At 52.7% G+C, this 57,671-nt stretch carries 55 protein-coding genes (1 of these 55 running past the window's edge); 36 read left to right on the top strand and 19 right to left on the bottom strand.

Translation table 11 applies throughout. From position 1 onward, the window contains the following. The 3 genes from KNP95_RS00275 to KNP95_RS00265 form a co-directional block, all read left to right on the top strand. A protein-coding gene (locus KNP95_RS00275; RefSeq protein ID WP_029595347.1) for a MerR family transcriptional regulator crosses the window boundary here: on the top strand, positions 1–150 show its end. 249 nt of this gene lie to the left of the window's left edge; only the last 150 of its 399 coding nucleotides appear in the window; its start codon lies beyond the left edge, outside the window; it ends in the stop codon at positions 148–150. Positions 151–196: 46 nt separating this feature from the next. Then, a complete protein-coding gene (gene glnA, locus KNP95_RS00270) occupies positions 197–1,537 on the top strand; it encodes a type I glutamate--ammonia ligase (protein ID WP_021067592.1) in 1,341 nt (446 codons plus the stop codon). Positions 1,538–1,693: 156 nt separating this feature from the next. Then, the gene (locus KNP95_RS00265; RefSeq protein ID WP_214835117.1) at positions 1,694–2,797 is read left to right on the top strand and encodes a DNA alkylation repair protein; all 1,104 of its coding nucleotides are present in this window, start codon (positions 1,694–1,696) and stop codon (positions 2,795–2,797) included. A 91-nt stretch (positions 2,798–2,888) separates the two neighbouring features. On the opposite strand, the gene KNP95_RS00260 is transcribed toward KNP95_RS00265, so the two are convergent. Continuing rightward, positions 2,889–3,329, bottom strand: coding sequence for a metal-binding protein (locus KNP95_RS00260; protein ID WP_214753023.1), 441 nt, complete (start codon positions 3,327–3,329; stop codon positions 2,889–2,891). After that, entirely contained in the window at positions 3,329–3,949 is a 621-nt protein-coding gene (lexA, locus tag KNP95_RS00255) for a transcriptional repressor LexA (protein ID WP_021067589.1), read from the bottom strand. The genes KNP95_RS00260 and lexA overlap by 1 nt, the downstream gene beginning before the upstream one ends. Before the next feature lie 205 nt (positions 3,950–4,154). On the opposite strand from lexA, the gene KNP95_RS00250 reads away from it, so the two are divergent. The 7 genes from KNP95_RS00250 to KNP95_RS00220 all read left to right on the top strand — a co-directional run bounded on the left by KNP95_RS00250 (position 4,155) and on the right by KNP95_RS00220 (position 11,582). Beyond that, positions 4,155–4,391: a hypothetical protein gene (locus KNP95_RS00250; protein ID WP_214835116.1), complete on the top strand. Its 237-nt coding sequence runs from the start codon at positions 4,155–4,157 to the stop codon at positions 4,389–4,391. Positions 4,392–4,463: 72 nt separating this feature from the next. Next, positions 4,464–5,108: a YneB family resolvase-like protein gene (locus KNP95_RS00245; RefSeq protein WP_214835115.1), complete on the top strand. Its 645-nt coding sequence runs from the start codon at positions 4,464–4,466 to the stop codon at positions 5,106–5,108. Positions 5,109–5,168: 60 nt separating this feature from the next. After that, positions 5,169–5,402 carry a DUF896 domain-containing protein gene (locus tag KNP95_RS00240; protein ID WP_214753017.1) on the top strand — a complete coding sequence of 78 codons (234 nt, stop codon included), beginning with the start codon at positions 5,169–5,171 and terminating at the stop codon, positions 5,400–5,402. A 207-nt stretch (positions 5,403–5,609) separates the two neighbouring features. Further along, entirely contained in the window at positions 5,610–7,592 is a 1,983-nt protein-coding gene (tkt, locus tag KNP95_RS00235) for a transketolase (protein WP_353048965.1), read from the top strand. Positions 7,593–7,715: 123 nt separating this feature from the next. After that, positions 7,716–7,946 carry a YneF family protein gene (locus KNP95_RS00230; protein ID WP_021067584.1) on the top strand — a complete coding sequence of 77 codons (231 nt, stop codon included), beginning with the start codon at positions 7,716–7,718 and terminating at the stop codon, positions 7,944–7,946. A 128-nt stretch (positions 7,947–8,074) separates the two neighbouring features. Continuing rightward, complete coding sequence (locus KNP95_RS00225; RefSeq protein ID WP_214835902.1) at positions 8,075–9,829, top strand: ABC transporter transmembrane domain-containing protein; 1,755 nt, start codon at positions 8,075–8,077, stop codon at positions 9,827–9,829. After that, on the top strand, positions 9,819–11,582 hold the full coding sequence (locus KNP95_RS00220) for an ABC transporter ATP-binding protein (protein WP_021067582.1): 1,764 nt from the start codon (positions 9,819–9,821) through the stop codon (positions 11,580–11,582). The genes KNP95_RS00225 and KNP95_RS00220 overlap by 11 nt, the downstream gene beginning before the upstream one ends. Positions 11,583–11,663: 81 nt before the next feature. On the opposite strand, the gene KNP95_RS00215 is transcribed toward KNP95_RS00220, so the two are convergent. After that, positions 11,664–11,846 carry an aspartyl-phosphate phosphatase Spo0E family protein gene (locus tag KNP95_RS00215; protein ID WP_214835113.1) on the bottom strand — a complete coding sequence of 61 codons (183 nt, stop codon included), beginning with the start codon at positions 11,844–11,846 and terminating at the stop codon, positions 11,664–11,666. Positions 11,847–12,038: 192 nt separating this feature from the next. On the opposite strand from KNP95_RS00215, the gene KNP95_RS00210 reads away from it, so the two are divergent. Together KNP95_RS00210 and KNP95_RS00205 are read left to right on the top strand one after the other, a co-directional pair. After that, positions 12,039–12,737 (top strand): cytochrome c biogenesis CcdA family protein, encoded by a 699-nt coding sequence (locus tag KNP95_RS00210; RefSeq protein WP_021067580.1) that lies wholly within the window; start codon positions 12,039–12,041, stop codon positions 12,735–12,737. 19 nt (positions 12,738–12,756) lie between these two features. Further along, positions 12,757–13,209: a CcdC family protein gene (locus KNP95_RS00205; RefSeq protein WP_214835901.1), complete on the top strand. Its 453-nt coding sequence runs from the start codon at positions 12,757–12,759 to the stop codon at positions 13,207–13,209. Between the two features lie 34 nt (positions 13,210–13,243). Here KNP95_RS00205 and KNP95_RS00200 read toward each other — a convergent pair whose 3' ends face one another. From KNP95_RS00200 to KNP95_RS00190, 3 genes are all read right to left on the bottom strand, one after another. Continuing rightward, positions 13,244–14,806, bottom strand: a complete 1,563-nt coding sequence (locus tag KNP95_RS00200; protein WP_214714766.1) for a solute symporter family protein — start codon at positions 14,804–14,806, stop codon at positions 13,244–13,246. Continuing rightward, complete coding sequence (locus KNP95_RS00195) at positions 14,803–15,135, bottom strand: DUF485 domain-containing protein (protein ID WP_214835112.1); 333 nt, start codon at positions 15,133–15,135, stop codon at positions 14,803–14,805. The genes KNP95_RS00200 and KNP95_RS00195 overlap by 4 nt, the downstream gene beginning before the upstream one ends. A gap of 310 nt (positions 15,136–15,445) precedes the next feature. Beyond that, positions 15,446–15,877, bottom strand: a complete 432-nt coding sequence (locus KNP95_RS00190; RefSeq protein WP_021067576.1) for a DUF2621 domain-containing protein — start codon at positions 15,875–15,877, stop codon at positions 15,446–15,448. A gap of 193 nt (positions 15,878–16,070) precedes the next feature. Here KNP95_RS00190 and KNP95_RS00185 point away from each other — a divergent pair, with 193 nt between their 5' ends. From KNP95_RS00185 to KNP95_RS00130, 12 genes are all read left to right on the top strand, one after another. Then, positions 16,071–17,666, top strand: a complete 1,596-nt coding sequence (locus KNP95_RS00185; protein ID WP_021067575.1) for a peptide chain release factor 3 — start codon at positions 16,071–16,073, stop codon at positions 17,664–17,666. Positions 17,667–17,863: 197 nt separating this feature from the next. Beyond that, positions 17,864–20,578: an aconitate hydratase AcnA gene (gene acnA, locus KNP95_RS00180; RefSeq protein WP_214835111.1), complete on the top strand. Its 2,715-nt coding sequence runs from the start codon at positions 17,864–17,866 to the stop codon at positions 20,576–20,578. Between the two features lie 107 nt (positions 20,579–20,685). Next, positions 20,686–21,174, top strand: coding sequence for a DUF3939 domain-containing protein (locus tag KNP95_RS00175; protein WP_214835110.1), 489 nt, complete (start codon positions 20,686–20,688; stop codon positions 21,172–21,174). A 126-nt stretch (positions 21,175–21,300) separates the two neighbouring features. Then, entirely contained in the window at positions 21,301–22,869 is a 1,569-nt protein-coding gene (locus KNP95_RS00170) for a BCCT family transporter (protein WP_214835109.1), read from the top strand. Between the two features lie 102 nt (positions 22,870–22,971). Then, positions 22,972–23,655, top strand: coding sequence for a hypothetical protein (locus tag KNP95_RS00165; protein WP_214835108.1), 684 nt, complete (start codon positions 22,972–22,974; stop codon positions 23,653–23,655). Between the two features lie 57 nt (positions 23,656–23,712). Further along, positions 23,713–25,974 (top strand): AAA family ATPase, encoded by a 2,262-nt coding sequence (locus KNP95_RS00160; protein WP_214835107.1) that lies wholly within the window; start codon positions 23,713–23,715, stop codon positions 25,972–25,974. 30 nt (positions 25,975–26,004) lie between these two features. Continuing rightward, complete coding sequence (locus tag KNP95_RS00155) at positions 26,005–26,424, top strand: acyl-CoA thioesterase (RefSeq protein ID WP_021067569.1); 420 nt, start codon at positions 26,005–26,007, stop codon at positions 26,422–26,424. 75 nt (positions 26,425–26,499) lie between these two features. Continuing rightward, positions 26,500–27,414, top strand: coding sequence for a M15 family metallopeptidase (locus tag KNP95_RS00150; RefSeq protein WP_214835106.1), 915 nt, complete (start codon positions 26,500–26,502; stop codon positions 27,412–27,414). A gap of 11 nt (positions 27,415–27,425) precedes the next feature. Continuing rightward, entirely contained in the window at positions 27,426–28,040 is a 615-nt protein-coding gene (plsY, locus tag KNP95_RS00145; protein ID WP_214835105.1) for a glycerol-3-phosphate 1-O-acyltransferase PlsY, read from the top strand. Positions 28,041–28,280: 240 nt separating this feature from the next. Next, positions 28,281–29,051 carry a DeoR/GlpR family DNA-binding transcription regulator gene (locus KNP95_RS00140; RefSeq protein WP_021067566.1) on the top strand — a complete coding sequence of 257 codons (771 nt, stop codon included), beginning with the start codon at positions 28,281–28,283 and terminating at the stop codon, positions 29,049–29,051. Positions 29,052–29,065: 14 nt separating this feature from the next. Further along, positions 29,066–29,728, top strand: a complete 663-nt coding sequence (locus tag KNP95_RS00135) for a copper homeostasis protein CutC (RefSeq protein ID WP_214835104.1) — start codon at positions 29,066–29,068, stop codon at positions 29,726–29,728. Positions 29,729–29,787: 59 nt separating this feature from the next. Beyond that, positions 29,788–30,438, top strand: coding sequence for a DUF975 family protein (locus KNP95_RS00130; protein ID WP_214835103.1), 651 nt, complete (start codon positions 29,788–29,790; stop codon positions 30,436–30,438). Between the two features lie 15 nt (positions 30,439–30,453). On the opposite strand, the gene KNP95_RS00125 is transcribed toward KNP95_RS00130, so the two are convergent. From KNP95_RS00125 to KNP95_RS00115, 3 genes are read right to left on the bottom strand one after another with little or no spacing between them, the layout of a single operon-like run. After that, positions 30,454–30,687 (bottom strand): DUF2188 domain-containing protein, encoded by a 234-nt coding sequence (locus tag KNP95_RS00125; protein WP_021067563.1) that lies wholly within the window; start codon positions 30,685–30,687, stop codon positions 30,454–30,456. A gap of 46 nt (positions 30,688–30,733) precedes the next feature. Beyond that, complete coding sequence (locus KNP95_RS00120; RefSeq protein WP_214835102.1) at positions 30,734–31,606, bottom strand: NAD(P)-dependent oxidoreductase; 873 nt, start codon at positions 31,604–31,606, stop codon at positions 30,734–30,736. Then, on the bottom strand, positions 31,603–33,336 hold the full coding sequence (locus tag KNP95_RS00115) for an ABC transporter ATP-binding protein (RefSeq protein ID WP_214714799.1): 1,734 nt from the start codon (positions 33,334–33,336) through the stop codon (positions 31,603–31,605). The genes KNP95_RS00120 and KNP95_RS00115 overlap by 4 nt, the downstream gene beginning before the upstream one ends. 105 nt (positions 33,337–33,441) lie before the next feature. Between KNP95_RS00115 and KNP95_RS00110 the strand changes: the two genes are divergently transcribed. From KNP95_RS00110 to KNP95_RS00090, 5 genes are all read left to right on the top strand, one after another. After that, positions 33,442–34,548 (top strand): exonuclease SbcCD subunit D, encoded by a 1,107-nt coding sequence (locus KNP95_RS00110; protein ID WP_214835101.1) that lies wholly within the window; start codon positions 33,442–33,444, stop codon positions 34,546–34,548. Then, positions 34,545–37,556 (top strand): AAA family ATPase, encoded by a 3,012-nt coding sequence (locus KNP95_RS00105; protein ID WP_214835100.1) that lies wholly within the window; start codon positions 34,545–34,547, stop codon positions 37,554–37,556. Before KNP95_RS00110 ends, KNP95_RS00105 begins: the two co-directional genes overlap by 4 nt. Positions 37,557–37,561: 5 nt before the next feature. Continuing rightward, complete coding sequence (locus tag KNP95_RS00100; protein WP_214835099.1) at positions 37,562–38,344, top strand: AAC(3) family N-acetyltransferase; 783 nt, start codon at positions 37,562–37,564, stop codon at positions 38,342–38,344. A gap of 40 nt (positions 38,345–38,384) precedes the next feature. After that, entirely contained in the window at positions 38,385–39,272 is an 888-nt protein-coding gene (locus KNP95_RS00095; RefSeq protein ID WP_214835098.1) for an alpha/beta hydrolase, read from the top strand. A 70-nt stretch (positions 39,273–39,342) separates the two neighbouring features. After that, on the top strand, positions 39,343–40,191 hold the full coding sequence (locus KNP95_RS00090; RefSeq protein WP_214756581.1) for a sulfite exporter TauE/SafE family protein: 849 nt from the start codon (positions 39,343–39,345) through the stop codon (positions 40,189–40,191). Positions 40,192–40,320: 129 nt separating this feature from the next. On the opposite strand, the gene KNP95_RS00085 is transcribed toward KNP95_RS00090, so the two are convergent. The 3 genes from KNP95_RS00085 to KNP95_RS00075 all read right to left on the bottom strand — a co-directional run bounded on the left by KNP95_RS00085 (position 40,321) and on the right by KNP95_RS00075 (position 42,520). Continuing rightward, positions 40,321–40,509, bottom strand: coding sequence for a hypothetical protein (locus KNP95_RS00085; protein WP_214720203.1), 189 nt, complete (start codon positions 40,507–40,509; stop codon positions 40,321–40,323). 63 nt (positions 40,510–40,572) lie between these two features. Further along, on the bottom strand, positions 40,573–41,103 hold the full coding sequence (locus KNP95_RS00080; protein ID WP_214835097.1) for a biotin transporter BioY: 531 nt from the start codon (positions 41,101–41,103) through the stop codon (positions 40,573–40,575). Positions 41,104–41,323: 220 nt separating this feature from the next. Continuing rightward, complete coding sequence (locus tag KNP95_RS00075) at positions 41,324–42,520, bottom strand: helix-turn-helix domain-containing protein (RefSeq protein WP_214835096.1); 1,197 nt, start codon at positions 42,518–42,520, stop codon at positions 41,324–41,326. Positions 42,521–42,715: 195 nt separating this feature from the next. Here KNP95_RS00075 and KNP95_RS00070 point away from each other — a divergent pair, with 195 nt between their 5' ends. After that, entirely contained in the window at positions 42,716–44,170 is a 1,455-nt protein-coding gene (locus KNP95_RS00070; protein ID WP_214835095.1) for a glycoside hydrolase family 1 protein, read from the top strand. Between the two features lie 68 nt (positions 44,171–44,238). Here KNP95_RS00070 and argH read toward each other — a convergent pair whose 3' ends face one another. The 5 genes from argH to KNP95_RS00045 form a co-directional block, all read right to left on the bottom strand. Continuing rightward, positions 44,239–45,621: an argininosuccinate lyase gene (gene argH, locus KNP95_RS00065; RefSeq protein WP_214835094.1), complete on the bottom strand. Its 1,383-nt coding sequence runs from the start codon at positions 45,619–45,621 to the stop codon at positions 44,239–44,241. Then, positions 45,614–46,825 (bottom strand): argininosuccinate synthase, encoded by a 1,212-nt coding sequence (locus KNP95_RS00060; RefSeq protein ID WP_029595378.1) that lies wholly within the window; start codon positions 46,823–46,825, stop codon positions 45,614–45,616. The genes argH and KNP95_RS00060 overlap by 8 nt, the downstream gene beginning before the upstream one ends. A 126-nt stretch (positions 46,826–46,951) precedes the next feature. Continuing rightward, positions 46,952–48,100 (bottom strand): CapA family protein, encoded by a 1,149-nt coding sequence (locus KNP95_RS00055; protein ID WP_251138437.1) that lies wholly within the window; start codon positions 48,098–48,100, stop codon positions 46,952–46,954. A gap of 126 nt (positions 48,101–48,226) precedes the next feature. Continuing rightward, positions 48,227–49,714 carry a sodium/proline symporter PutP gene (putP, locus tag KNP95_RS00050; protein ID WP_214835093.1) on the bottom strand — a complete coding sequence of 496 codons (1,488 nt, stop codon included), beginning with the start codon at positions 49,712–49,714 and terminating at the stop codon, positions 48,227–48,229. Positions 49,715–49,837: 123 nt separating this feature from the next. After that, entirely contained in the window at positions 49,838–50,395 is a 558-nt protein-coding gene (locus KNP95_RS00045; RefSeq protein WP_214835092.1) for a DNA-3-methyladenine glycosylase I, read from the bottom strand. Positions 50,396–50,496: 101 nt separating this feature from the next. Between KNP95_RS00045 and KNP95_RS00040 the strand changes: the two genes are divergently transcribed. Beyond that, entirely contained in the window at positions 50,497–51,126 is a 630-nt protein-coding gene (locus KNP95_RS00040; protein WP_214720197.1) for a DedA family protein, read from the top strand. Between the two features lie 48 nt (positions 51,127–51,174). Here KNP95_RS00040 and KNP95_RS00035 read toward each other — a convergent pair whose 3' ends face one another. Beyond that, positions 51,175–52,350: a cation:proton antiporter gene (locus KNP95_RS00035; protein ID WP_214835091.1), complete on the bottom strand. Its 1,176-nt coding sequence runs from the start codon at positions 52,348–52,350 to the stop codon at positions 51,175–51,177. A 40-nt stretch (positions 52,351–52,390) separates the two neighbouring features. Next, the gene (locus tag KNP95_RS00030) at positions 52,391–52,810 is read right to left on the bottom strand and encodes a GNAT family N-acetyltransferase (RefSeq protein WP_214720195.1); all 420 of its coding nucleotides are present in this window, start codon (positions 52,808–52,810) and stop codon (positions 52,391–52,393) included. A 126-nt stretch (positions 52,811–52,936) separates the two neighbouring features. On the opposite strand from KNP95_RS00030, the gene KNP95_RS00025 reads away from it, so the two are divergent. From KNP95_RS00025 to KNP95_RS00005, 5 genes are all read left to right on the top strand, one after another. After that, positions 52,937–53,485 carry a glycerol-3-phosphate responsive antiterminator gene (locus tag KNP95_RS00025; protein ID WP_214835090.1) on the top strand — a complete coding sequence of 183 codons (549 nt, stop codon included), beginning with the start codon at positions 52,937–52,939 and terminating at the stop codon, positions 53,483–53,485. Between the two features lie 49 nt (positions 53,486–53,534). Continuing rightward, entirely contained in the window at positions 53,535–54,239 is a 705-nt protein-coding gene (locus KNP95_RS00020) for an SDR family NAD(P)-dependent oxidoreductase (RefSeq protein WP_214835089.1), read from the top strand. Positions 54,240–54,351: 112 nt separating this feature from the next. Further along, positions 54,352–55,206 carry an HD domain-containing protein gene (locus KNP95_RS00015; protein ID WP_214835088.1) on the top strand — a complete coding sequence of 285 codons (855 nt, stop codon included), beginning with the start codon at positions 54,352–54,354 and terminating at the stop codon, positions 55,204–55,206. Between the two features lie 208 nt (positions 55,207–55,414). After that, a complete protein-coding gene (locus KNP95_RS00010) occupies positions 55,415–56,416 on the top strand; it encodes a sodium:calcium antiporter (RefSeq protein ID WP_214835087.1) in 1,002 nt (333 codons plus the stop codon). 103 nt (positions 56,417–56,519) lie between these two features. Beyond that, a complete protein-coding gene (locus KNP95_RS00005) occupies positions 56,520–57,581 on the top strand; it encodes a bifunctional glycosyltransferase family 2/GtrA family protein (RefSeq protein ID WP_214835086.1) in 1,062 nt (353 codons plus the stop codon). Positions 57,582–57,671: the final 90 nt, after the last annotated feature.

The raw sequence follows: 57,671 nt of genomic DNA, 5'->3' as shown, positions 1-57,671 counted from the left end.
GACGCGGAATCACTAAAGGCGCCGGTCGATGAAGCACCGAAGATCTCTGAACAAGAGTTACACAAATTATTGAAAACACAGCTTCAAGAAGCTGGCCGTTTCAATAAGACGTCGCTCATTCAAGGTGAGCTGTCACGTTTTTATCGATGACGCCAGTACACTAACCATTACACAATGTGAGAGGGGACATTTCACCATGGCCAGAAAAACGTTCACGAAAGAAGACATCAAACGCATCGCACAAGAAGAGGACGTACGCTTTATTCGTCTTCAATTCACGGATATCCTCGGTACGATTAAAAACGTCGAGGTTCCGATCAGCCAATTGGACAAAGCACTTGATAACAAGATGATGTTCGATGGTTCTTCAATCGAAGGGTTCGTACGCATCGAGGAATCAGACATGAACCTCTATCCAGACCTTGACACATGGGTTGTCTTCCCGTGGACAGACGGCAGCGGTAAAGTCGCTCGCTTGATTTGTGATATTTATACTCCGGACGGAAAACCGTTCAGCGGTGACCCGCGCGGCAATTTGAAGCGTAACCTCGAGCGCATGCAGAAGCTCGGTTTCACAGCATTCAACGTCGGACCAGAGCCTGAGTTCTTCCTCTTCAAGAAAGACTTGAACGGCCAACCGACACTCGAACTTAACGACCAAGGCGGTTACTTCGACTTGGCACCGGTCGACCTCGGCGAGAACTGCCGTAAAGAGATCGTCATCGAGCTCGAAAACATGGGCTTCGAAATCGAAGCATCACACCACGAAGTCGCACCAGGTCAGCACGAGATTGACTTCAAATACGCAGATGCGGTCACGACGGCTGATAACATCCAAACGTTCAAACTCGTCGTCAAGACGATTGCAGCGAAATATGGTCTTCACGCGACGTTCATGCCGAAGCCACTCTTCGGTGTCAACGGTTCAGGGATGCACGCCAACATGTCGCTCTTCAAAGGTGACACGAACGTCTTCTACGATCCAAACGGCGAAATGGAACTCTCTGACACGGCTCGCGCCTTCACGGCAGGGATTCTCGAGCATGCCCGTGCATTCACGGCTGTTTGTAACCCGACTGTCAACTCGTACAAGCGTCTCGTTCCTGGTTATGAAGCACCTTGCTACGTAGCATGGAGCGCGCGCAACCGTTCACCACTCGTTCGTGTACCAGCGGCCCGTGGTCTCTCGACTCGAATCGAAGTACGTTCGGTCGACCCGGCAGCAAACCCGTACCTCGCTTTGGCCACACTATTGGCTGCAGGTCTCGATGGAATTGAGAAAGACATGACAGCACCGAAGCCAATCGACAGCAACATCTACGTCATGGACAAGCCAGAACGTGTTGCTAACGGGATTGACGATCTTCCGGCTACGCTCTTCGACGCGCTCGAAGTACTCCGTACTGACAAAGTCGTCATGGAATCGCTTGGCGAGCATATCGGTGAGCACTTCCTCGAGTTGAAAGAAATCGAGTGGGATATGTTCCGCACGCAAGTGACAGAGTGGGAACGCGATCAGTACATGACGCTCTACTAAGTAGATGAACTGGGGACGTTAACCCTACCAATCAGAGTCCTGAAGGAGTCTTCGCAAGAAGAACTCCTTCAGGACTCTTTTTCTATCGTTCTATATAATGAGGAAGAATGTATGGCTGGATGAGCGGACTAGACGAAATTGAAGGAGATGGAAGACGTGGCCACACCGTTGAAAGAGGTATATCATGAGGATTTTTTGCTAGGATTTGGACGACGGATTCAATCCGTCTACCCATTGTTTGATGTACAAGCATTTGTCGCATCGATTGTAGATGAGTCATGGGAAGCGTTAGCGCTGAAAGGTCGTATGCGCCGTATCTCGACAAAGCTCGGGGAGTACTTACCTCAAAACTACGAGTCAGCTTTAGACGTCTTGATTGAAATTGTAGATGATTGTGTCGGCTTTCCATATTTATTTTTTCCAGACTTTGTCGCAGTCCATGGACAGGCGGAAGAACATTGGGAACGCTCGATGTCAGCACTCGAACTCTTCACGCAGAAATCGTCTTCTGAATTCGCAATCCGACCTTTTCTGCTTCGTGATTCGACGCGAGTGATGGATCGCATGATGGCATGGGCCAAGCATCCGAATGAGCATGTGCGAAGATTGGCAAGTGAAGGCTGTCGTCCTCGTCTTCCGTGGGCGGAGTCATTACCGATGTTCAGAGAAAATCCGGCTCCCGTGTTTGCGGTTTTAGAGTTATTGAAAGAAGACCCATCATTATATGTAAGGAAAAGTGTCGCCAACAATCTCAACGATATCTCGAAAGATCACCCGGAAGCCGTGCTCGAAGTCTCGCTTCGATGGCAAGGCGAACATCCTCATACCGATTGGGTCATCAGACATGCGTGCCGAACATTGATCAAATCCGCACATCCTGACGCCTTAACGCTGTTCGGTTATACGCAAGAAACGGATTTGACCGTCAACGCATCGATTTCGATACATCCGAACATGCTCAGTATTGGGGAGGCGTGCGAGATTCAATACGATGTGTCGATTCGTCCAGGCGATGCTGCATATATTCGGGTCGAATACGCCATCGACTTTATAAAAGCGAATGGGAAAGCGAGTCGTAAGGCGTTTCTTTTTACGAATAAAACCGTCGCTGGGGGAGCAAAACTTGCAGCGAGCAGAGTCCACAACTGGTCAGACTTGACGACGCGTCGACATTATCCGGGTGCGCATCGAATCGTCCTGTTGGTAAATGGACGAGAAGTTGCCGAAACTCGACTCGTGTTGCATAAACGAGACGACTGATAAATGTTTTAGAGACAATCGACGGTTCGAAAAAGGGCAACCCAGTCTAATAGACGGGTTGCCCTTTTGGGTGTATGGCATAAGCATTTGCTTAAAACGCACGTTTGAAGAACGTCGATGCATAGTCGAGCGTCGTATGTAGCGTCGTCGCGAAGACGAGTCCGAAGAAACAGGCTGCCCCGTTCAGGTCGAGCCACGATTTGGCAGCTTCCTCATACGGCGTGAACGTGAGCACGAGCGTGAGCGGGAAACCGAGATAGATGACCCGAATCAGATCGCTCAAGAGCGGCAAATGCGAGAATAACGACCGATGGGGCATAAGCTTCACGTAAGGGAGCCAAAAGCCCCGAAGCGGTCCCCATCGATAATAGGCGTCCGACTTCAAGTCGAGGTCCGGGGAGAGCCAGAACGTCCCGATCAGGGCGCCGAATAGGAACACGGTCGGAACATCGATGTCAATAAAAGGCGTGGCAATCGCAAGAGCACCGATTGCCACGAGATTCGTACGGGTATGTGTCTTGCCACTCGCCATTAGTGAATCGTCCGGTATACACCGATGACCTTCCCTAAAATCGACACGTTATCGAAATACATCGCTTCGAGTTCGTCGTTCTCCGGCTGGAGACGCACTTTCGAAGCTTCTTTATAAATCCGCTTCACCGTCGCTTCGCCTTCATCCGTCATGGCAACGACAATCTCTCCATTGTCGGCCGTGTTCTGTTGGCGGACGAGGACACGGTCCCCATCCAAGATGCCGGCGTTAATCATCGAGTCTCCCGAGACCGAGAGCATATAGACGTTGTCGGAACCGACGACGTGGGCCGGGAGCGGGAAGTGTTCTTCCACGTTCTCGATTGCCGTAATCGGCGTACCAGCCGTGACTTTCCCGATGACCGGCACGTACATGACAGCATCGTGGTCTTCGACGACTGACATCTCTTCATCTAAAATCTCGATGGCACGTGGCTTCGTCTTGTCACGTCGAATCAATCCACGTTTCTCTAGACGGTCCAAGTGTCCGTGGACGGTCGAGCTCGATGCGAGTCCGACAGCCTCTCCGATTTCACGAACAGAAGGGGGATACCCTTTCGCCCGAACCTCGGCTTTTATAAAATCAAGAATCTGTTGTTGTCTTGCTGACATTTTTTTCAATGGATTTCACCTCGATTATGTCGAATATCCTGCGAACGCATCCTATTCTTTATGGGTTTAGTTTAACACAAGAACACATGAGCGCACAAACATTCGTTCGTTTTTTTCTACTTGACCGAACAGAAGTTCTTGTTTTATGATGAGAACAGATAAACGAACAGACGTTCTCGAGAACGTGTATTCTTATTCCCAGGAGGTAATCGTTATGAGAGACACAATCAATGGAATCATTTTAGTCGGCATGTTGGCACTTGGAATGTTCGCGTTTTATATGGTCGGGGAGATGCGCCACGACGTCGATGTCGTCGCGACCGAACCGGTGATCGAGCATAGCGTCGAAGAAGAAGTCGCTTTGACGGAGGCCGAGTCGCTCGAGGCACAGCTTATCGCTGAACGCGCTGAGAAAGAAGACGACAAGACGACGTGGTTCGCCGCTGAATAATCTTTTCTGATTGCGAACAGCCCCCGAACCTGTGTATCGTAGAGGGCGAATGGAAAGAAAGGAAGTGACGGGATGCGAGTCGTCATTTATTGTCGCGTGTCGACGAACAAGTCCACGCAAGAGACGTCACTCGGTCGCCAAGCAGACGAACTGACGCGGATGGCGAAACGTCTTGACGCCGAAATCATCGACGTGATCAGTGAGCAAGAGAGCGGATATGAAGTCAATCGGACGGGGTTGCTCGATTTGTTGGAGCACGTCTCGACGTCTAATCTCGATGCTGTGCTCGTCAGCGATGACAGCCGCCTCGGACGAGGGAACGCGAAAATCGCCATCTTGCATACGCTCATGAAACATAACGTCCGCTTGTTGACGATGCAATCGTCCGATGAATACGTCGTCTCGGATGCCGAGAAGATGGTGCTTGAAATCGTCAGCGTCGTCGAGGAGTATCAGCGTAAAATCCATAACGCGAAAATCTCACGCGGCATGCGTCGGGCGGTCGCGAACGGGTTCAACCCGCATCGCAATATCCAACATCACGATCAGGGCGGCCGGAGTCGAATCGAAGTGCCGATTGAAGAAATCGTCCAACTGCGCGAGCGCGGGTTAACGTTCGCTGAAATTGCCGCCACGCTCCGTGGTTTTGGCTACGAGGTGTCGAAGGCGACGGTGAACCGCCGCTATTTGGAGCACGTGTCAGTACCAGAAACTTGATTCCTGCTCGCTGATTTTGTACAGTAGAAGAACAAATTCAGTAGAGAGGGGGCGAGCCTGATGCTAGCACCTGAACAGTTGGAGCGAATCAATTTTCTCGCCAACAAAGCCAAGACAGATGGACTGTCACCACAAGAGATGGACGAGCAGCAAGCGCTGCGTCAACAATATTTGCAAGCGTTCCGCCAATCATTCAAATCACAGATGATGGGAATGAAGGTCGTCGATCCGGACGGGAACGACGTAACGCCTGAAAAATTGAAAGACGAGCAGAAACGACATCGCTCAGAGTGACCACGAATGCACATCCTATTTCATATAGGGTGTGCATGTTTGTTATACGCGAACGGGGATCAGGGGGACTTATTGGACTGATTTTGAACGAAAGGAAGTAAACGATTCCATTCAATGTGTTATACTAATTAATTAGTTGTGACACACGAATGAGTGTGCTAAAATATGACGGGTAGAAACTTTGTAACAACAGAGAGGATGAAATTAGTGGAAACAACTACTAAAGAATTATTAGCGATTAACTCGATTCGGACGCTCTCGATTGATGCGGTCCAAAAAGCGAACTCTGGTCACCCGGGGATGCCGATGGGTGCGGCTCCGATGGCGTTCACACTTTGGACGGATAAGATGCGTCACAACCCGAAAAACCCGAACTGGTTCAACCGCGATCGGTTCGTTCTTTCAGCGGGACACGGTTCGATGCTCTTGTACTCGCTTCTTCACTTATCTGGTTACGACCTTTCACTCGACGATCTCAAATCGTTCCGTCAAATGGATTCGAAGACGCCTGGACACCCAGAGTACCGTCACACAGCTGGTGTCGATGCGACGACTGGACCGCTCGGCCAAGGGATTGCAATGGCAGTCGGTATGGCGATGGCTGAGAAGCATTTGGAAGCGACATATAACCGTGATGAGTTCAATGTGGTTGACCACTTCACATACGGGATTTGCGGAGACGGTGATTTGATGGAAGGCGTGTCGGCAGAAGCTGCCTCACTCGCTGGTCACTTGAAACTCGGAAAGCTCGTCGTCCTTTATGATTCAAACGACATCTCACTCGATGGCGACCTTCACAAGTCGTTCTCAGAAAGCGTCGAAGATCGTTTCAACGCTTACGGTTGGCAAGTGATTCGCGTTGAAGATGGCACGGACATCGATACAATCGCGAAAGCAATCGACGAAGCGAAGGCGGAAACGTCAAAACCGACCCTCATCGAAGTGAAGACGGTCATCGGTTTCGGTTCACCGAACAAGTCAGGGAAATCGGCCTCACACGGCGCGCCGCTCGGCGAAGCTGAAATCGAGCTCACGAAGCAGTTCTATAAGTGGGAAGGCGAAAACTTCTACGTACCGACCGAAGTGTACGACTTGTTCAACGAGAAAGTCGTTGAGCCAGGTGCCAAAGCGGAAGCGGACTGGAACGAACTCGTCGCGGCTTACAAGTCGTCACACCCTGAACTCGGTGCCCAGTTCGAGCGTGCAGTGAACAACGAGCTCCCAGAAGGTTGGGACAGCGAGTTGCCAACGTTCGAAATCGGTTCGAAGAAAGCGACACGTCAAACGAGCGGTGAAGTACTGAACGCAATCGCTAAAGCGGTGCCGACACTCTTCGGTGGCTCGGCTGACCTCGCAGGCTCGAACAACACGATGATTAAAGGTGCTGCGGACTTCGATGAAGATCCAGCAGGCCGTAACATCTGGTTCGGTGTCCGTGAGTTCGCAATGGCAGCTGCCGTCAACGGTATGGCGCTCCATGGTGGGGTCCTTCCTTACGGTGCGACATTCTTCGTCTTCTCTGACTACTTGCGTCCAGCGGTACGACTCGCGGCCCTCATGGGAATCCCATCGACGTTCGTCTTGACGCACGATTCGATCGCGGTCGGCGAAGACGGCCCGACACACGAACCGGTCGAGCACTTGATGAGCTTCCGTGCGATGCCAAACTTGTCTGTACTCCGTCCGGCTGACGGAAAAGAGACGATTGCGGCTTGGAAGCAAGCGATCACGACGAAATCGTCACCATCACTTCTCGTCTTGACGCGTCAAGCGTTGCCAGAACTCGAAGGCACGTCGATTGAAGAAGCGGCCAAAGGTGGCTACGTCGTCGCCGGTAACTCGAGCGAGGCGGACGTCCTCCTTCTCGGTACAGGTTCTGAAGTACACGTCCTCGTCGAAGCTCGCGAAGCACTCGCGGCTGACGGCGTGAACGTGGCTGTCGTCTCGATGCCTTCGTGGGAATTATTCGAAGCACAGTCAGCAGAATACAAAGAGTCGGTCCTTCCTTCGTCAATCACGAAGCGTGTCTCGCTTGAAGCGGGCGCGACACTCGGCTGGTACAAATACGTCGGATTCGGCGGTAAAGTACTCGGAATCGATAAGTTCGGTGCTTCTGCTCCTGGGGATCTCCTCATGAAAGAATATGGCATGTCGGTCGACAACGTCGTCGCTGCTGTCAAATCACTTTAATCGCTTACTATCAGTGGTGGCCCGGAGTTTTGGGTCACCACTTTTTTTACAGACGACTAGCGAATTAGCGTAATATAGTGTATAGTAAAAAACGATGTTTCATATGGTAGAGGAGGTTAAGCCTTGAGTACATTATTCTGGATTCTTCTGATCGTGGCAGCACTAATCGGGGGTATTGCGATCGGTTTCTTTATCGCTCGTAAATACATGATGAACTACCTCGAACAGAACCCACCGATCAACGAAGATATGATTCGTACATTGATGATGCAAATGGGTCAAAAGCCGTCACAGAAGAAAGTCAACCAAGTGATGCGCGCCATGAACGTTCAAATGAAGAACGAAAAGAAATAAACCTGATCGACCGAAGCACTTTGCGCCCGCAAAGTGCTTTTTGAATCCATTTTTGTTAGACAATCGAACAAACTTTCGCTAATCTAAAAGAATAGTCTGAATTCAAGACAACATAGGGGGTGTTTCAAATTCGTGTATTCAAACAATTGGCTTGGTTCTTCAAGCTCGAATGGCGGACGTATGCGCTCGGTATCGTCCTACTCATGTTCGTGGCGGCGCTCGAACTCGTGCCGCCACGTATCATCGGCCGAATCGTCGATGAGATCAACCGAGAATTGCTCGAAACAGATTTATTGTGGATGTTGCTCGGCGGGCTCGCGGCTGTCGGCATCGGAAACTATGTGGCCCGCTTCTTCTGGCGGTACTTCATCTTTGGCGCTTCGATTCGGCTCGGTCGGATGTTGCGTAGTCAGCTCTATCGCCATTTCACCGATTTAGATCAACGCTTTTATAAGAAGTCGCGGGTCGGGGATTTGATGGCCCATGCGACGAACGATGTCCAAGCCGTATCGACGACGGCGGGTGCGGGGATTTTGACACTCGTCGACAGCATTACCATGGGGACGTTCGTCATCATCACCATGGTGACGACGATTAGTTGGAAGTTGACGGTCGTAGCGCTGTTGCCGCTGCCGATCATGGTCGCGTTAACGACGCGATACGGCAAACTATTACATAATCGGTTCGGGGTCGCTCAGGCGGCGTTCTCCGAACTGAATGATAAAGTCCAAGAGAGCGTCAGCGGTGTCCGGGTATTGAAATCGGCCGGGGAAGTCGGCCGCGACGTCGACTCGTTCGAGAAGTTATCCGACGAAGTCATGGCGAAGAACGTCCGCGTCGCCAAAATCGATGCCCTATACGACCCGACCATCTTCGGAATCGTCGGCCTCTCATATATCTTATCGATTGGCTATGGTGCCTATTTGATTGAACAAGGCGAGCTGACAATCGGTCAAATCGTCAGTTTCACGGCGTATCTCAGTTTGCTCACTTGGCCGATGCTCGCGTTCGGCTGGCTGTTCAATATCGTCGAACGCGGTCGTGCGTCTTATGACCGAATCGAGCGAATGCTCGCCGTCAAACCTGAGATTCAAGATGACCCGATGGCGGCGACGAAACTTGCCCATTCGGAGATTGAGGCGGACATTCATGTCTTCCGCTATGATGAGACGCCTGTCCTGCAGGACGTCACGTTCCGAATCGAACGCGGCCGCACGCTCGGTATCGTCGGGCGGACCGGTTCCGGTAAAACGACAATCGTTCGATTGTTGACGCGGGAGTATGACGTCCATGACGGCACGATTAAAATCGGGGGCATCAATATCCGACAGGTGAAAAAGTCACTCCTGCTCGACAAAGTCGCCGTCGTCCCGCAAGACCATTTCTTGTTCAGCGACTCGATTGCAAACAATATTGCGTTCGGAAAACCGGAAGCGAAACTTGACGAGATTATGGAGGCGGCTAAAATCGCTGAGGTGCATGATGACATCATGCGGTTACCGGAGGGATACGCAACACTCGTCGGCGAACGGGGCGTGACGTTATCGGGTGGCCAGAAACAACGTATCTCGATTGCGCGTGCGCTCATGATTGAGGCGGACGTATTAATTCTAGACGATGCCCTCTCCGCCGTCGATGCAAAGACGGAAGAAGCGATTATCGAGCATTTCCGGGCCGGGAATCCCGATCAATCTCGGTTGATTGTCGCGCACCGACTGTCCGCAGTCGAGCACGCCGACGAGATTCTCGTTCTCGAAGACGGTCGTATCATCCAACGGGGCCGGCATCAGGACTTGATTCGCGAACCGGGATGGTATAAAGATACGTATGATCGTCAACAGCTCGAAGCAATCGTAGAAGGAGGTGGCCACCATGAAGCATGACGTTCAGGAATGGGCGGTCATCAAACGTCTATTGGCATATACGAATCGTTACTCACGCCCACTCAGCCTCGCTTTCGTGTTCTTGTTGCTCGCCACCGGTGCGAAGCTCGCGGGACCATTTTTAATCAAGGTCTTTATTGATGAGTTTGTGACGCCAGGCGTCTATCCGACGAACTGGGTCGTCACACTGCTCGTCGTTTATTTAGTCTTGCATGTGTCGGCGATCATCTTCGACTATTTACAGTCGATTTCATTCCAAAAGATTGCCTTAAAAATCGTTCAAAACATTCGGATGGATATTTTCCGTCACGTCATGGGCATGCGTCTCGCCTATTTCGACCGGACGCCAGCAGGCGTTCTCGTCTCGCGGATTACGAACGACACCGAGGCGGTCAAGGAGCTTTACGTCGGGGTGATGAGCACGTTCGTCCAATCGGCCGTGCAGCTGCTCGGGACATACGTGTTCCTTTATATCCTCGAACCGACGCTCGCAACGATGGGGCTTGTGCTCGTGCCATTGTTCTGGCTCATCATCTGGGTGTATCGTCGCTACTCGACGAAGTATTTCGCCCAAGTGCGTGATCTGCTGTCACAATTGAACGGACAGTTGAATGAGTCGATTAACGGGATGGGAATCGTTCAACAGTTCCGTCAAGAAGAGCGGCTTGTCCGCCAATTCGAAGAGACGAACGAGGCCCACCAAGAAGCACGTTATCGGAACTTGAAGCTCGACAGTATGTTATTGCGACCGATCATCGAATTGTTGCTCGCCTTCTCAATTATCGGGTTGCTCGGCTATTACGGCGTCTTGTCAACGACCGAGCAAGTACAAGTCGGGGTCGTCTACGCCTTTATCAGCTATATCGAACGAATCTTCCGTCCCGTGCTCGATATCATGCAACGCTTGAGCGAATTTCAACAGGCGGTCGTTTCGGCGGACCGAGTTTTCAAAGTCTTGGACACGGATGAACCGGCCCCAGGAAAGAGCTTGGAGGGAACGGCTGAAATTGGCTCCGGAGAAGTACGCTTCGAAAACGTCACGTTCAGCTATGACGGAGAAGTCGACGTATTGAAACACATCTCGTTCGTCGCCAAGCCGGGAGAGACAGTCGCGCTCGTCGGTCATACCGGGAGCGGAAAGAGTTCAATCATCAACTTGTTGACTCGGTTCTATCCGTATCAATCAGGACAAATCACGATCGATGGGCATCCGATTGAGCAGTTCGAGGAAGCCGAACTTCGAGCCAAAGTCGGCCTTGTGCTCCAAGACCCGTTCTTGTTCACAGGGACGATCGAGGACAACTTAAAACTATTTAACCCGACGATTGACTCGGACAAAGTCCGGGAAGCAGCTGAGTTCGTCCAAGCCCATACGTTCGTCGAGAAACTCGAGGCCGGCTACGGGCATACGGTCGGTGAACGGGGGGCGACGTTCTCGAGCGGGGAACGGCAATTGCTCGCGTTCGCCCGGACGGTCGCCCGGGATCCGAAAATCTTGATTTTGGATGAGGCGACGAGTTCGATTGATACCGAGACCGAGGAGCGCGTTCAGCTCGCCCTCGAGCGGATGAGACGTGGTCGGACGACGATTGCCATCGCACACCGGCTCTCGACAATTCAAGATGCCGACTTGATTCTCGTCCTCCATCGAGGTGAAATCGTCGAACGAGGTAATCATCAATCGTTATTGAAACAAGACGGGCTCTACAAAAAGATGTATGAACTTCAATCAGGCCAACGTCTGATGTCATAAATTACAAAAAAAGACGCCAATACCGGCGTCTTTTTTTCCATGAAAAGGCTCTCCACAAATGTGATGCGGAGAGCCGTTCATTTAAAAGTTTAGGTGTTCTGAAGCATATATAGCCAGGACGTGACGTGTGATCAGCTTGTCTAACTCTTGGCTGACGTGAATCACTTCAGGAGACGTCCAACTTTGCTGTGAAGCGATTTCGTACAGTTCATCGCGTTTCTGTTCAATGGCATAATGTAAGTTTTCAGCTGTGATGACCGCCACGGTATTTCCCCCATCGTTATAAAGTCAAAACTGTTTCTTAGGAATATCCAAATCTTAGCATCTAACACTACTGTTTACAAGTTTCATTTCCATTTCAAAGATTACAATTTCACTCAAAAAATCGTTGCAGAAAAAGATTCGAGCATTTTGAAAAGGTTTTCGCTATAATGGGGCTGAAAGGTGGAAGATCGCATGGAAGTTACCCTTTGGCTCGCATTTGGGGCGGGCGTCTTGTCATTTTTGTCTCCGTGCACGCTACCGTTGTATCCAGTCTTTTTATCGTATATTACAGGAGTCTCTGTCTCTGACTTAAAGAGTGAGGGACTGCGGCAGCGCACGGCATGGTTTCATACGTTCTCATTCCTCTTCGGTTTCTCCATCGTCTTTCTCGTGCTTGGTTTGTCGACCTCGTTGATCGCCGACGTATTCATTCAATACAAAGATAGCTTGCGCATGTTCGGTGCCATCCTTATCTTCGTATTCGGTGTCTTCTTGGCAGGTCTCTGGCAACCACGCTTCATGATGCGCGAGAAAAAACTCGCATTAGGAGAGCGCAAGAGCGGCTATTTTGGGACGGCACTCATCGGAATCGGATTCGCAGCAGGGTGGACACCTTGTACCGGACCGATTCTTGCTGGCGTCATCGCCCTCGCGGCGTCGAACCCGAGTCAGGGAATGGGCTATATGTTGGCGTACGTCATCGGCTTTGCCATCCCATTCCTCGTTATGGCCGGTTTTGTCGGCAAAATCAAGTACTTGGCACGCAATAGCGCCAAGGTAGCAAGATTCGGAGGCTATTTGATGATGGCTTTCGGTGTCGTATTATATTTTGATGGAATGAACCGCTTCGCTGCTTGGATGAGCGAATTAGTAGGATTCACCGGATTTTAAAGGGGTTGACCGAATGTCGATATTTTGGGGATCGACCCTCGTCGCACTGATGATGGGCTTGATTGCGAGCTTCGTTCGCGTCAAAGCGTCAGCACGTCCGACGAATGCGAAAAAGATTTTGATTCCGCCGCTGGCGATGTCGACGGGCATGTTACAATTTCTCGTCCCGGCGTTTCGGCTGACTTGGCTCGAGGTCGGAGAGGCGCTGATCGTCGGATTGATTTTCAGCGTGTTCCTCATCAAGACGTCGAATTTCGAGAAACGTGACGGGGAAGTTTATCTATCCCGTTCGAAAGCGTTCTTTATCGTCGTGTTTATCTTATTGGCCATCCGGACGGTCATGAAGGCGTTTCTCGGGGACGAGGTAAACATATTCGCGACGGGCGGCCTGTTCTATTTGATCGCCTGGGGCATGATTGTCCCGTGGCGCATCGCCATGTATCAAAAGTACAAACAAATCGTAGCATCATAAACGGCGTCCCTTGCGAGGGACGCCGTTTTGTCGATTAAGAAGATTTTTTGGTCATGGCTGCTTCGGTCTCGGCATCGATTCCGGTGTTGGCCTTGACGAGAATCCGTTCGAAGTTTCCGGCGACTTCATCTGACTTCGTCACGTACGTCCCGACGATAGCGGCGAGGAAACCGAGCGGGATCGACACGATGCCCGGATTCGTGAGCGGGAACAGAGCCTCACCGATAAAGATGGCGGAACCGTCCGGCGCCCATACGTTCGGGCTGATGGCGACGAGGAAGAGTGACGAGAACAAGCCGACAATCATGCCGAACACGGCTCCTCCGGTGTTGAACCGTCTCCAGTAAATCGTGAACAAGATGACCGGCAAGTTCGCACTGGCGGCCACGGCGAAAGCGAGCGAGACGAGGAAAGCGACGTTCATCGACTGTGCGAAAAACGCGAGTCCCATCGAGACGAGGGCGACAGCGATCGAAGCGATGCGGGCAGCCGTGACTTGTTCTTTCTCAGTCGCTTCTCCCTTACGGACGATATGTCCATAGAAGTCGTGGGCGAATGCCGAGGCGGCCGAAAGGACGAGGCCGGCGACGACGGCAAGGATCGTGGCAAATGCGATTGCCGCGACAAAGGCGAACAACAAGTCGCCGCCGAGCACTTGGGCCAGGAGCGGTGCGGCCATATTGCCGGCCGGGTTGGCGGCGATAATGGCATCCGAGCCGACGAATGCGGCAGCCCCGAATCCGAGGAAGATTGTCAATATGTAGAACGCACCGATGATCCATGTCGCATAGACGACCGATTGGCGTGCTGTCGGTGCATCTTTGACCGTGAAGAAACGGATAAGGATGTGGGGCAGCCCCGCCGTCCCGAGGACGAGTGCCAAGTTGAGCGAGATCGTGTCGAGCGGGAGCTTGAACTTGTTGCCTGGGTTCAAGAAACTGTCGCCGAGCGGCGTCGCCTTGCTCACTTCGGAGAACATGGTGAAGACAGAGAAGTCAAAGCGAGCGAACACGAGAAACGAGATGATGGCGGTCCCGATCATCAATAGCACAGCTTTCGTGATCTGTACCCATGACGTCGCGGTCATCCCTCCGAAGACGACGTACACCGTCATCAAAATCCCGACGACGACGACACTCGTCGTGTATGGGATGCCGAGCAATAACTCGATGAGCGCGCCGGCCCCGACGAGCTGGGCGATCATATAGAAAATCGAGATGACGATGGCGTTCATGGCGGCGACACCGCGCACGCGCGGTTTGTTGAATCGAGCCGCAATCATATCGGCCATCGTATACTTGCCAAGGTTACGGAGCGGCTCGGCCACGAGGTAGAGCACGACGAGATAAGCCACCAAGAAGCCGATTGAATAGAAGAAACCGTCAAATCCGGCGAGGGCAATCATCCCGGCAATCCCGAGGAAAGAAGCTGCCGACATATAGTCCCCGGCGATGGCGAGCCCATTTTGGAAACCGGTCAACCCTCCATCGGCCGTATAAAAGTCGCTCGCGGTCTTCGTTTTACGAGCGGCGAAGAACGTGATGACGAGCGTGAGCCCGACAATCGCGAGGAATAATAAAATAGCGGTCCAGTTCATCGGTCGTCCTCCTCTTGTTTGATGGCGGTGACGAGTTCGTCAAACCGACGGGCCCGGCGGCTGTACATCACACAGAACATCCAGGTCATAAAGAATTGGGCGAAGGCGAGCACCCAGGCCCATGTGATGTCTCCGGCGACCGGGATATTCAAAAAGGTGAAGTAACTTGTCGAGATTGGCAACGTGAAGTAGAAGATAAGGGAGAAGATGATGGATGGAACAATGAACCGATTCTTTTCTCGCATCAGTTTGTGAAACGTCTGGCTCTCGACAATCGCTTCGGCGGAGCGGGTACTGTCGGTTTGCGTGACATGTGTGACATCATGCATATAAAAACCTCCTTCGGCATCAAGATACGTACATTATAGAAATGTAAATAAAGGAAAAGCTATCCATTTTTTATTGCGGAAAACGAAATTGTTATACTAATATTGGTCATACCACTTTAATGTAAGCGTTTCCAATATTGTCTATATTATGAACATTATCTTTAGATAGTTACCACTCGTGAAAAGGGTACTTTTGACCTATTAGTCGTATGGCACAATTTCGTAAGCAGGAGACATAATCAGTCGGCTACGATGAGTCGACATCAAGAGTGAACAAAAAGACGCCAGGCACATGTCCTGACGTCTCGTCTTATTGTTGGAAGTAATGTTGATACACTTTCCAGTCGATTTGCTCTTCTTCAAGTGCCTTCTTTAAGAACTTATGATCCCGTTTTGGTGTTGCGGCGATATAGCCTTTGACGACGAGCTCGGTTGTCATTTCACGGGCCCGGGTCTCGAGGGCGAATTGTCCGATCTTACCGGCGATCTTGCGGATGGCGACGTCGCGGAACAGCTCTGGTACCGGCGTGACGAGGCGGTCGAGCAACGTTCGCGTCTCCGGCGTCCATAAGTGGCGCGTCTTGTCGATGTAGTCATCCTCGATGTCGAGTAGTGAGCGTCCATCTTCTTTTGGCATTCGTTTCAAAAATTTACGGAACATAAAGTAACCGCCGATCGACATTAACCCGATCATCACGAATCCCCAGAAGACAATGAAATACATCATCAAGTTTTCTGGCATCGTTTTTCCCCCGTTCTGTCATTTCACGATCATTCAAGCTAAGTATACAAAAAAGGGGCGCGATACAAAAGCTACAGCTATTCATTCCCTACTATAAAGATGGACGAAACGGGCCGGTTTCGTTAGAATAGATAGCGTTGCAGTGAGCAAGACATCGTATAAATCGTATTGTCCAGAAAGGAAAGAGCCATACATGAATCAATTAAAACAAGAAGTTGAGAAGCGTCGTATTTTCGGCATCATCTCGCACCCAGATGCCGGTAAGACGACGCTGACGGAGAAGTTGCTCCTTCACGGGGGTGCCATCCGTGAGGCGGGGACGGTCAAAGCCCGCAAAAATTCCAAGCATGCCAAGTCGGACTGGATGGAAATCGAGAAACAACGTGGGATCTCGGTCACCTCGTCGGTCATGCAGTTCGTCTATCAAGATAAGGTCGTCTCAATTATGGACACGCCCGGACACAACGATTTCGGGGAAGACACGTATCGTGTGTTGACGTCGGTCGATAGTGCCGTCATGGTCATCGATGCGGCCAAAGGGATTGAGACGCAGACGAAGAAATTATTCCAAGTCTGTCGGATGCGGGGAATTCCAATCTTCACGTTCATGAACAAATTGGACCGCCAAGCGAGAGACCCACTTGAACTCATGGAAGAGCTCGAAGAAGTGCTCGGCATGCCTTCGGTCGCCGTCACGTGGCCGATCGGGAGCGGGATGCAGTTCGAAGGCGTGTACGACCGTCTGAAGAACGAAGTTCACTTGTTCCGCGGTGAAAAATCGACGCTCACGTTAAACGAGGACGGCGTCAATGACCCGATTCTCGCCGACTATTTGACGGAAGAGAACTTGACGAACCTTCGAGACGAAATCGATCTTCTTGACGGTGCCGGCAATGAAATCGAAGTCGATGCGATTCAGCACGGGAAATTGACTCCGGTCTTTTTCGGGACGGCCCTCGTCGACTTCGGTGTGACATCGTTCTTGAACCACTATCTCGCCATGTCACCGGCCCCTGAGGCCCGTAAGTCGAATGTCGGTCCAATCGACCCGACGTCAGAAGAGTTCAGCGGCTTCGTCTTCAAGATTCAAGCGAACATGAACCCGGCCCACCGTGACCGCATCGCCTTCGTCCGCATCTGTTCGGGCGTGTTCGAGCGCGGCATGGACGTCACACTCACGCGGACAGGGAAGAAAATTAAATTGAGTCAATCGACGCAGCTCATGGCCAACGACCGCGAAACGGTCGATCAGGCGTTCGCTGGAGACGTGATCGGGATTTACGATTCGGGGACGTACCAAATCGGCGATACAATCACGACGTCGAAACAGAAAATCGCGTTCGAGGCGTTGCCGACGTTCCCGCCTGAACTGTTCATGCGCGTCTCGCCAATCAACTCGCTCAAGTCGAAACATTTCCACAAAGGTGTGGAGCAGCTCGCCCAAGAGGGAGCGATTCAAGTGTATCGCAACGAATATAACGAGATTTATCTCGGTGCGGTCGGTCAACTCCAATTCGAAGTGTTCGAGTATCGCTTGAACAACGAATACGGCGTCGACATCCGTATGGAGCCAGTCTCGTACAGCGTTGCGCGTTGGGTGAAGGACAAGGAGTTGAAGGCGCTCAAGCCGTTCCAGGACTCACGCAACATGCTCGTGACGGATCGTTGGGAGCGTCCCGTGTTCTTGTTCGCCAACGAGTTCACATTCGATCGCTTCAAAGAACGGTATGAAGATGAGCTCACGCTCGTCGACGCCCTCGACGTCAACGTCGAGATTGGCGCAGAATAATGATTAAAGACGGCTCTAGTCCAAGGGCCGTCTTTTCTTGTTTCAGTGAATCTGACACTATTGATAAGTTTTACTTATGACTAATTTGTGACGGAATGTATTTTACGTCACGCTATAGTTGTATTATGATAAACATGTGATAAGTAAGCGATTACGGCACGTGCCGGCATCGCCGCTTTCAAAAAGGGGGATATCGTATGGAACAGACGAACGTATTAGACGCTTTCAAGTCTCGGACACAGTTCGAGGTCAATGGACAAGCGTACGATTTTTACCGGCTCAAAAAGCTTGAAGAAGAAGGGGTGACGGAACTTAGTCGACTTCCGTACTCGATTCGCGTATTGCTCGAATCTGTGCTTCGCCAACAGGATGGCCGCGCCATCACGAAAGAACATGTCGAGAACTTGGCTAAATGGGGTACTGCCGAAGTTTCGAAAGATATCGATGTTCCGTTCAAACCGGCTCGTGTCGTTCTTCAAGACTTTACGGGTGTGCCGACGGTCGTTGACCTCGCTTCACTTCGTAAGGCGATGGCTGACCTTGGTGGAGACCCGAACAAAATCAATCCTGAAATCCCGGTTGACCTCGTCGTCGACCACTCAGTCCAAGTCGATGCGTATGGTTTTGCCGGCGCACTCATGAAAAACATGGACATCGAGTTCGAGCGTAACGAAGAGCGTTACAAATTCTTGCGTTGGGCCCAGACGGCGTTCGACAACTATCGTGCCGTCCCACCTGCGACAGGGATCGTTCACCAAGTCAACTTGGAGTACTTGGCATCGGTCGTCCTCGAGAAGAATGACGGAACGGGCAACGTCGCCTATCCAGACTCGCTCGTCGGAACAGACTCGCACACGACGATGATCAACGGTCTCGGCGTCCTCGGTTGGGGTGTCGGTGGAATCGAAGCCGAGGCGAGCATGCTCGGACAACCGTCTTACTTCCCGGTACCAGACGTCGTCGGCGTCAAAATCGTCGGTGAAGTCAACCCGGGTGTCACAGCGACTGACGTCGCGCTCGTCGTCACAGAGATGCTCCGTAACGAGAAAGTCGTCGGCAAGTTCGTCGAGTTCTTCGGACCGTCGCTTCACACGATGCCGCTCTCGGACCGGGCGACAATCGCCAACATGGCACCTGAATATGGTGCGACATGTGGCTTCTTCCCAGTCGATACAGAGACGCTCAACTACATGCGCACGACAGGTCGCCCAGAAGAATTGATCGACCTCGTCGAAGCCTACTCGAAAGCGAACGACTTGTTCTATACGCCAGACCAGGCCGACCCGTCGTTCACGAAAACGCTCACGCTCGACTTGTCGAAAGTAGAGCCGTCGCTCGCTGGACCTAAACGTCCACAAGACCGGATCAACTTGTCAGACCTTCAGACGGCGTTCGTCGATAGCGTGACAGCACCAGCCGGACACAGCGGTTTCGGTCTTGAAAAAGCCGAGCTTGAGAAGACGGCAGCTGTCAACTACACGGACGGCGCTGTCGACATGCGTACAGGTGACGTGGCAATCGCAGCGATCACAAGTTGTACGAACACGTCGAACCCATACGTTATGGTCGGAGCAGGACTTGTCGCGAAGAAAGCCGTCGAACGTGGTCTCACGGTTCCGAAATTCGTGAAGACGTCGCTCGCACCAGGCTCGAAAGTCGTTACCGATTACCTCGATAAAGCCGGTCTCACGCCGTATCTCGACCAACTCGGTTTCAACACCGTCGGTTACGGATGTACGACGTGTATCGGAAACTCGGGTCCACTCGACCGCGAAGTCGAAGAAGCGATCACATCGAACGATCTGCTCGTCTCGTCGGTCCTCTCGGGGAACCGTAACTTCGAAGGCCGTGTCCACCCGCTCGTGAAAGCGAACTTCTTGGCGTCACCGCCACTCGTCGTCGCGTACGCGCTCGCCGGATCGGTCAACTTCGACATCATGAACGAGTCGTTCGGAACGGACAAAGATGGCAACGAGGTCTTCTTCAAAGACATCTGGCCATCAAACGATGAAATCAAGATGGTCGTTCAAGACGTCGTCTCACCGGAAGCGTTCCGTAAAGAGTACGACACGGTGTTCACAGGAAACGAGCGTTGGAACGCCCTCGACGTGCCTGAAGGCAACTTGTATGACTTCTCGGACGATTCAACGTATATCCAAAACCCGCCATTCTTCGAAAACCTCGAGCCGGAAGCGGGAGAAGTTCATGCGTTGAACGGACTCCGCGTCATCGGGAAGTTTGCTGATTCGGTCACGACCGATCACATCTCACCAGCTGGAGCATTCTCGAAAACGACACCAGCCGGCCAATACCTTCAATCGAAAGGTGTCGCACCGCTCGACTTTAACTCGTATGGTTCACGCCGCGGAAATCACGAAGTCATGATGCGCGGTACGTTCGCGAATATCCGTATCCGTAACCAAGTCGCACCAGGCACTGAAGGCGGCTTCACGACGTACTGGCCGACGGGCGAAATCATGCCGATGTACGATGCGGCCATGAAGTACAAAGAGCAAGGCACAGGCCTTGTCGTCTTCGCTGGAAACGACTACGGTATGGGCTCGTCACGTGACTGGGCAGCCAAAGGAACGAACTTGCTCGGAATTCGTGCCGTCATCGCGCAAAGCTTCGAACGGATTCACCGCTCGAACCTCGTCATGATGGGCGTATTGCCACTCCAGTTCATGGACGGGGAGTCAGCTGACTCACTCGGACTCACAGGCGAAGAAGCGATCGACATCCAAGTCGACGAGTCAGTCCGCCCACGTGATATCCTGAACGTCAAAGCAACACATGAGAACGGCACAGTGACCGAGTTTAAAGTCGTCGCGCGCTTCGATTCAGAAGTCGAGATCGATTATTACCGTCACGGTGGCATCTTGCAGATGGTTCTCCGTAACAAATTGAAATAAGCAACATAGCCTTCCTTTGCAAAAAGGAAGGTTTTTTTTGTGAATGTGCGAATAAAAGGTGAGAGGATGACTCATATCGGGAAGAGAATGGGGAGAGGGGGGAGTGTATGGAACGACAGACGAAATCAGGTAAAAACTGGTGGCAACGGCTGACGCAAAAAGAGGAAGTGCCGGAGGAAGAAATCGACCTCACGCTTCCGCAGTTGCGCGAAGCCATCCATGAATATGAGCAGACGTTGCCGAAAGGCGTCAATCGCACGGTCTTGCTCGACGAGACGCAAGAAATCGATTTGGCTCGACTGAAAAAACACTTGCCCGGTAAACCGAGACAGCGGTTCTATATGTCAAAAGAGACGTTTCATATCGTCCCTGAGGACGAGCGGGAATTGGTCTATGAGATGGATCAAGTGCAACGGGCGCTCGATTTATACTTTGAACAAGAAAAAAAAATACCGTTTCGAAAATTTCAACAGACACTGCAATTGGATTTGACTCGATTACGTGAAGGCGGCTACTTGAAAGTACTGCCGAAACGGCCCTATTACGTCGTTGACGAGACATTAATCGTGTCCTTGGAACCGAAACCGCCAGAGTGACGACACGCCATCGTCACTTTTTTTGACATGGTCGTCCGAACACGTCGCGGGGTTGAGTCTGGTTTACAAACTATGTTACGGTGGAAAACGTATATGAAAATAAGAAAATTGAATAGGAGTGAGATTATGGAAAGGAAAAGCAAAGTGACGACCGTTTTTCTCGTTTCAGCCATCATTACGGTCTTATTCACGATCTGGGGTGTCATCCCAGAGAGCGTCCTCGGTAACGCTAGTCTCTTAAATGTGACGACGAAACTGCAGGGCTGGCTCTCGAACGGCTTTGGTTGGTTCTATTTACTCAGTGCGACCGGGATTCTCATCGTAGCCATCTTTTTAATCTTCTCGAGGTTCGGGTCAATTCGACTAGGTAAAGACACGGATCGCCCAGAGTTCGGCTATTTGTCATGGTTCGCCATGCTCTTCAGCGCCGGGATGGGTATCGGACTTGTTTTCTGGGGAGCAGCCGAACCGCTATCACATTTTCACGCGCCGCCATTCGAGTCGGGTACACCTGAAGGCGATGCGCGCACTGCAATGCGTTACTCGTTCTTCCATTGGGGACTACACCCATGGGCGATTTACGCAATGATTGCGCTAGCAATTGCTTACTCGACATTCCGGAAAGGGCGTCCGGCGACGATCGGGGAGACGATCGGATCTCTCGTCAATGACCGCTTTGAACGACCGGTCAAGCAGACGGTCGATGTGTTGGCCATCATCGCGACCGCGTTCGGTGTGGCGACTTCGCTCGGCTTCGGGGCCCAGCAAATTGCCGGCGGGATTCACTTCTTGATTCCGAACGTGCCGAACGCCTTCTCGACCCAATTGATTATCATCGCCGTCGTAACGGTGCTCTATATGATCAGTGCCTCGACGGGAATCGAGAAAGGGATTCGAATCTTGAGTAATACGAATATCTTTCTCGCTATCGTACTGCTAGTCGCGACACTGATTGCCGGACCGAGTGCGTTCATCCTCGATCTGTTCACCCAGACGATCGGGACGTATTTGCAACAATTACCGTCGATGAGTTTCCGGACGGCAGCGTTTGAGCCGGCGGAACGCGAATGGATCAACGGATGGACGATTTTCTATTGGGCTTGGTGGATTTCATGGTCACCGTTCGTCGGGACGTTTATCGCCCGTGTCTCGAAAGGACGTACGATTCGTGAATTCATTATTGGCATCTTGCTCGTTCCGACCTCGTTCGGTTTGCTCTGGTTCTCCGTCTTCGGCGGTGCGGCCATCTGGGCTGATTTGAACGGTGGGGCCAACTTGATTGCCACGGTCAACGAAATCGGCACTGAAGTCGGCCTGTTCGCCTTGTTCGAGACGTTTGGTGGGTTTGGGACAATCCTTAGTGTCGTCGCCATCTTCTTGGTCTCTGTCTTCTTCATTACGTCAGCGGACTCGGCGACATACGTGCTCGGCATGTTGTCGACGAACGGAAAACTTGTGCCGCCGATGCGGATCAAGCTCATCTGGGGTCTCATTCAGTCATCGATTGCCGCTGTGCTCTTATACGTCGGTGGACTCGGAGCGCTACAAGCGGTCGCCATCCTGGTCGCTTTCCCGTTCATCTTCGTGTTAATTTTGATGATTGTCGCCTTGTTCAAAGATTTGTCTGACGAACCGGACGAACGGGACAAGTATATTGAAGCGTATAAGCAGGAAGAAGAAGATAAGCTCGGATAAAAGGAAAGGGTCTCGGTCGAGGCCCTTTTTTGGTTGTAAATGTTTTGCAGGACCCTCTCGCTAGTGTAGGATAGTAAGTGAAGAAGATTGGGAGGGCATTCTATGAAACAACATGTTAAAAAGCGATTGAGTTGGGTTATTTTTGCGGGAATCCTCATTGTCGGCGCCCTGCTCGCCTATAACTTTTACTCGATCATGAACTTGAATGACGACGAGGGCCGTGTCAACCGGGCCGAACCGTTTTATACATCCGTCGTAATCGGCTATGAAGAGAAAAAATTGCCTGAAAACGGCGAGACGTTGGAAGTTCGTGAATATGAAGTGACATACGATGATGACGGTCACTTCGTGTCCGAGGTCGTGGAGGGCCCTAACGTTGGTGCCCGGGCCGAGTGGGACGGAACCGTTTATCGTGAGTTCAACCCGGACGGCGAGGAGACAAACAGTCAAGAGACGAGCTCCGGTGCCGTGGCTCCGCACCCATTCTTGTCGCGCGCGACGAATGAACAGATTCGTAAATGGCTCGACGATGGGACGCTCGGTTCGAGCGAAGGTGACGTCGATATCATCGGACGGACCGCGCAAGCGTTCGTCAAGAAAGAGTCACCTGAAGCTGTCCCGGCAGAATGGGTCGAAAAGTACCCATCGATATTCAGTGAAGACGACAATGAAGAAGCGGTCACGTATTACGTCGACGCGAACGAGCGAATCTTGCTCGCTGCCGAATCACGAAACAACGGGAAGTTGTTCCATTCGATTCGGATGACTTCTTTTGAATCACGATAATCCGGCGAGGAGCAGACTAAAACGTCGGCTCCTTTGTCGTCTAAAAAGGAGAATACTATGAAACAGATCACCTTGGATCAAGTGCAATCGGACTTGACGGCGTGGGAAGCGGGTGGACGCATCGAGGAAGCGGCGCTATTGTCTTACGCCCATTGGTCGCGCGCGACCGGTCACCGTCAAGAGTTGATTCGCACCTTGACGCTCCTCGCAACGAGACGGTTCGAAGCGCGCCAGACTATCGACCCGTTATTACATCGTTGGGTCAAGGAATTGGAGTCGCTCAACGCATTACCGCCAGCTCTCCGCGTCAGTCAATTATACGAAGTGTTGCGACGTCATAAACAACATTTGCACGTCGAATGGCCGAAATTACGTGAGGCGGATTACGCGTCGATGAAAGTCCAAATTTTAACCGAATACGAAGCGAAGACGTCGGAACTGCTCGAGCAACTTGAACAGCTTCACGACGAGATTGACCGTGCCAAATCCGACCTTCGGGACTCGGAATTCAAAGGACAGCTCGAGCGGTTATTCCTTGTCGTCATCGAGGCGATGCAAGAAGTGGCCGCACTCGAAGATGACACGGCCTCGCTCTTGGCATCGATGCAAGGCAATTACTTCAGCCGTGAGGCGTTCCACCGTTTCGGTGAGCGGGTCGGGCTCGTCAAACAGCGACTGGCCACGATCGTCGAACATTTGCCGGAACAGACGGAACAAGTTCGGTCGAGCGCGATTGAATCACTCGAGGCGATGATCGGGCTCACGGACGTGAAGCAACGTGTCAAAGCGTGGTACCGCTTCCTCTTGTTTCAAAAAGAACGGGAGAAGGCAGGCTTCTCGTCCAAACACCAACCTTCGCTCCATCTCGTGTTCACGGGAAACCCAGGCACCGGTAAGACGACGCTCGCGCGCCTCATGGCCGAGATTTATTTTGAGCTCGGTTTGCTCGCTCGTCCCGACGTCGTCGAGGCGGATCGGTCGAGTCTCGTCGGCGCGTTCGTCGGACAGACGGAAGAGCAAGTCATGAACAAAGTGAAAGAAGCCGAGGGCGGAGTCCTGTTCATCGACGAGGCGTACGCGCTTAAACGTCAGGATGCGAGCGGGAGTGACTATGGACAGGCAGCCATCGATACGCTCGTCGCCGCGATGACGAGTGGTGAGTACGCTGGGAAATTCGTTGTCATCCTCGCCGGTTATCCGGAAGAGATGCGTCACTTTCTATTGGCCAATCCGGGACTACGTTCGCGTTTCCCGGAATCGAACCATTACGAGTTGCCGAACTACAGTGATGACGAGCTCGTCGCCATCGGCGAGAAAGTGGCAGCGGAGAACAATTACGTCCTGACGGTCGAGGCGAAGCGCGCCTTGATTGCGCGGATTGACCGGGAACGGGTCGACGCCACGTTCGGGAACGCGCGCACGGTGCATAACATTTTACTCGACGCCATGTTCAAAAAAGGATCTCGCTTCGGTGCCGATGCCCCGCTCGACGAGATGGCCTTGTTGACGGAAGTCGATTTTGAGATGGATGCGACCGAGGACACGTCAGCCCCGACGCTCGACGACTTGGTCGGGATGGAAGAGGCGAAACGGCAACTGCGTGAAATCGAGGCGCTCGTCACGATTCAAAAACGGCGCCGCGAACTTGGATTGAAGACGGCACCTGTCCAACTTCATGCTGCACTCGTCGGCAACAGCGGGACAGGGAAGACGACGTTCGCCCACCTTTATGCCCAATTGTTGAAGAAGACCGGTTACTTGAAACGCGGACACTTGAAAGTCGTCAGCAGAGCCGATCTTGTCAGCGGTTATGTCGGTCAGACGGCACAGAAGACGAAGGCTGCCATCCGCGATGCGCTCGGCGGTGTGTTGTTGATTGACGAGGCTTATAGTTTGAACGGCGGACCGAACGATTACGGTCGTGAAGCAATCGATACGCTCGTCGACGAGATGCCGAAGCACGGGGACAACCTCGTCGTCGTCATGGCGGGATACGAGGCGCCGATGCGGCGATTGATCGAGTCCAATCCTGGACTGAGTAGTCGGATTAAGCGAACCATCCAGTTCGAGGATTATTCGACCGACCAACTCGTCGAGATTGCTAAGACGTATGCCGCGAAATTTGGCTATACGTATGACGATACGGTGGAGCAAGCGCTTAAAGAGCGACTGTCTGGTATCGACCGGCCGAACGCGCGGACGGCACTGTCGTTGATTGATGAAGCCATCGCGAGACAGTCATACCGTTTGATTGAAAGACAGGCTGAAACTGACGACTTGAATCAGATTTTAGTAGTAGATATTAAGACCAAGTTATAATATAATGACCTTGAAAGCGAGGACGATTTAATGCATACGATTCAGATTCCGGTCCGCTACCAAGAGACCGACATGATGGGCATCGTCTATCATGCGAACTATTTAGTGTATCTCGAAATCGCTCGTACTGAATTATTGCGCGAGCTCGGGGTCGAATATAAAGACATGGAACAGGCGGGCTTCGTCTCTCCGGTGACGAACGTCTCGGTCGACTATAAGAAGAGCGTCACGTTCGGCGATACGGTCCACGTCCGAGTATGGGTCGACAGCTATTCCAAGATTCGGACCGTCTATGGCTATGAGTTGACCGATCAAGACGGACATCTCGTCGGTTCGGCGAAGACGACCCACGTCGTCGTCAAACAGGGCGACTTCAAGCCGGTCCGTCTCGACCGCGAGTTTCCAGAGTGGCATGACATGTATATGCGTGTCATGAGTCCCGTCACATAACAGTGGTTCTTTTGTACCGTCAGTATGGTATCATATCTTGACGGTATTTTTTGTACAAAGAAAGGGGAAGATCGCATGCGAAAACCATCTCTGTTGATGGTATGCTGCGCCTTGACACTCACATTGGTGGGCTGTACCACAAGCGACCAAAGCAAAACGGAAGAAGCCGAGAACAAACCGGCCGAAACCGAACAACAATCAGAAACTCCGGCCGATACGCCGAAGGATACAAAAGACGAAGTGGTTGAAGAAGCTCCGGCGACTGAAGCCGAGCCCCCTGCAGAAGACGAGCCTGCGGAAGAACCGGCAGCAGACGAACCTGAGGCCGAAGAAGCACCTGTTGTGGAAGCACCGCCTGTAGAAGAACCGGTCCAAACGCCGAGCCAGCCGCTTGAACAAAACGGGATGGCGAACGTGAAACTCGATACGCTTATCCTCGTCAATAAACAAATCGCCTTGCCGGCCGGTTACAAACCGAACGACCTCGTGACGGCGAACATCGACTTTGTCGACACGGCGTCCGGGGAGCGGAGGATGCTCCGTAAAGAAGCGGCACAGGCAATCGAAAAATTGATGACCGGTGCGAAAACGGCCGGAATCGATTTGAAAGGGACGAGCGCGTTCCGTTCATACGACTATCAAGTGCAATTGTTCAACGCCTATGTCGCCAAAGACGGAAAAGAACAAGCGATGAAATATTCGGCACCGCCGGGTCATTCAGAACATCAGACGGGACTCGCCATCGACGTCTCGAGCGCCTCGGTCGGGTATCAATTGACACAGAGCCTTGAGCAGACGAAAGAAGGCAAGTGGTTGGCCGACAACGCCCATAAGTATGGGTTCATCGTCCGCTACCAACGCGCCTATGAGGCGGAGACGGGTTATATGTTTGAACCGTGGCACTTACGCTACATCGGGGTGGAGCATGCGACAAACGTTCATAAGACGAACGTCCCGTTTGAACGCTACCTCGAGCAATCCATGAATTAAGGGGAATCGCGATGCCTTATTTGACAGAAATCATCATTATCATCATCAGCTATCTACTCGGTTCAATCCCGTTCGCCCTCCTCGTCGGTAAGCTCGGCTATAAAGTCGATGTCCGCGAGCACGGGAGCGGGAACTTGGGCACGACGAACACGTTTCGCGTGCTTGGGAAGAAAGCGGGTACGATCGTCCTATTAGGGGATATGGGGAAAGGCTTGCTCGCGGCATTATTGCCGCTTCTATTCGGAAGCGAAATGAGTCTGCTCCTCGCTGGGATTCCGGCCATCATCGGCCACTCTTACCCTATCTTCGCCAAATTTAAGGGCGGAAAATCGGTGGCGACGAGCGCGGGTATCCTGCTTGCTGCGTTCCCATGGTTTTTCGTCGTCGTCGTCGGCACGTTCATCGTGACGTTGCTAATTTCAAAGATGGTGTCGCTCTCATCGATGGCAGCTTCTGTTGTTGGCATCGTGACCGTCGTCGCCTATGGCATCATCGCCAAAGACTGGTTGCCGCTCATCGTCATTGTCCCGCTCGCCTTGTTCATCATCATCAAGCACCGCTCGAACTGGCAACGAATCCGTGCGGGCACAGAGCCTAAAGTGCCGCTGTTTCAAAAGCGAAAGTAACAATCGATGACCATCCTGCTCGATATACAGAGAAGGGATGGTCGTTTTTTCATTAAATAACGAGAAGGTGAAACCTCAACCATTTTGATGAGGCTGTCTTTTTGTGGATTTCCGTTGATTTTTGCCGAAAAGTTCGAAAAAACTGTTGGATTTGCCCGTTCTTTACTTTCTGTTTACGTTAAATTTACATCCGTTCGCTACACTGAAAAAGGAAGCGATATTTGCGGAGGAGGCAGGGAAGTGTCTTTAATTGGAGAAGAACGTAAACAAAAGATTGTTGAATGGATTGAACGGGAAGGCAAAGTGAAGACGAGCGAGTTGATTGAACGGTTGAACGTCTCGGGGGAGTCAATTCGCCGCTACTTAGAAGAGCTTGAGAAAGAGCATCGAATCAAGCGGGTGTATGGCGGGGCGGTGCTCCATCAGAGCGTCTCATTCCAACCGATGATGATCTCGAACATGGACGGGATTCGTCGCATCGCCTATACGGCGTTTCAGCTCGTCGAGGATGATATGTTGCTGTATATCGGACACGGCGTCGCCCCAGAGCAAGTTGCGGCCAGACTTCGTGGACGAAATTTGACCGTCGTCACTCCGTCGCTCATGGTCGCCAAGGCGCTCTTTGAACAACGGGCCAAGGGCGTGTTTACTGGCGATATCCAATTACTCGGTGGGACGATTGATCCGAAACATCTCGTCACCGTCGGCGAGCACGTCCTGCAGCAACTGAAGGCGTACGTGTTCGATATGGCCATCCTGTCTGTCGAGGGCGTCGATGCCTCGCTCGGCTTGACGTGTGATGCCCATGGTCTCTCGACCGTGACGCAGGCTGTCCTCGATCAATCGCGTCAATGTTACTTGCTCGCCGACCACACCCAGTTCAATCAACAAAAACGCTATCGGGTCTCCGACTTTTCAAAGGTGACGACCATCATCTCTGATTTTCCGGAACCGACGGATTGGAAGCGCGCCTTGGCGGAACATGAGGTCGAGTGGCGCTTCGCACCATAACGAGGAGGGATTTCATGATTGAAGTGATTGTGACAACGTTGACCGAAGCCAAGACGGCTGAACGGTTCGGGGCAGATCGGCTCGAATTGATTGCCGACATTCCGGCCGGCGGGACGACCCCGAGTTTCGGGACGATTCGGAACGTGCTCGAACAGGCGACGATTCCCGTTCATGTCATGATTCGCCCTCATGCGGACTCATTCGTCTATAACGAGGAAGATGCGGAGACGATTTTGGCAGACGTCGGTCTTTGCCGTGAGCTCGGGGCCGATGGCATCGTCTTCGGGGCGTTGACGAGCGAGGGTCGCATCGATGAGGCGCTGGTCGGAGAAGTGATTAAACATAAGGGCGAGATGGTGCTCACGTTCCATCGCGCCATCGACGACGCGGCCGATTTGATGGACGCGATCACGGTGTTGAACGACTTTCCGGAAGTCGACCACGTCCTGACGTCCGGCGGGCAAGCGACGGCACTTGAAGGCATAGACCGATTAAGTGCGATGCATGAGGTGGCGGAGATGAACATCCTCCCGGGTGCCGGCATCACGGCCGACAATGTGGCGCAGCTGATTGACCGGCTCGGCGTTGATTTCGTCCATGTCGGAAGCGGGGTACGGACCGAGGGCCGCTTGGATGAGCACAAGTTCAAGGCAATCAAACAACAGATGGCACGCTAAAAACAGTCGGCTGACTGTTTTTTTGCTATAATGAAGAAAACGATACTGTAGGTGAAGTCATGCAATCATCAGTCTATAAACAATTTGCTCTTCGGATGTTGTCCGGCAACTGGGGCATCTCGCTGCTTGCGGTCGTGGCGACGATGCTCGTTCAGGCGGTCATCACGACGCAGCTCGATTTGGAATCGACCGACCCGAGCGTCCTGTTCGTGTCAATCTGTCTGCTGTACGGTGCGACCGTCTTACTCGCCCCGCTCGAACTTGGCCGCAACTGGGTGTTCCTCGATATCGCCAAAACCGAGAAACCTTCATTCGGGCTCTTGTTCGATGCATTCGGTTCGCTCAAAGATTACGTCCGGGCGGTCACGTATTATGCCGTCTTTTATCTCGGGTTGAACGTGCTCATGTTGTTCTTGATCGTCCCGGGCGTCTGGTTTTATTTGACGTATCGGATTGTCCCGTTCGTGCTACGAGACCAACCGGAACTGTCTGCGTTTCAGGCAATGCGAGAAAGCCGGCGTCTCATGCGCGGCCATAAACGGACGATGCTGCGCTTGTATGCGAGTTTCATCGGCTGGTATGTCCTCGTCTTGTTCACGGGCGGATTGGCCTATATCTTCGTACAGCCTTATATCAACACGGCGCTCGCCGGGTTATATGTTGAAATCAAGGCAGCGACAGACGCAAACGAACAACCGGTCGGCTCATGAGCCGACCGGTTGTTTTTATGTTCCGTGCCGATCCGACTTTTGTGGGTCAGGAGCGTCACGAAACTCAGATTTTTCTTCTTTTGAGGCATGTTCGTGCCATTTCTTCGCTTGTTCCGTGGCGATTGGAATCGCCTTTTGATCGGAGTAACCTTGGGCGAGCAAGGCGTTGGCGATATCGATGGCTTTCTTTTTGACGAGCGGGTCGAAGTTTTTCAGTGATTCCGGATAGTCTTTCATATTCCATGGCATCTGTAATCGCTCCCTTCTGTACTACTAATTCCACGAGCGGGACGATTCAAACGTCCTGATGCATGTAGTATTCGATGAGCGCCTGCGTCCCGTTCTCGCCGTAGCCGTTCTCTTCGAGGATGGAGTACAGTTTATACGCCAACTCGAGGCTCGGCAGTTTGATGTTCAACTGTTCGGCGCTCTCGAGGGCGAGTTTCATGTCCTTCAGGAAATGCTTGATGAAGAAACCAGGAGCATAGTCCTCGACAATCATCCGGGGAACAAGGTTCTCGAGCGTCCAGCTGCCCGCGGCACCGCCCCGAATCGTCTGGCGCAATTGATCGGGATTGAGCCCGGCCCGTTTCGTGAAGGCGAGCATTTCGGCGTTGCCCATCATGATGCCGGCGATGGCGATCTGATTGGCGAGTTTCCCATATTGGCCGCTGCCGGCATACCCCATCCGTTCAATCGATTGGCCCATCGCCTCGAACAGCGGTCGCGCCTTCGTGAAGGCGTATTCGCCGCCGCCGACGAGAATCGACAACGTGCCGTTCTTGGCACCGACGTCACCGCCCGTGACCGGTGCGTCGAGCGGGAGCAAGCTGCGATCGATTGCGGCATCAGCGATCCGTTCGGCCAGGAGTGGCGAAGACGTCGTCATATCAATGACGAGCGTTCCTGGCTCAGCCGATTGCAAAATCATACCGTCCCCGAAATAAAGACTCTCGACGTCAGACGGATAGCCGACGATGGTGATGACGGCATCGGCGTTTTGACAGACGGCTTCGACCGAATCACACCAACGGACACCTTCCGCCAATAAATCAGCCGCCTTCTCTTTCGTCCGCGTATACGCTTGGACTTCGAATCCCGCCTTCATTAAGTTTCTGACCATCGATTGACCCATCACACCGAGTCCGATAAATCCGACTATCTTCATAGTTGATTGCCTCCTAAAAGTTGTTGTTTCACGAGTCGTTCATAGAGCACGTTTTCCCGAAGCAACTCTTGATGTGTCCCAAGCCCGCTGATGCCGCCGTCCTCGAGCACGACGATTTGATCGGCATGTTGGACGGTCGAGAGCCGATGGGCGATGACGAGTGTCGTCCGTCCTGTCATGAGCCGGTCGAGCGCTTCTTGGACGACACGCTCGGATTCCGAGTCAAGGCTTGATGTCGCCTCGTCGAGCAATAAGATTTGCGGGTCACGTAACAGCGCCCGAGCGATGGCGAGCCGTTGGCGCTGTCCACCAGATAGCCGGACGCCGCGCTCGCCGATTTCCGTGTCGAGCCCGTCCGGCATCGCCTCGATGAACGACCAGGCGTTGGCCATATCACAGGCGTGACGAATCTCGTCCTCGGTCGCGGTCCGGGTCAAGCCGTATAAGATATTTTGCCGCACCGTCCCGGATAAGACGGGCGAATCTTGTGCGACGTAGCCGATGACTTGCCGCCATTCGTTGCGGCCGTAGGTTGAGATGTCCCGGTCCCCGTAATGGATGTGTCCGCTCGACGGAAGGTAGAACTGCTCGACGAGGGCGAACAGTGTCGTCTTGCCGGCACCGCTGCGTCCGACGATGGCCGTCGTGGCACCGAACGGGACAGTGAGCGTCACGTCGTCAATGACAGGTTGGTCGCCATAGCGGAACGTCAGGCCCTCGAACGAGAGCGACGACTGTCGAATCGTCGACGGCTCATCCGTGTACGGTTCCGGCTCGATGGCGAGCAGTTCCGAGATTCGTTCGGTGGCCCCGCGTGCTTTTTGGAGCCGAGTGATAAACTCCGTCATCGTGATGAGCGGCGTGATGATTTGGAACAAGTACAGCATGAACGCGAGCAACGAACCGGTCGATAAGGCACCGGTCGAGACGCGATAAGCCCCGAAGCCGAGAATGGCGATCAGCATCGCCGTCAACGTGACGTTCAGGAGCGGAATCAAAATCGCTTGAATCCGTCCCTCGCGCACACCGAGGCCGAAGAGACGCTCAATGCGTCGTTTTCCTTCTGCGACCTCGACGGATTCGGTCGCCTGTGATTTGACGAGCCGGATTTCTCCGAGCAGTTCAGCGAAAAACCCAGACAAGTCACCGAGCTCATGTTGCGTCGCCTTGGCGATTTTCCGAAGTTTACGCCCGAGCGGGATGACGATAAGAAGTGTCGTCGGCACGGAGAACAAGATGACGAGCGTCATCTGCCAATCGAGCGTGAACAAGATACCAACGGCGCCGATGACCGAGACGAACGACGTCAAGAGACGGACGCTCTGTTCGGACAAGAGCTGCTGCAACGTCGTCGTGTCGTTATTTAACCGTGAGACGAGATCCCCTGATTTGACGCCGTCATAGAACGGGATTGGGAGGGCGACGAGATGCTCCCATAACGTCGTCCGCAAATTGGCGACGACCCGTTGTCCGACGATATGTAGCCAATAAATCGAAATCGCACTCGAGACGACTTGGATGAGAAACGCCGTCACGAAGATGGCGACGAGGCGGGCGTCGAGCGCGGCCTCGCTCCAATTGTCGACGACGCGTTGCAAGATGAGCGGAATGGCGAGTGAAGCCATCGCTTGAAGCAATGAAATCAATACGGCACCGATAAACAGACCTTTCGGTGGTTGAGCAACACGGAACAAGCGCAGAAACGCTTGCCATGTAGATGTGGACTCCATGATACGTCCCCCTTTCCTATTAACTTTCGCTGTTTCGAAAACAAGTGTCAAGACGTCGAATCGTACACCGGAATAATGCTAGAATGGAATCAGAGGTGAAGTCGCATGAAATGGATACATACGGCCGATTGGCATTTAGGTAAAATCGTCCACGGCCGCCATATGACAGAAGAACAACAAATCATTTTATTTGAGTCTTTCTTACACATCGTCGACGAGGAGAAGCCTGACGCCATCGTCGTCGCCGGTGATTTATATGATCGGGCCGTGCCGCCCGTTGAGGCCGTCGATCTGCTCGATGAGATGTGGCGCGCGCTCGTCCTCGAGCGGGGCATCCCCGTGCTCGCCATCGCCGGCAATCATGATTCGGCCGAGCGGCTCCAATACAGCTCCAAACTGTTGACGAAAGTCGGTCTCCATATCGTCGGGAAGGTTGACCCGGGCACAGGGCCGATTGTCGTGAACGACATCCCATTTTATTTGATGCCGTTCCTTGAGCCGGCGCGCATCCGTTATGCGTTCGGCGACGAGGCGATTCGGACCCATCATGACGCACTCGCCGCAGTCATCGACTCATACGGGTTGATTGATGCACGCGCGGTCGCCGTCGGCCACAGTTTCGTCGCCGGTGGACTCGAGACCGATTCCGAACGGCAGCTGTCCGTCGGGACGGCAGGGCAAGTCGCCAAAGGACTATACGCGCCGTTCGGCTATACGGCACTCGGACACTTGCATAACCGTGACGCCATCCGCGACGATCGGGTCGCGTACAGCGGCTCGCTCATGAAATATTCGTTCTCCGAAGCGTCCCATGTGAAATCGGTCGACGTCATCGAATGGGACGGGACATGGACACGCCGTCGGCGCCCGCTAAAAGCGCGACGAGATTTGCGCATTTTGACCGGGACACTGAACGAGCTACTCGACCCGTCGTTTTATCAAGATGAGGCCGTCGACGACTATTTGAAAATCGTCTTGACCGATGAACGTGCGTTATTCGACCCGATGGCGAAGTTGCGGACCGTCTATCCGAACATCTTACACCTCGAACTCGAGTTGTTGCGTCGCCAAGACCAGACGTCCCGCTTCGAACGTGAGAAGCTCGAACGGCAATCGGTCGAGGATGTATATATGGACTTCTTTAAAGCCGTCCACGGCCGCGATGCCGATGCGACGGTGCAACGCTTCTTAGAAGGGGAGGAATCGATTTGAGACCGGAACAATTGACCATCACCGCCTTTGGTCCTTACGCCGAGACGGAACAAATCGACTTTACGCAGCTTGAAGGACGTTCGATGTTCGTCATCAGCGGCCGGACCGGTGCCGGAAAGACGACCATTTTTGACGCGATGACGTTCGCACTCTATGGCCGGGCCAGCGGGGCGCTCCGGAACGCCAGCGATTTCCGAAGCCAATATGCGGACCCGGAACGGAAGACTGAAATCGACTTCACGTTCACGATTCGCGACGAACGGTATCGGATCGTCCGCCAACCACAACAGCCGCACCCGAAAAACAAGACACCGATTCCGCACGAGGCGGTGCTCTATGAATGGAAAGAAACATGGAAACCGTTGGCGACGAAAGTGAACGACGTCGAGCAGACGATTGAATCGTTGTTGCAGCTGAGCTATGAGCAGTTCAGTCAAATCTTGCTGTTGCCGCAGAACCAGTTCCGTCAGCTCCTCGATTCGGATTCGACGAAGAAGCAACAGATTCTGCAATCAATCTTCAAGACGGAGGCGTACCGCGCCTTTCAGGAGGATTGGATCGAACGTTACGGTAAGTATCGCAAACGAGTCGAATGGGCGGTCGAGACGACGCGTTTAAAACTGTTGGAACTCGAAGATGAGGCCGTCGAGGACATGTCGACCCGCAACTTGCCTGAAATCGTAACGTGGCTCGACGCCCGGGAGGAGCGACTCTTGGCGGTGCGGGACACGCTACAGGCACAGCGCCGGACTGGTGAGGAACGACTCGAGACGCTGCGCCGAGAAGTGAATCAGGCGACCGCGCTCGCCGAGTTGATGGAAGAGCGGGACGTGCGCGCGACCGCGCTCCAAGCATTCCGCCAAGCGGCACAAGCACGCGAAGAACGCCAGGCGCTCATCTTGCGACTTGAACAAGTGGCGAGCGTCAGCCCGCTCTATCAACGTACTGAAACGGTGCGTCATGATATCGAACGGTTGACCCGTGAACGCGATGTATCCCGTCAACGAGACGAAGGCTACACGAGACAGTTGGAGGAGTTGAAGGCAGAAGCAGAGGCCATCACGACCATGCGCCAGGAGGCAGACCAAGCCACAAGTCGCATCAATGCGATTGACGAGATGTTGCCCTATGTCGATGAATGGCACCGGGCCACTAGACGTCGGGATGACTTGAAACGCCGGTTGGAGCCGCTCAGTCTGTTCTCAGAAGAAGCGCGTCTCCAGGAGCTCCGAGCGACCGAAGGTGAACTTGCGGCTAAACTGGAACACGCACCGGCCCCAGACCAACTCGTCGAGGCCGAACGACTGTATAGTCAGCTCCAACATCAGGTTCGACTCGAGTCGAAAGTGGCAGAGGTCACGGAACGACTCGGTGCCTGTGAACGCAACGGGAAGGAAGTCCAACGACAATTCACCGCCCAGACGAAACAGGTCGACCAATTCGTCGAGGCCGAGCATGCGCTCATGGCCGACACGCTACGCGAGCATCTCGAAGCGGGGGAACCTTGTCCGGTCTGCGGTTCATTGACCCACGGACACGTCGAGCGAACGGGGACGTCCATCGACCAAGCTGGTCATCGCTCAGCCGTTGAGACACTGAAACGGATTGAGGCCGACCTCCATGAAGCTCGGGCGGATTATCGGGCGCTCAAACGCCAACTCGATGAACTGATCCGTGAACGCGATCTCGCTCGACTTGAGTTGAAGCTAGATGGTGCAGCTGACACTGCGATGCAACACCAAGACGCCCGCATCCGTCAGTTGCGTCAAGAAGCCGAAGAACGACAACGGATGGAGCGTCTCCTGCGGTCGACCACAACCGAATTGAAGCAACTCGAGACGGCGAAGCGTGTGCAGGCTGAAGAACGACAGAAGTTGTTCGAACAGCTCCAAACCGTCCAAGAGAAGCTTCAGTCGATGCGTCAACCGGATGGGACGACGTTAGAGATGTTGCAGACCGAGCGGAATCAGCTCGCGACGCGACTCGCTCACATCGAACGAAATGTGGAGACGTATGAACGTCGGCTTGAAGAATTGAATCGATTGAAGTGGGGGGAAGCGGAACGACTCCGTCTCCTTGGCGAACAACTCGAGTTCGAACATGCTCGTCTTTCCGAAGCGACGGCTGAACTGGAGGCCGCTTTCGAGAGAATTGAGTTGACTGAAGCTGTGTTCAAGGAGTATCGCTTGCGCGTCGAGCAACTGCCCGAACTACGCGAGCGCCAAGCGACTGAGCTTGAGGAAGGTGTCCGGCTCGAACACGCCGTCAAGGCGCTGAACGAGAAAATCGGGGACCGTCCGCGACCAGACCTTGAACGCCTCCAGGAGAAGTTGCACGAAGAGGGCCGTTCGTTCGAAACGCTGTCCGAACAACTCGTGACGGCGGACGGGCAATTGAAACGCCATCGTCACATCGTCGCCGAATGGAACGCGTTACGGGAGAAGACGGATGAGGATCAACGGAATCTGGAGACGGTCAAATTGATCGCCGACACCGGACGTGGCCTGAATCCGCAAAAATTGACGTTCGAGACGTACGTGCAGACGGCGTTCTTCGATCAAATTCTCCATGCGGCCAACGTCCATCTCGATCAAATGACGAGCGGACAGTTCCAATTGGAGCGGAAAATCGAGACGGCGAAAGGAAATGCCAAGTCGGGTCTCGAATTATTAGTCTTTGACGCCTATACCGGTCAGTCACGCCGGGTCCAAAACTTATCGGGCGGCGAAGGGTTCAAGGCATCGCTCTCGCTCGCCCTTGGATTGGCCGAGGTCGTCCAACAGTTGAGTGGCGGGGTCAGTCTCGAGACGATGCTGATCGATGAGGGCTTCGGGACGCTCGACGCCGAATCGCTCGATCAAGCGATTGAATTGCTCATGTCGCTGCAATCGAGCGGCCGGCTCGTCGGGGTCATCAGCCACGTCCAAGAATTGAAAGACCGGGTCGATGCCCGGATTGAAGTCAAGAAATCAAGGAGCGGGTCAACGATCCAGCTCATCGTGGAGTGAGACCGATGAAACATATGGAAACGAAAACAACGTTAGTGGCCCACCTGCAAGAGGCGGGCATTCGACGAGGGGACGCACTGTTCGTCCACACGTCGCTATCAAAACTTGGCTGGGTGTGCGGCGGGCCCCAGACGGTCATCGAGGCGCTCCAAGAAACGGTCGGACCGGACGGGCTCATCATGATGGCGACCCAGAGCGGGGATAATTCAAATCCCGCTGAATGGGAAGCCCCACCGGTCCCAGTCGAATGGTGGCAGACCATCCGTGATGAGATGCCAGCGTATGACCCGGCGAAAACAGCGACCCGAGGGATGGGTCGTGTCCCAGAGCTGTTCCGCTCGTATCCGGAAGTGTTCCGGAGCGATCACCCGATGTGGTCGGTCGCCGCGTGGGGACGGGACGCCGAACACATCGTGGCCGGACATACGCTCGACGTCGGCTTCGGGCCAGGATCGCCGCTCGAACGGATGATTGAGCGCGATGCGAAAATATTACATCTCGGTTCGCCGCTCGATGCGACAACGTTATGGCATTATGCCGAATACGGAATTGAGGGTCCGGTGAAGCCGTTCGAATGTGCGTTAATGGAGAACGGTCAACGGGTGTGGAAGACGTTCGAGCATACCGACGTCAACAGTGACCCGTTCGGTGCCATTGGAGAGAATATCGTCAAACGGGCGGACGTCAAGACGTTCACGATTCACGAGGCGACATGTTACGTCATCCCGTCTGAGACGTGGGAGCCGGTACAACATGCGCTCGTCGCCTTACGGAGCTGGCTCCGGTGAGACGGCTGATGCGAACTATACTTAGGAGAGGGGCACTGCGATGAATCGTTGGGTCAAATATATGGGAATCGCCGTCGGCGTATTGGTTCTCGTCGCGTTTCTTGCCGTCGTGGGCATCTCGGCCCACATCGGGGATCAATTGACGTCACCTGAACGGGAGACGTTGACGTTCACCCCTAAGACGCTAGGCGTCAAGTATGAGAACATCACGATCGAATCAGAGGATCAACAGGAATTATACGGCTGGTGGATCCCGCACCCGACGCCGCGTGCGACGATTGTCTTCGCGCATGGCTACGGGAAGAACCGTGAACAATCCGATTTGCCGCTCAAAGAATTGATTCCAGAATTCCATGAGCAAGGGTATCAGTTTTTGACGTTCGACTTTCGCGGCTCCGGAATTTCAGAAGGGGATCGCGTGACGGTCGGGGCAAAGGAGCAATCTGACCTTGCTGCCGCCATCGCGTACGCGAAAGAGCGCTCGGACGGGCCCATCGTCTTATATGGGGTTTCGATGGGTGCCGCGACGGCACTCGCGACGGCTGACGAGACCGATGTCGCCGCCGTCATCGCTGATAGCCCGTTCAGTGACCTCCGCGGCTATCTCGAGACGAATCTGCCGGTATGGAGCGATTTACCGAACTTCCCGTTCACACCGGTCATCATGACGGTAACGCCTTGGTTTACGGGGCTCGACGCGGATGTGGTCAAACCGATTGACGATATGGCTCAAATCGAGGCACCGGTGTTATTGATTCATAGTCAAGGTGACGATGCCATTCCCGTAAGCGAGAGCGAGCAATTGGCCAAAGCCGGCGAGGATGTCGAACTGTGGGTGACCGAGAATGATGGGCACGTGCAGTCGCATCGATCGTTCCAAACCGAATATCGCCGGACGGTATTCGAATTTTTAGAGCGTGTGTTGTAAGTGAGGGGCGCAACATGCGCTCCTTTTTTGTTATGATTAGTTATGAAAAGGAAAGAAAGAAGGTTTGTTCATGGACGTCACAGCATTACTATCGTTTCTTTTGCTCGGAACGCTCATCGGAATTTTGAGCGGATTCTTCGGCATCGGGGGCGGGATTTTACTCACGCCGCTCTTGCTCGTCTTCGGATACGAGGCGAGCGCGGCCATCGCCCTCAGTCTCATGCTCACGCTCGGGTCAACGACGGCCGGTACGATCTCCCATATCAAATTAAAGAACGTCAATCCGAAACACGCCCTCTTAATTGGCGCGTTCGGGGTCGTCGGGACGTGGGTGGCGACGCCGCTCGTATTTTATCTAGAGACACTCGACGGCGCGAAGCCGGTCATCTCGCTCGCCTATATCGCGCTGTTGACGTATTTCGCCGTCTCGTTCTTCCGGTCGAAACAGCACGAAGAGGGTAGCGTCGGTTCGGAGTCGGTCCCACGCCTCGGGTTCATCGGGTTGTTCGGCGGATTCATCTCGTCACTTATGGGTGTCAGCGGTGGGTTCGTATTGACGCCACTTCAAGTCAAGTTACTCAACACCGAGATGAAACGGGCCGTTGGGACGAGTATCGCCGCGGCGTTCCTCATCGTCGTCTCGGGCGTGATCAACTATGCCGTCGCCGGAGCCGATGCGAACTATTGGCACGGCTTGGCGCTCATCGCCGGTGCGATGATTGGTTCACCAATCGGGGCGAAACAGTTGCAGCGGTTCAGTTCGCAACTCGTCAAAAAGGCGCTCGGTGGCTTCTATGTCGCCGTCGCCATCAGTGTCGCCCTCAATTTGCTCGGTTATAACGATCTCTCGCTCGGACTGCTCGTCGTGCTCGCACTCTCGTTCATCGTCGCGCTGTTCATCCGACCGCGTTCGAAGTAATCCTAAACCCTCGTCTACGGACGGGGGTTTGTTTGTGGGAACCATTCCATTGGTATTCAAATCGACGAGACGTACCAAGCATTCTTAACCAGTTCAGCACAGTAAAAAACCCCGTCCGAGGACGAGGTTTTAACGTCTGGCAATATGGTCAATGTTTTCTTGAATCTCTCCGACTTTACTTTTCGCTTCCAGCAGACGTCGTTCGAACGCCTCGATATCGCGCTTCTCGTGCCGCGTCTCGTCTTTCCCGCGTCGTTGTCCTTTCGGAAAGCGATGGGTCGCTTTAGCCAAACGTTTTTTAAACGTCGAATCGCTCATAAGGACACCCCCTTCCATACTATATACGTTCCACCTATACTTTCCGCTGAAACGTTTGAACCTTCAAGAGGCGAGGGTTTTGCGCATTTGAGGGTTGGTGGACACTTTATAAGCGATAGCTGCCGCCAACACTGCTTTGATTAAGTCGCCGATGATAAACGGAATGTTCACTTTGAGCGCATCGATGAACGTCATGCCAAACACGGCTTGCAACCCAAGACTGCCGAGCAAATAGACAAGACCGAGTCCAAATAAGACGTTGTAGCCGATGAGGGCAGGGAACGAACGATGCCGTTCCGATGACCAGCCAATCAAAAAGGCCGCGATTGGGAAGGCGAGCAAGTATCCGACCGTCGGACCGACGAACGGGGCAAGTCCGCCCGAACCGCTGAGTACTGGAAGGCCGATTAAGCCCAGCAAGAGATAGACGATGACGGCGAGCCCGCCTTTTTTGGCACCGAGGACGGAAGCGACCGTCATGATACCGAGCATTTGCAGCGTAATTGGGACCGGACCGATTGGGATGGCAATCGAACCGATGCTCGCGAGCAGCGCGGCAGCGATAGCAATTTGTGTCATATCATGAATTTTCACTATGTAAACCCCTTTTCTGTTAACGTTGACTAAAGTTAGGTTAACATCATCGTAAGAAGTTGGCAAGTACTAAACTAAGTACCTGGTCGTATACAGCTTGAGCCTACAAATTCAGCTTTAGGCAGACACTCCAAACCACGGCGTATTGAGGATGTTTTTACGCCTACGGACACTTTTAACGTTGAGCGTGAAACTAACTCCATATGTTGGAGATTCAAATTCACATCGTTGGCATGTGCTCGTGTTGCTTGAATTGTTTGGGAGTCGTGCCCGTGTAGGTTTTAAAGACTTTTGTGAAATGGCTCTGGTCGTGGAAATTAAGCCATGTATAAATTTCAGAAAGAGAGGAATCGGTGTACTTTAACAGTTTTTTGGCTTCCGCTATCTTTTCTCGCAACACATACTCTGTGAACGAAAGCCCGACTTCTTTCTTAAACAGGGACGACAAATAGTTGGGATGAAGATTCACGAATCGAGCGACGTCTTGTAAGGAGATGGCGTCATACAGATGTTTAAAGACGTACGACTGGCATTTGATGATCGGGGCGCTATGTCGAAGCTGTTTTGATTTGTTTACTTGATCCGTGAATTCGCATAACGCCTCTTTGGTGTAACGTTGTACAGCTTCAATCGTTCGAAGTTCTTCGGCCCCTTGGATATAGTGATCGCTCATCGTATATGCCGTTTCCGGATGAAGCCCTCCTTCGATCGCATAACGTGTCGCTAACGTGATAGTAGAAATATGAAGGTTTTTTTCATTTCGTAAAGTGCTCTGTTTTGAGAGCACTCCGATTCGTCCATCGCGATCGGGTGATGCCAGTCGCTGAAGTAATTCTTCCTTTTGGCCTTCCTTGACACACCGTAACGTCATCCGCTCAGATTGATACGTCGCGTGGAATGAAATGTCTTGCCTGTTTTTGAACAGCTCTCGTTCATAGGTTTTCGTATCCTCGGTTGTCGTGCGACGCTTGGACGAATCCTCATCTAGGACGACATCGGACGTAGAGAGTCGTCTCGTGGTCAAAATCGAGGTCGCGAGCACGGCTACATGCAGTAGGTCTTGTCGCGAAAAAACAGGCAAGCCATTCGTAAAACTGTTCGGTTCCACTTCTGCCGAATCCAGACACGGACCGAGAATGAAAAGGCCAATCGGCTGCTCGTTGTCGGTGATGACCAACGTCACGACCTGTTCGTTCGAATTGAGACGACGCCAAACCGGTATGTTAGAAGGCTCATTTAAGAGAGTTATCCGCTCCAGAAGTTGACGTAAAGAAGGGGGAATGAATGATGTTTCTGGATACGCCATCTGTAACGATAATCGGTCATTGTAAAATAACACGGACAGATGGGTAGTCTGATGCAACAACCGGCACCAATACGTGTAATCCTGATTCGTGTCTCTCTGATTCACATCCATCAAATCATCTCTCCTATCGATTAGATGTATCTGCAAATTGTATTACAAATTTACTAAAAATGATAAATAAATACAAAAAAGCTGAATGGGAATGAGTACACTACAAACAAGCAGAAATGCAAACGATTACAGATCCGAACCTCGACTGCTAGACCGTATCAAAAAAAGTGTTCAATGAAGAGAGGAGTATTACATATGCGTACACATCGATTTCCAGAAGGCTTTTTATGGGGTGGCGCAACGGCGGCCAATCAATTAGAAGGAGCTTACAAAGAAGGAGGGAAAGGTCTATCCATTTTCGATATGGTGACATTCGTCCCTAAAGAAGCGCGTACGGCTGAAATCGAGATGGACGTGAAGAGTGAAGCCGAACTCGAGCGACTGTTAGCGGCTGACGATGGGGCGAATTTCCCAAAACGTCGCGGAATCGATTTTTATCATCGCTATGAAGAAGACATCGCTCTCTTCGCCGAGATGGGTTTTAAGACGTTCCGGATGTCGATTTCATGGCCTCGGATTTTCCCGAACGGGGATGAGCTCGAACCAAACGCAGAAGGGCTAGCGTTTTATGATCGTGTCTTTGATGAACTGCTCAAGTACGGGATCGAGCCGCTTGTGACATTGTCGCATTATGAATTGCCGCTCACACTCGTCAAAAAATATAACGGCTGGGCGGACCGTCGGCTCGTTGACTTGTTTGTCCATTACGCAGAGACCGTCTTCACTCGTTACAAGGATAAAGTAAAGTATTGGCTGACGTTCAATGAGATTAACGTCTCGACGATGTCACCATACATCGGGAGTGGGATTTTAGTCGATCGCGTTGAGAATGTGGAGGCGACTGTGTACCAAGCGCTTCATCATCAATTCGTGGCGAGTGCTCGTGCCGTACGCGCATGTCATGAGATCATTCCAAATTCTCAAATCGGCTGTATGCTCGCCCGAATGGAAGTGTACCCGGAAACGAGTAATCCAGACGATGTGTTAGCTGCGCTCGAAGAAGATCAAAAGAACTTGTTCTTTACCGACGTGCAAGCGCGCGGATATTATCCGAGCTTCATGTTAAGCTATTTCGACAAACATGATATCTCGATTGAAGTGCTGCCAGGAGATGAAGAGATTTTGTCACAGCACACCGTCGACTTCATCTCCTTCAGCTATTATATGTCGATGGTCGCCAGCGGTGCCCCTGAGAAGGCGAAACAAAAAGGAAACTTCTTCAGTGGCATCAAGAATCCTTATTTGGAGGCGTCCGATTGGGGATGGCAGATTGATCCGAAAGGGTTACGCATCACCTTGAAGAAGATGTATGACCGTTATCAGATGCCGTTGTTCATCGTCGAGAATGGATTGGGCGCATACGATGTCGTCGAAGCAGACGGTACAATCAACGATGACTACCGGATCGAATATTTGCGGGCCCATATCGAGCAAATGGGACAAGCGATTGAAGAAGGTGTCGACTTGATCGGGTATACGAGCTGGGGATGCATCGATCTCATCAGCGCAAGTACGTCGGAGATGTCAAAACGTTACGGCTTTATCTATGTCGATCAAGACGACTATGGCAACGGCACGCTCGAGCGAAAGAAGAAAAAGTCATTTGATTGGTACAAGCAAGTGATTGCATCGAATGGTGAACAATTGTAATCAATGGAGTCATCAACATGAACAAGCGTCCATTCCTCGCGGAACGGACGCTTGTTTTGATTTATTCGTTACACGTTGGTCGGTAACTTGGCTTTTGCTTCGCTCAATTGCGTACGGACGGAGTCGAACCCTGTTCCGCCGTAGCTGTTGCGACGTTTGACGGCCGTCACCGGAGAGAGTGCCTCGTACACGTCCTGTTCTATCAATCCAGAGTGGGCATGATACGTCTCAATCGGCAGCTCCGCCAAATACAGACGATGATCGATACAGTAGCGGACGAGTGTCCCCGTCACTTCATGCGCCTCCCGGAAAGGCATGCCTTTCGCCGTCAAATAGTCGGCGAGCTCGGTTGCGTTCGAAAAATCGCGCTCGGTCGCTTGTTTCATCATGTCCGTGTGGAACGTCATGTCTTGAATCATGCCGGCCATGATGCTGAGGCTTCCTTGGAGCGTCTTGACGGTGTCAAACATGCCTTCCTTGTCTTCTTGCAGGTCTTTGTTATAGGCGAGCGGCAAGCCTTTCATGATGGTCAGCAGCCCCATCAGATTGCCGACGACCCGTCCCGACTTCCCGCGGACGAGTTCGGCCATGTCCGGGTTCTTCTTCTGAGGCATCATGCTCGATCCCGTCGAGAACACGTCAGAGATCGTGATGAACCGATACTCTTCACTGCTCCAAAGAATCAACTCCTCGCAGAACCGTGACAAGTGCATCATGAGGAGCGACGCGTTCGATAAAAATTCCAAGATGAAATCACGGTCGCTGACGGCGTCCAGGCTGTTCGGATACACGTTGGCGAAGCCGAGCAACTCGGCCGAACGGTGGCGATCGATCGGGAACGTCGTCCCGGCGAGAGCCCCGGCACCGAGCGGGCTCATGTCAATCCGTTTCAAGCTGTCACTGAAACGCTCCTTGTCGCGCTCGAGCATCCAGAAGTAAGCGAGTAAGTGATGGGCGAGCGACACCGGCTGGGCCCGTTGCAAGTGCGTATAGCCCGGCATGATCGACTCAACGTTTTGAGCGGCGTGGTCATAGAGTGCCGTCTGCACGGCTTCAATCCCTTCGATTGTCTCGAGGACGCGGCGCTTCAAATAGAGGTGCATATCGGTCGCGACCTGGTCGTTCCGGCTACGGGCCGTGTGCATCTTTCCAGCGACGGGCCCGATCTCTTCATGCAACAACGCCTCGAGGTTCATATGAATATCTTCATGGAAGACGTTGAACGTCAATTCGCTCGCTTGTGCCTTCTTGGCTAGCGTCTTCAGACCAGCGACGATTTGCGCGACTTCATCTGCTGTCAAAATATGTTGCTCCCCGAGCATCGTCACGTGGGCGATGCTCCCTTCGATATCTTCTAACACGAGCTGGGCGTCGAAATGAATCGAGGCCCCGAACTCGTCGACCCATTCACTGGCCGTCTGTTCGAACCGGCCGCCCCATAATTTACTCATGCACCATCGTTCCTTTCTCGGCGAGCACTTCCGCTTGCACTTTCGTCGGCAGCCCCCAAAGTTTGATGAAGCCGACGGCCGCTTGCTGGTCGAACGTGTCGGCTGACGTGTATGTCGCGAGGTGTTCGTCATAGAGCGAAATCGGTGATTTCCGTCCGTCGACGATGGCCTGTCCTTTGAATAGTTTCATCCGGACCGTACCTGTCACCGTCTGTTGCGTCTCATCGATGAAGGCGAGGAGTGCTTTCGTCAATGGTGAGTACCATAAGCCATTATAAATCGTCTCTGTCAACTTCTGTTCGACGATCGGTTTAAAATGGGCGACTTCCCGGACGAGTGTGAGTGCCTCGAGCGCCTGGTGTGCGGTGATGAGCGTCATCGCACCCGGTGCCTCGTACACTTCCCGCGATTTGATGCCGACGACCCGGTTCTCAATATGGTCGATTTTCCCGATGCCGTGGGCCCCAGCGACGATGTTCAACTGCTCAAGAATGGCTGTGAACGTCGCCGCTTGTCCATTGATGGCGACCGGTACACCGGCGTTGAATTCGATTTCGACATACGTCGGTTCGTTCGGTGTGTCTTCGAGTTGCGCCGTCAATTCGTAGGCACTCGCTGGTGGAGCGGCCCAAGGGTCCTCGAGGATGCCGCATTCGACGGCCCGGCCCCAAATGTTTTGGTCGATCGAGAACGGTTCTTCTTGGACGATTGGAATCGGGATACCGTGCTCGGCCGCATAGGCGATTTCTTCTTCCCGTGACCATTTCCACTCCCGCACCGGGGCGATAATTTCAAGCGACGGGTCGAGCGCATGGATTGACACTTCGAACCGGACTTGGTCGTTCCCTTTCCCCGTGCATCCGTGAGCGACGGCGATGGCGCCTTCGGCTTGTGCGACCTCGACTAGCTTCTTCGAGATGAGCGGGCGCGATAGGGCAGAGACGAGCGGATAGACGCCTTCATACATCGTATGTGCCTGCATCGAGTAACGGGCGAAATCGTTGACGAATTCATCGACCGCATCGATGACGACCGATTTGACGGCCCCGACTTTGAGTGCCTTCTGTTGAATGCGTTCCAAGTCTTTTCCTTCGCCGACGTTCAAACAGCAGGCGATGACGTCATACCCTTGTTCATCCAACCATTTGATTGCGACCGATGTATCAAGCCCACCTGAATAAGCTAATACGAGTTTTTGTTTCATTTCCTTACACCCCTTATACATAATTATTCATCTGTATTTATAAATATACGAATTACTCTAACGTATGCTTCGCCGCAAAGCAACCTTTTTTGCGAAAAAAAAAGAATCACTTGTGAAAGTGATCCTTCATTGGACGATTTCGAGCTCTGGCATCCACTGCGACATATGTTGGCTCGTGGCCTCGAACAGCTCCGGCTTGGCCGACTGTAACGGGACGACCTCGAACGGACCGTCGGCACTTGTGCGGCGGGTGAACGTCGGATAGAACATCGGGTTGGCGAGTTCGAACGTCGTCTCATCCGCCTCGACCGTCTTGACGACATCGATGCCGACGATGCCACCTGTATTCCGGTCGTCCCCTTGTTGTCCGGACAGGAAGTTGCCGAGCGAGTAGGCGACGAATGTCCGATTGCCTTCGGCGCCGTCCACCCAGGCGACCGGTTGGAGGACGTGGGGATGGTGGCCGATGATGAGATCGACCCCGAGGTCGGACAGTTGTTGGACGAGCGTCTGTTGCGCCTCGTTCGGGACCGTCTCGTATTCGTTCCCGAAATGAAGCGAGACAACAGTGATATCGGCCCCTTGCTCGGCCGCTTCGATTTCAGGGGTCATCGCCTCGAGATCGATGTAATTGACGTGATACGGTTGTTTCGGAACGACTCCATTCGTCCCGTACGTATAGGCGAGAAAGGCAAATGAGATGTCATTCTCGGTCAGCGTCCGAAGCTCAGACTTGTCCGCCTCCGATAAGAACGAACCGGTGTACGGCATGCCAATCTCGTTCCAGTGCGCGATTGAATTCTCGATGGCCGTGACACCCCGGTCGAGCGTATGGTTGTTTGCCGTCGTCACCAAGTCGACGCCAGCGTCTTGAAGCGCATCGCCGACCTCATACGGACTGTTGAAGGCGGGATAACTCGATAAACCGATCTCACTGCCCCCAATCATACTCTCTTGGTTAGCGATGGCGATGTCGGCCTCGGTCAAAATCGGAGCGATCGGTTCGAAGGCGGCGGTGAAATCATAGCCGTCGCCGCGTTTGGCGGCATTATACACGCTTTCGTGCAACAAGATATCGCCAATGGCATAGAGCGACGTCGTCGTCACGACGGGCTCTGGCTCTTCAGGAACAGGGGCCGGGGCTTCCGCCTCGGTCTCTGGTGCCGGGGTCTCCGTTTGCTCTGTAGACGTCTCGACGTCAGCGGTCGCACAGCCGAACAGAAAGAGGAGGGGCAAGGTCAACATGGCTTGTTTATACGGGATTACTCGTTTCAACGGACGAGTCACTTCCTTTCGTGTGATCCAAACTGGTCTACTCAAGTCATTCGCCATGGAAGAAGAATGTCCTTGTCAGGGCACAAGAAAAAAGTGCCAGGCTATAGTAGCATGGCACTCCAAGTGTTAAATCCGTTCTGTCTTCAAGATGTGTTCCATCTCCTCAAACTCGTTCGTGATCGTCGTGCTAGGTGGCGGTGTTAACAAACTGACGACATAAATGGCGAGGCTCGACAAGAAGAACGCTGGAAGCATCTCATATAGCTCGCCGAAGGTCCCGAACCAATCGGCAGCAACGTTTTTCCAGACGATGACGACGAACGCACCGGTCAACATCCCGGCCAGCGCGCCTTGACGCGTCGTCCGTTTCCAGAACAGGCTGAACAGGATGAGTGGACCGAACGATGAGCCGAATCCGGCCCAGGCATATCCGACCAAGTTCAAAATCGTGTCATCCGCCCCGAACGCGAGCCAAATCGAAATGAGCGAGACGAGGATGACGGTAATTCGGCCGACCATGACGAGTTCGCGGTCGCCGGCATCTTTGCGGAAGAACTTCTGATAGAAATCGGTCGTCGCCGCACTCGATGAGACGAGGAGCTGTGACGAAATCGTCGACATGATAGCTGCAAGCAAGGCTGCGAGCAACACACCGGTGATGAGGTCGACGAACAACAAATCAGATAGATTGATGAATATATTTTCTGGGTTGTCGATTTCTAGCCCGCGCTGAGTATAGTAGGCGAGTCCGAACAATCCTGTTGCCATGGCCCCGACGACGGTGAACAACATCCACGAGATGCCGATGCGTCGTGCCTTCTTGATGTCTTGCAACTTCTCGATGGCCATAAAACGGACGATGATGTGTGGTTGCCCGAAATAACCGAGACCCCAAGCGAAGAGCGAGACGATGCCGATAAGCGACTGTCCTGTCAATGGATCAAGTAGCGCCTTATCGATATCACCAATCGTCTGGAACGCGGCACTCACCCCGTCGGTTGCCGTGATGGCGATGGCCGGTACTAGGATGAGAGCGAACAACATGATGAGTCCTTGGACAAAGTCGGTCCAACTGACAGCCAAGAAGCCGCCAATGAACGTATACAAAATGATAATCGAAGCCAAAATCAAGACACCGGTCCCAAAATTGATATCAAAGACCGCTTCAAACAAGCGACCGCCGGCCACGAACCCGCTCGTGGCGTAGAGCGTGAAGAAGACGAGTGTGACTGCCGCGGAGAATGTCCGCAGCGTCCCTCGCGAATCCTTAAAACGTTTCTCAAAGAAATCTGGTATCGTAATGGCATCCTCTGACAAATAAGAATAAGTCCGTAAACGAGGTGCGACGAGCAACCAGTTCAAGTAAGCACCGATCGTCAACCCGATGACGATCCATCCGCTCGAGAGTCCGGTCGCGAACATCGCCCCCGGCAAGCCCATCAATAGCCAACCACTCATATCGGAAGCACCGGCCGACAAAGCCGCTACGGCCGGACCAAGGCCGCGTCCTCCGAGCATATAGTCGCCGATGCTCTCAGTCCGCCGATAGGCGATGACACCGAGTAACACCATGAGCGCCATATACACTGTAATCGAAATCAATACACCGTTCATACAACATCCCCCTCATTCAAAATGAAAACGCTTTCAAACATGATGGATTGCACCATGACAAAATTTTGTCACAAAAATGAATGAAGTGCACGATTTTGTTTGACGATTGACCAAATAATCAAATTATTTGGCGAAGCAAGATGTGAGATGGTCGTTGACGAGGCCCGTCGCCTGCAGGTGGGCATAGACCGTCGTCGGTCCTAAAAATTTGAATCCGCGACGTTTCAAGTCTTTGCTCACTTGATGGGACAATTCGGTCGTGGCAGGGATGTCGTCGGTCGATTCCCACTCGTTGCGAATCACTGTGTTGTCAACGAATGACCAAATGTAGGCATCGAACGTCTCGAACTCTCGTTGAATCTCGAGAAATCGCTTAGCGTTATTGATGGACGCCTCGATTTTACGACGGTTTCGGACCAGACCTGGATTGGTCAGCAACCGTTCCACGTCCGCTTCGTCGAACGTCGCGACGGTCGCGACGTCAAACCCGGCATAGGCGTCCCGGTAATGCTCGCGTTTCCGTAAGATGGTGATCCAGCTGAGACCGGCCTGGGCGCTCTCGAGCGTCAAACATTCGAAGTGCTTATGATCATCATGGACGGGTTTGCCCCATTCCTCATCGTGATAACGAACGTACAACGGGTCGGTGCCGCACCATGGGCAACGTGTTACTTCAGTCATGTCATGTCCTCGCTTTCCTTCAAGTACTTCATTTTAACATGCTGTTTCGGTTTTTGACCGGGCGTGACGGGTATAGTAGGAACTATTGGAGGGTGAAGCACATGAGAGACTGGATGATCCAAGTCATTGAACAGTTCGGTTACTTCGGTATCGCGTTCATGATCTTTATTGAGAACGTGTTCCCGCCGATTCCTTCGGAAGTCGTGCTCTTGTTCGGCGGATTTTTCGCCGTGAAGACCGATTTGATCGTCCCGCTCGTCATCTTCGCAGCGACGGCAGGCGCCATCCTAGGAGCGGTCCTGCTGTATGGTATCGGACTTTATTTGGATGTCGAACAAATCGAGAAGTGGACGAAACGGTACGGCAAATGGATTCGGCTCGACATTGCCGACGTGCATCGGGCCGACGCCTGGTTCGACAAATACGGAGGATGGATGGTGTTCTTTGGCCGCTTGATGCCGGTCGTGAGGAGTTTGATTTCAATCCCGGCCGGTATGTCGAATATGCCGTTCTTGAAATTTTTATTGCTCAGTACGGCGGGGACGGTGATTTGGAATACAATTCTCATCTATATCGGCATTCGCGTCGGTGAGAATTGGGAATCGATTTTAAGCTATTTGGATGTATACTCGTACGCCATTTACGGACTTTTGGCAATCGGGGTGATCGTTTTTTTCGTTTGGCGAAAAAAACGGAAGAAGAAGCAGGACAAACGGGCCTCTTCTTTCTAAACGACAAGGACCAATCTTCTCGAGAAGATCGGTCCTTTATATCACGTTTCATTTGTTCGAATCATCCTTGTTCTCGTCAGGCAAGACTCTTTCAAGTTTTTCTTCCGTTTTGGCGGCTAAAATCTCAGAGAAGCGGAACAAGACGATTCCGATGATAGCCGAGACGAAAATATATAGTCCGACGAACAGGTTGATTGCCCCGTTCGATAGGGCCGTGAAAAGAATCGAGAACTCCCCGCGCGGAGCGAGCGAGAAACCCGCCTCGTTGGCTTGGACCCGTGTCAGGCCATACAGACGGCCCCCGACGCGGCCGACAATCCATTTCGATAACACCCCCCAGACGATTAAGACGAAGAAGAGCGTGTTGACGATGACGCCTTGTTCCAGGTTGATTGAAATTCCGAACGAGATGAAGAAAATCGGTAAAAACAAATCGCGAACGGGGACGGTCAACCGTTTCAACGGACGCACGTCGTGGATGCCAGCAAGCATGATCCCGGCAATGAACGCACCGAGAATCTCGGACAGTCCGAACACCATCCCGATTCCGGCGAAAAAGAGAATCAAGCCAATCAAGCCGATGCTCGCATCATCTTGTCGCAACAGATGTTTGGCGATTTTCGGCTGTTTTTTGACGAAGCTCGATCCAATAAAGAGTAAGACGCCAAAGATGAGAAAACCGGCGAAGACTTTCCCGATATCGGACACTTCAATCGGCTCATCTTGAATGATGAACGGGGCGACTGTCAAGATGAGCGGGGCGAAGATATCTTCAAAGATGAGGAGCGCCAAGACGAACTCTTTCACATCTTCATGTTTATCGGCATGCCATTCAAGCAGGCGCGCGGAAATCGACGAGCTCGTCGCAAATAAAACGGCACCGATTAAAAAAGATTGTGAAAAATCGAGTCCGAACAGCATGGCAATCCCGATCGTGACGCCAAAGGCGAGCACGATGTCTAAGACGCCTGCCTTCCATACCCGTTTTAGGCGCTTCATCAACTCGCCGAGCGGAAACTTCAAACCGAGTAAAAAGAATAACAGGATAATCCCGATTTCGCCGGCGATTTTAAAGACCTCATTTCCGTCCCAGAAGAAGCCGACGGCGACGCCGATGGCGATAAAGGCAAGAATACTCGGAAAGAATAACCGCTCGATGATGAGACTGAGCACGGAAATGACGGCTAACGCTAAACCGAGTAAGACGATCATATTCAGTTCCATATGACACCCCAGATATCAGACAGGATTACCGGGTAACAAATCAGTCTCGGTTCCATTGGTATTCCATCCCGACCGATTCCGGGCGCGAATAGTCAAAGCCGAATTGACGGTACAGTCCGTCGGCCGGGATATCCGCAATCAGGCTGATGATGGCCGTCTCGTCGGCTTCCTGTAAAATCCAGTCCATTAACTGCTCCACGATCAATTTTCCGAGCCCGAGCCCCTGACAATCCGGGTCGACGACGATATCGACAAGGTGGAACACCATTCCGCCGTCGCCGACGACGCGGCCCATCCCGACCATGTGATCATCTTTATATAGACAGACGCCATATAACGTGTTGGCCAGTCCTTTCACCGTCCCCGAGTCGGAACGTTTCGGCATCCCGGCGATGACGCGAAGGCGCTGATGTTCCTCCGGTGTCGGTGTCTCGATTCGTACTTCCACTTCATTGACCATATCGCTACTTCCTCTCTGTGCATAAGTTGAAATTATTTTCCCGCTATATTGAATCGGTAAACCTTGATTTCCGGTCCGCGTTATTCAAATAATGAAACCAGGATATGAAAAAAAGGACGTGTTCAGATGATAGATGGTCAAACGATTTTACCCGCCCTGCGTGATATGCGTGACCTCGAAAAATTTGTAAAAGGTCCGTTTAACATCGGTGTCCTGCTCGAAGTGCACGTCGCCCGGCTCGATGCCGTGTTTCAATTATTGGCGGCCCACGATAAACACGTCTTCGTCCATCTCGACCTGATTCAAGGATTGAAGGCAGATGAGTATGCGACCGAGTATATTTGCCAGACGTATCGTCCGTACGGCATCATCTCGACGAAAGGAAGCGTCATTTTAAAAGCGAAGCAAAAACAGGTTAAAACGGTCCAACGTTTGTTTTTAATCGATTCGAGCTCGCTCGAACGAAGCTATCGCCTCATCAAGCGGACGCAACCGGACTATATTGAAGTGTTACCGGGTCTCGTTCCGAAATATATCCGGGCCGTGAAGGCGGAAACCGGAATCCCGGTCTTTGCCGGCGGACTGATTTCGTCGACCGAGGAAGTCGAGGCCGCCCTCGAGGCCGGTGCGACGGTCGTGACGACGTCCGACCAACGGCTTTGGACGAACGAATAGGACTCAAATTCATCGAATCCGGGTATGTGAGTGTGCAGGAGGGATGTATATGAAACAAGTTATGATTATCACAGGTGTCAGCCAAGGGATTGGCTATGAATTGGCACGTCATTTCCGCGACACGTATCACGTCATCGGACTCGATAAAGGCGATGATCCGCAACTGGACGGAGTGACGTTTTACGAGCTGGATTTGGAAGACCACGAAGCGATTTCTCGCGTGTTCGACGACATTCAGCGCCAAGTCGGTGTCGCTCACGTGCTCATCAATAACGGCGGCGTCTCGTCGCTCGTCAAACCGATGGCCGAACTTGACGTTGAGACGTTCAAGCAAGTGATTGACGTCAACCTTGTCGGGACGTTCGCTTGTGCCAAAGCGTTCTTATCGTTGAACGAGGGAGCGGGATATGGCCGCATCATCAACCTGGCCTCGACGCGCTCACTTCAAAACGAGCCCGATTGGGAAGCGTACGGCGCGTCCAAAGGTGGCATCGTGTCATTGACCCAATCGATGGCGGTATCGCTCGCGGAGCGCCCGATTACGGTGAATGCGATTAGTCCCGGTTGGATTCATACGTCGGATGAGGCACTCCGTGACATCGACCATGCGCAACATCCGTCGGGCCGGGTCGGAAAACCGGATGATATCGTCCGTGCGGTCGCTTATTTAATTGATGAACAGAACGATTTCGTCAACGGGCATAACCTCGTCGTCGACGGCGGAATGACGAAAAAGATGATTTACGAGCCGTAATCGGAAGAAACAGGACCATTACCCTATGTTTTAATACAGGATATGAGTGGATGGGACTAGTCGTGGGTAAAGGATGGGGATGTATTATGAACCCATTTAAGGAGGAATCGCCGTGCACCAGTTGATTGAAGAGGCACTCCGATTCGCGGCCGTCCAACACGACGGACAGTTTCGAAAAGGAACGAATATTCCCTACTTGACCCACCCCGTCGCCGTGTCGATGCTGCTCGTCGAAGACCGACAACCGGTCCCGGTCGTGGCCGCCGGCTTGCTCCATGATTTGCTTGAAGACACGTTGACGACCCCCGAAGAGATCGAAGAACGGTTCGGTAGTGAAGTGAGACGACTCGTTGAAGCGGTGTCCGAACCCGGGAAGCACCTTTCATGGGAAGAACGGAAACGGATGACGATTCAGCACGTGCAGACGATGCAGTACGATGAAGTGGCGCTCTTGGCGGCGGACAAGATACATAATCTTCGTTCGATTCGACTCGACGTTGAGTCTGCCGGTAAACAAGTATGGGATCGCTTCAGACGCCCACTCCGCGACCAGTCGTGGTACTATCACGAGTTGCTCCAAGCGTTCAAACCGTTCAGTCAGACGACGACGCTCATCGAGTCGTTCGAGACCGAGCTGAATTTGTTGTTTTATGGGATCGCCGACGAACGGTCCGACAAGCTCTGGAAATTGTTCAATGTCATTCAGCATGGCTTCCATGAAGAGGACTGGCTCCAAGAGACGTCGACGCTCTGTCAGACCGCCTATGAGTTGAATGAGACGATGCGCGAAGGCTATCGACAAGGCACGGACGTCAATCAACCGGAGCTTGATGGCTTGTCCGCACAATTGAAAGAAGCAGGACTATGGGAACGTTTACCGCTCCCGATGCTCCAAGCGATTGATGAACTGTCCTACAGGACGGCGATGCCAGTCGATGACGTCGTCGCCCATTTAAGGTTCAATTGATTGTCAAATGACCTTCAACGTGATATATTCGTCGTGAACATAAGAAGGGGAGTAGCGACCACAACCGTGGTCGGTGGGTCGTCATTACGGTGCAATGCACTCGGTCCACCGAGCTTCTTACCAAGTCCGCAAGACCTTTTTATGGATGCTTTTTTGGCGTCCATAAAGAGGTCTTTTTGAATTCATGAAAAAGGGGAGACTTATTCAAATGGTATTTATTTATTTCATCTTGGCCGCAGCCATCACCGTTTACGCTGCCATGAAACTCTCGACTTACGCTGACGTCATCAGTGAGAAGTCGACGATGAGCGGGATGCTCGTCGGGACGGTATTGCTGGCCGGTGCGACATCGCTGCCGGAAGTGACGACGAGCGTCTCGGCCGTCATGATCAACAACCCGGATATCGCCATCGGGAACATGCTCGGATCGAACTTGTTCAACATTTTCATCTTGGCGATGTTCGATCTCTTCTATCGTCAGAAACGCTTGTTCAATGAAGCGAGCCGAGATCATCTCTATACGGCCGGTCTCGGGCTCATGTTGACGCTCGTCACGATGATTGCTCTCATCGTGCGCATCGATTTCACGATTCTCGGCATCGGAATTGACGCCTTGTTGATCGCGGTATTGTATGGGATCGGGATTTACTATATCGGAAAACGCCCGCAACAACCTGCCGTTGAGCGGGAAGCTGCCCACGAGGCGGTTCAAGAAGTCGGTGCCAGTGCGACGAGTTCGATCACGGTCAAACGTGCGATCGTCGGTTTCATCATCGCCGCACTCGTCATCATGGCGGCAGGGACGGCGCTATCTGTGTTAGGTGATCAAATCGCCGTCGTCACCGGCCTCGGTTCAAGCTTTGTCGGCAGTTTCTTGATTGCCGCGACGACTTCGCTTCCAGAGGCGGTATCGGTATTTGTCGCCTTGAAACTCCGTAACGTCAACTTGGCGTTCGGTTCGATTTTAGGAAGTAACGTCTTCAACATGCTCATTATCGCCATGTCAGACGTGTTTTACCGAAACGGCTCGATTTTGGCCGACGTAGCTGCGTCTCACTTGGTGACGGCCATCGGAATCACGATTTTGTCGGTGTTGGTCATGTATACGCTTCTTCGCAAAGATGTGACGTCGAAACTGCGTTACATCTTGCCATCGGCGCTTGTCGTGCTCGTCTACTTCGCTTCGTCTTACTTCATCTTCATCGGTTAATCTGGCACGGTGTCCTCCGAGACACCGTGTTTTTTTGTTTACCGCGGTCCGAGGAATCACTTTTCATCGTCTTGGGTATAGAAGGAGGGAAGGAGGGGTGGCGATGCAAATGCATTCCGTAGAACGTTTAGATGAGTATGTCGTTTTAATCCCAGCCTATAATCCGGATCAAGCGCTCGTCACACTTGTCCGCGAGCTGAAAGAGACGGGATTTGTCCATGTCATCGTCGTGAACGATGGGAGTGTCGAGACATCCCAAACTGTCTTCGATGAGGTCGGGAAGTGGGTGACGACTGTTCTCGTCCATGAACGGAATCAAGGCAAGGGTGCGGCGTTGAAGACGGGGATTCGTCACGTCGTCGAACGATTCCCCGGTACGCATGGTGTCATCACCGTCGATGCGGACGGACAACATCTGCCGGAGGATGTAAAAAGCTTGTATGAAGCAGGGGTTCAACGGCCGCACCATCTGGTCATGGGCTGTCGTGATTTTTCTGGTGCGCATATTCCGTTCCGAAGCCGATTCGGGAACCAGATGACACGTGGTGTCATGTTCGTCGGCAGCGGGCTTCGACTGAAAGACACCCAGACCGGTCTGCGGGCCGTTCCGTTGCGCTATGCGGAACAGTTGCTCGACGTGCCCGGGAACCGCTATGAGTTCGAGATGAACATGTTGACGTTCACGAAACGTTGGCAAGTCCCGATTCAACAGATTCCGATTCAAACCGTGTATGTGGCCGAGAACGCTTCGTCCCATTTTCGCCCGGTCATCGACTCGATTCTGATTTATCGCATGTTTTTAGCCTATTCGTTATCCTCGGTCGCCTCATTTTTATTAGATATCGGCGCCTATGCCTTGTTCATTTTTTTATTGAATCCGTGGTTTGAGACGACCCATGTCTTGATTGCGACGGTATTGGCCCGCATCATCTCGTCCTTATTCAATTACGTGGTGAATCGAAAAGTCGTATTCGACTCGAAAGCGAGACGGGCGATGCCGAAATACTTCGGTCTCGTCGGCTTGCAGATGGCGTTGTCGGCTGGTCTCGTCTATGTATTGTTCCTGTTGTTTCGGGACGGGGAAGTGTGGATTAAAGTGTTTGTCGACAGCCTTTTGTTCGTCGTCAGTTATTATGTCCAAAAAAGATGGATCTTTAAACGGTGACGAGGCTGGGACATAACTCAGTAGATTTATAAGAAAGAGGCCACCTGGCGCGACTCGTTCGCGCCAGGTGGCCTCTTCTCCTTTTTATGG

Source organism: Exiguobacterium sp. s36 (genome assembly GCF_018618345.1).
Classification (GTDB): domain Bacteria; phylum Bacillota; class Bacilli; order Exiguobacteriales; family Exiguobacteriaceae; genus Exiguobacterium; species Exiguobacterium chiriqhucha.
This window is presented reverse-complemented; position numbering and strand designations above follow the sequence as displayed.

What these genes read in the sequence shown, in the direction of transcription:
- glnA (WP_021067592.1), top strand. Translation starts at nt 197, where the DNA reads ATGGCCAGAAAAACGTTCACGAAAGAAGACATCAAACGCATCGCACAA.
- KNP95_RS00260 (WP_214753023.1), bottom strand. Translation starts at nt 3,329, where the DNA reads ATGGCGAGTGGCAAGACACATACCCGTACGAATCTCGTGGCAATCGGT.
- KNP95_RS00250 (WP_214835116.1), top strand. Translation starts at nt 4,155, where the DNA reads ATGAGAGACACAATCAATGGAATCATTTTAGTCGGCATGTTGGCACTT.
- KNP95_RS00245 (WP_214835115.1), top strand. Translation starts at nt 4,464, where the DNA reads ATGCGAGTCGTCATTTATTGTCGCGTGTCGACGAACAAGTCCACGCAA.
- KNP95_RS00240 (WP_214753017.1), top strand. Translation starts at nt 5,169, where the DNA reads ATGCTAGCACCTGAACAGTTGGAGCGAATCAATTTTCTCGCCAACAAA.
- KNP95_RS00220 (WP_021067582.1), top strand. Translation starts at nt 9,819, where the DNA reads ATGAAGCATGACGTTCAGGAATGGGCGGTCATCAAACGTCTATTGGCA.
- KNP95_RS00210 (WP_021067580.1), top strand. Translation starts at nt 12,039, where the DNA reads ATGGAAGTTACCCTTTGGCTCGCATTTGGGGCGGGCGTCTTGTCATTT.
- KNP95_RS00200 (WP_214714766.1), bottom strand. Translation starts at nt 14,806, where the DNA reads ATGAACTGGACCGCTATTTTATTATTCCTCGCGATTGTCGGGCTCACG.
- KNP95_RS00195 (WP_214835112.1), bottom strand. Translation starts at nt 15,135, where the DNA reads ATGCATGATGTCACACATGTCACGCAAACCGACAGTACCCGCTCCGCC.
- KNP95_RS00190 (WP_021067576.1), bottom strand. Translation starts at nt 15,877, where the DNA reads ATGCCAGAAAACTTGATGATGTATTTCATTGTCTTCTGGGGATTCGTG.
- KNP95_RS00185 (WP_021067575.1), top strand. Translation starts at nt 16,071, where the DNA reads ATGAATCAATTAAAACAAGAAGTTGAGAAGCGTCGTATTTTCGGCATC.
- acnA (WP_214835111.1), top strand. Translation starts at nt 17,864, where the DNA reads ATGGAACAGACGAACGTATTAGACGCTTTCAAGTCTCGGACACAGTTC.
- KNP95_RS00175 (WP_214835110.1), top strand. Translation starts at nt 20,686, where the DNA reads ATGGAACGACAGACGAAATCAGGTAAAAACTGGTGGCAACGGCTGACG.
- KNP95_RS00170 (WP_214835109.1), top strand. Translation starts at nt 21,301, where the DNA reads ATGGAAAGGAAAAGCAAAGTGACGACCGTTTTTCTCGTTTCAGCCATC.
- KNP95_RS00165 (WP_214835108.1), top strand. Translation starts at nt 22,972, where the DNA reads ATGAAACAACATGTTAAAAAGCGATTGAGTTGGGTTATTTTTGCGGGA.
- KNP95_RS00160 (WP_214835107.1), top strand. Translation starts at nt 23,713, where the DNA reads ATGAAACAGATCACCTTGGATCAAGTGCAATCGGACTTGACGGCGTGG.
- KNP95_RS00155 (WP_021067569.1), top strand. Translation starts at nt 26,005, where the DNA reads ATGCATACGATTCAGATTCCGGTCCGCTACCAAGAGACCGACATGATG.
- KNP95_RS00150 (WP_214835106.1), top strand. Translation starts at nt 26,500, where the DNA reads ATGCGAAAACCATCTCTGTTGATGGTATGCTGCGCCTTGACACTCACA.
- plsY (WP_214835105.1), top strand. Translation starts at nt 27,426, where the DNA reads ATGCCTTATTTGACAGAAATCATCATTATCATCATCAGCTATCTACTC.
- KNP95_RS00135 (WP_214835104.1), top strand. Translation starts at nt 29,066, where the DNA reads ATGATTGAAGTGATTGTGACAACGTTGACCGAAGCCAAGACGGCTGAA.
- KNP95_RS00130 (WP_214835103.1), top strand. Translation starts at nt 29,788, where the DNA reads ATGCAATCATCAGTCTATAAACAATTTGCTCTTCGGATGTTGTCCGGC.
- KNP95_RS00125 (WP_021067563.1), bottom strand. Translation starts at nt 30,687, where the DNA reads ATGCCATGGAATATGAAAGACTATCCGGAATCACTGAAAAACTTCGAC.
- KNP95_RS00120 (WP_214835102.1), bottom strand. Translation starts at nt 31,606, where the DNA reads ATGAAGATAGTCGGATTTATCGGACTCGGTGTGATGGGTCAATCGATG.
- KNP95_RS00115 (WP_214714799.1), bottom strand. Translation starts at nt 33,336, where the DNA reads ATGGAGTCCACATCTACATGGCAAGCGTTTCTGCGCTTGTTCCGTGTT.
- KNP95_RS00110 (WP_214835101.1), top strand. Translation starts at nt 33,442, where the DNA reads ATGAAATGGATACATACGGCCGATTGGCATTTAGGTAAAATCGTCCAC.
- KNP95_RS00100 (WP_214835099.1), top strand. Translation starts at nt 37,562, where the DNA reads ATGAAACATATGGAAACGAAAACAACGTTAGTGGCCCACCTGCAAGAG.
- KNP95_RS00095 (WP_214835098.1), top strand. Translation starts at nt 38,385, where the DNA reads ATGAATCGTTGGGTCAAATATATGGGAATCGCCGTCGGCGTATTGGTT.
- KNP95_RS00090 (WP_214756581.1), top strand. Translation starts at nt 39,343, where the DNA reads ATGGACGTCACAGCATTACTATCGTTTCTTTTGCTCGGAACGCTCATC.
- KNP95_RS00085 (WP_214720203.1), bottom strand. Translation starts at nt 40,509, where the DNA reads ATGAGCGATTCGACGTTTAAAAAACGTTTGGCTAAAGCGACCCATCGC.
- KNP95_RS00075 (WP_214835096.1), bottom strand. Translation starts at nt 42,520, where the DNA reads ATGGATGTGAATCAGAGAGACACGAATCAGGATTACACGTATTGGTGC.
- KNP95_RS00070 (WP_214835095.1), top strand. Translation starts at nt 42,716, where the DNA reads ATGCGTACACATCGATTTCCAGAAGGCTTTTTATGGGGTGGCGCAACG.
- argH (WP_214835094.1), bottom strand. Translation starts at nt 45,621, where the DNA reads ATGAGTAAATTATGGGGCGGCCGGTTCGAACAGACGGCCAGTGAATGG.
- KNP95_RS00060 (WP_029595378.1), bottom strand. Translation starts at nt 46,825, where the DNA reads ATGAAACAAAAACTCGTATTAGCTTATTCAGGTGGGCTTGATACATCG.
- putP (WP_214835093.1), bottom strand. Translation starts at nt 49,714, where the DNA reads ATGAACGGTGTATTGATTTCGATTACAGTGTATATGGCGCTCATGGTG.
- KNP95_RS00045 (WP_214835092.1), bottom strand. Translation starts at nt 50,395, where the DNA reads ATGACTGAAGTAACACGTTGCCCATGGTGCGGCACCGACCCGTTGTAC.
- KNP95_RS00040 (WP_214720197.1), top strand. Translation starts at nt 50,497, where the DNA reads ATGAGAGACTGGATGATCCAAGTCATTGAACAGTTCGGTTACTTCGGT.
- KNP95_RS00035 (WP_214835091.1), bottom strand. Translation starts at nt 52,350, where the DNA reads ATGGAACTGAATATGATCGTCTTACTCGGTTTAGCGTTAGCCGTCATT.
- KNP95_RS00030 (WP_214720195.1), bottom strand. Translation starts at nt 52,810, where the DNA reads ATGGTCAATGAAGTGGAAGTACGAATCGAGACACCGACACCGGAGGAA.
- KNP95_RS00025 (WP_214835090.1), top strand. Translation starts at nt 52,937, where the DNA reads ATGATAGATGGTCAAACGATTTTACCCGCCCTGCGTGATATGCGTGAC.
- KNP95_RS00020 (WP_214835089.1), top strand. Translation starts at nt 53,535, where the DNA reads ATGAAACAAGTTATGATTATCACAGGTGTCAGCCAAGGGATTGGCTAT.
- KNP95_RS00010 (WP_214835087.1), top strand. Translation starts at nt 55,415, where the DNA reads ATGGTATTTATTTATTTCATCTTGGCCGCAGCCATCACCGTTTACGCT.
- KNP95_RS00005 (WP_214835086.1), top strand. Translation starts at nt 56,520, where the DNA reads ATGCAAATGCATTCCGTAGAACGTTTAGATGAGTATGTCGTTTTAATC.